Source organism: Thermomonospora catenispora, from assembly GCF_006363815.1.
GTDB lineage: Bacteria > Actinomycetota > Actinomycetes > Streptosporangiales > Streptosporangiaceae > Thermomonospora > Thermomonospora catenispora.
In genome coordinates this window covers 1-57,671 of record NZ_RRYT01000024.1, presented here as the reverse complement: position 1 = coordinate 57,671, position 57,671 = coordinate 1, and the positions used below count along the sequence as shown (strand labels likewise).

49 protein-coding genes (1 of these 49 running past the window's edge) are annotated in these 57,671 nt (G+C 74.1%); 35 read left to right on the top strand and 14 right to left on the bottom strand.

All coding sequences use genetic code 11. From position 1 onward, the window contains the following. The 5 genes from manB to EIO00_RS17980 form a co-directional block, all read left to right on the top strand. Positions 1–1,068: the 3' portion of a mannose-1-phosphate guanylyltransferase gene (manB, locus tag EIO00_RS18000; protein ID WP_140180493.1), read on the top strand. Its footprint begins 3 nt before the window's first position; the window shows 1,068 of its 1,071 coding nt (coding positions 4–1,071); its start codon lies beyond the left edge, outside the window; it ends in the stop codon at positions 1,066–1,068. Next, the gene (locus EIO00_RS17995; RefSeq protein WP_140180491.1) at positions 1,065–1,958 is read left to right on the top strand and encodes a DNA-3-methyladenine glycosylase family protein; all 894 of its coding nucleotides are present in this window, start codon (positions 1,065–1,067) and stop codon (positions 1,956–1,958) included. Before manB ends, EIO00_RS17995 begins: the two co-directional genes overlap by 4 nt. 300 nt (positions 1,959–2,258) lie before the next feature. Continuing rightward, positions 2,259–3,263: a LysR family transcriptional regulator gene (locus tag EIO00_RS17990; protein ID WP_140180489.1), complete on the top strand. Its 1,005-nt coding sequence runs from the start codon at positions 2,259–2,261 to the stop codon at positions 3,261–3,263. Between the two features lie 82 nt (positions 3,264–3,345). Beyond that, positions 3,346–5,931 (top strand): bifunctional FO biosynthesis protein CofGH, encoded by a 2,586-nt coding sequence (locus EIO00_RS17985; RefSeq protein WP_140180487.1) that lies wholly within the window; start codon positions 3,346–3,348, stop codon positions 5,929–5,931. A gap of 16 nt (positions 5,932–5,947) precedes the next feature. Next, positions 5,948–6,976, top strand: a complete 1,029-nt coding sequence (locus EIO00_RS17980) for a substrate-binding domain-containing protein (protein WP_140180485.1) — start codon at positions 5,948–5,950, stop codon at positions 6,974–6,976. Here EIO00_RS17980 and EIO00_RS17975 read toward each other — a convergent pair. Continuing rightward, positions 6,973–8,262, bottom strand: a complete 1,290-nt coding sequence (locus tag EIO00_RS17975) for a coenzyme F420-0:L-glutamate ligase (RefSeq protein ID WP_140180483.1) — start codon at positions 8,260–8,262, stop codon at positions 6,973–6,975. The genes EIO00_RS17980 and EIO00_RS17975 overlap by 4 nt on opposite strands. Beyond that, a complete protein-coding gene (gene cofD / locus EIO00_RS17970; protein WP_140180481.1) occupies positions 8,259–9,203 on the bottom strand; it encodes a 2-phospho-L-lactate transferase in 945 nt (314 codons plus the stop codon). Before cofD ends, EIO00_RS17975 begins: the two co-directional genes overlap by 4 nt. A gap of 246 nt (positions 9,204–9,449) precedes the next feature. Here cofD and EIO00_RS24595 point away from each other — a divergent pair, with 246 nt between their 5' ends. The 4 genes from EIO00_RS24595 to EIO00_RS17950 all read left to right on the top strand — a co-directional run bounded on the left by EIO00_RS24595 (position 9,450) and on the right by EIO00_RS17950 (position 15,814). Beyond that, positions 9,450–10,298, top strand: coding sequence for a hypothetical protein (locus tag EIO00_RS24595; protein ID WP_175596267.1), 849 nt, complete (start codon positions 9,450–9,452; stop codon positions 10,296–10,298). A 196-nt stretch (positions 10,299–10,494) separates the two neighbouring features. Further along, positions 10,495–10,758: a WhiB family transcriptional regulator gene (locus tag EIO00_RS17960; protein WP_103936885.1), complete on the top strand. Its 264-nt coding sequence runs from the start codon at positions 10,495–10,497 to the stop codon at positions 10,756–10,758. Positions 10,759–10,997: 239 nt separating this feature from the next. Continuing rightward, positions 10,998–14,201 (top strand): glycosyltransferase family 2 protein, encoded by a 3,204-nt coding sequence (locus EIO00_RS17955; protein ID WP_140180479.1) that lies wholly within the window; start codon positions 10,998–11,000, stop codon positions 14,199–14,201. After that, on the top strand, positions 14,198–15,814 hold the full coding sequence (locus EIO00_RS17950; protein ID WP_140180477.1) for a DUF5719 family protein: 1,617 nt from the start codon (positions 14,198–14,200) through the stop codon (positions 15,812–15,814). The genes EIO00_RS17955 and EIO00_RS17950 overlap by 4 nt, the downstream gene beginning before the upstream one ends. A 110-nt stretch (positions 15,815–15,924) precedes the next feature. On the opposite strand, the gene EIO00_RS17945 is transcribed toward EIO00_RS17950, so the two are convergent. Next, positions 15,925–16,359 (bottom strand): metallopeptidase family protein, encoded by a 435-nt coding sequence (locus EIO00_RS17945; protein ID WP_422100054.1) that lies wholly within the window; start codon positions 16,357–16,359, stop codon positions 15,925–15,927. 238 nt (positions 16,360–16,597) lie between these two features. Between EIO00_RS17945 and EIO00_RS17940 the strand changes: the two genes are divergently transcribed. The 7 genes from EIO00_RS17940 (at position 16,598) to EIO00_RS17910 (ending at position 23,564) form a co-directional block, all read left to right on the top strand. Further along, positions 16,598–16,990, top strand: a complete 393-nt coding sequence (locus tag EIO00_RS17940) for a DUF3499 domain-containing protein (protein WP_140180475.1) — start codon at positions 16,598–16,600, stop codon at positions 16,988–16,990. Between the two features lie 106 nt (positions 16,991–17,096). Then, complete coding sequence (locus tag EIO00_RS17935) at positions 17,097–18,485, top strand: phosphomannomutase/phosphoglucomutase (RefSeq protein WP_140180473.1); 1,389 nt, start codon at positions 17,097–17,099, stop codon at positions 18,483–18,485. Then, positions 18,486–18,662 carry a Trm112 family protein gene (locus EIO00_RS17930; protein ID WP_140180471.1) on the top strand — a complete coding sequence of 59 codons (177 nt, stop codon included), beginning with the start codon at positions 18,486–18,488 and terminating at the stop codon, positions 18,660–18,662. Beyond that, a complete protein-coding gene (locus EIO00_RS17925) occupies positions 18,659–19,807 on the top strand; it encodes an SIS domain-containing protein (protein ID WP_140180469.1) in 1,149 nt (382 codons plus the stop codon). Before EIO00_RS17930 ends, EIO00_RS17925 begins: the two co-directional genes overlap by 4 nt. Further along, positions 19,804–20,796, top strand: a complete 993-nt coding sequence (locus tag EIO00_RS17920) for a cation diffusion facilitator family transporter (RefSeq protein WP_140180467.1) — start codon at positions 19,804–19,806, stop codon at positions 20,794–20,796. The genes EIO00_RS17925 and EIO00_RS17920 overlap by 4 nt, the downstream gene beginning before the upstream one ends. Before the next feature lie 595 nt (positions 20,797–21,391). Beyond that, positions 21,392–22,885 carry a sensor histidine kinase gene (locus tag EIO00_RS17915; protein ID WP_241661437.1) on the top strand — a complete coding sequence of 498 codons (1,494 nt, stop codon included), beginning with the start codon at positions 21,392–21,394 and terminating at the stop codon, positions 22,883–22,885. Then, positions 22,854–23,564, top strand: a complete 711-nt coding sequence (locus tag EIO00_RS17910) for a response regulator (protein ID WP_241661436.1) — start codon at positions 22,854–22,856, stop codon at positions 23,562–23,564. The genes EIO00_RS17915 and EIO00_RS17910 overlap by 32 nt, the downstream gene beginning before the upstream one ends. Positions 23,565–23,580: 16 nt before the next feature. Here the strand turns inward: EIO00_RS17910 and EIO00_RS17905 are convergent, their stop codons facing one another. Next, entirely contained in the window at positions 23,581–23,916 is a 336-nt protein-coding gene (locus EIO00_RS17905; protein WP_140180465.1) for a MerR family transcriptional regulator, read from the bottom strand. A gap of 97 nt (positions 23,917–24,013) precedes the next feature. On the opposite strand from EIO00_RS17905, the gene ahcY (EIO00_RS17900) reads away from it, so the two are divergent. The 3 genes from ahcY (EIO00_RS17900) to EIO00_RS17890 all read left to right on the top strand — a co-directional run bounded on the left by ahcY (EIO00_RS17900) (position 24,014) and on the right by EIO00_RS17890 (position 27,501). After that, positions 24,014–25,444: an adenosylhomocysteinase gene (gene ahcY, locus EIO00_RS17900; protein WP_140180463.1), complete on the top strand. Its 1,431-nt coding sequence runs from the start codon at positions 24,014–24,016 to the stop codon at positions 25,442–25,444. 183 nt (positions 25,445–25,627) lie between these two features. After that, positions 25,628–26,887, top strand: coding sequence for an adenosylhomocysteinase (ahcY, locus tag EIO00_RS17895; RefSeq protein ID WP_140180461.1), 1,260 nt, complete (start codon positions 25,628–25,630; stop codon positions 26,885–26,887). A gap of 5 nt (positions 26,888–26,892) precedes the next feature. After that, a complete protein-coding gene (locus EIO00_RS17890) occupies positions 26,893–27,501 on the top strand; it encodes a hypothetical protein (RefSeq protein ID WP_140180459.1) in 609 nt (202 codons plus the stop codon). A 40-nt stretch (positions 27,502–27,541) separates the two neighbouring features. On the opposite strand, the gene EIO00_RS25675 is transcribed toward EIO00_RS17890, so the two are convergent. Beyond that, entirely contained in the window at positions 27,542–28,498 is a 957-nt protein-coding gene (locus EIO00_RS25675) for an RDD family protein (protein ID WP_140180457.1), read from the bottom strand. A gap of 74 nt (positions 28,499–28,572) precedes the next feature. Between EIO00_RS25675 and EIO00_RS17880 the strand changes: the two genes are divergently transcribed. After that, complete coding sequence (locus tag EIO00_RS17880) at positions 28,573–29,568, top strand: stage II sporulation protein M (RefSeq protein ID WP_140180455.1); 996 nt, start codon at positions 28,573–28,575, stop codon at positions 29,566–29,568. A 37-nt stretch (positions 29,569–29,605) separates the two neighbouring features. Here the strand turns inward: EIO00_RS17880 and EIO00_RS17875 are convergent, their stop codons facing one another. The 5 genes from EIO00_RS17875 to EIO00_RS25340 all read right to left on the bottom strand — a co-directional run bounded on the left by EIO00_RS17875 (position 29,606) and on the right by EIO00_RS25340 (position 34,937). Further along, positions 29,606–30,898: a DUF58 domain-containing protein gene (locus tag EIO00_RS17875; RefSeq protein WP_140180453.1), complete on the bottom strand. Its 1,293-nt coding sequence runs from the start codon at positions 30,896–30,898 to the stop codon at positions 29,606–29,608. Between the two features lie 13 nt (positions 30,899–30,911). Then, a complete protein-coding gene (locus EIO00_RS17870; protein ID WP_241661443.1) occupies positions 30,912–31,862 on the bottom strand; it encodes an AAA family ATPase in 951 nt (316 codons plus the stop codon). 65 nt (positions 31,863–31,927) lie between these two features. Next, positions 31,928–33,118: a DUF4350 domain-containing protein gene (locus EIO00_RS17865; RefSeq protein ID WP_140180449.1), complete on the bottom strand. Its 1,191-nt coding sequence runs from the start codon at positions 33,116–33,118 to the stop codon at positions 31,928–31,930. Next, the gene (locus tag EIO00_RS25345; protein WP_140180448.1) at positions 33,115–33,777 is read right to left on the bottom strand and encodes a DUF4129 domain-containing protein; all 663 of its coding nucleotides are present in this window, start codon (positions 33,775–33,777) and stop codon (positions 33,115–33,117) included. Before EIO00_RS25345 ends, EIO00_RS17865 begins: the two co-directional genes overlap by 4 nt. After that, positions 33,774–34,937, bottom strand: coding sequence for a hypothetical protein (locus EIO00_RS25340; protein ID WP_140180446.1), 1,164 nt, complete (start codon positions 34,935–34,937; stop codon positions 33,774–33,776). The genes EIO00_RS25345 and EIO00_RS25340 overlap by 4 nt, the downstream gene beginning before the upstream one ends. A 674-nt stretch (positions 34,938–35,611) precedes the next feature. On the opposite strand from EIO00_RS25340, the gene mtrA reads away from it, so the two are divergent. The 7 genes from mtrA to EIO00_RS17820 all read left to right on the top strand — a co-directional run bounded on the left by mtrA (position 35,612) and on the right by EIO00_RS17820 (position 44,986). Beyond that, a complete protein-coding gene (gene mtrA, locus EIO00_RS17850; RefSeq protein WP_140180444.1) occupies positions 35,612–36,289 on the top strand; it encodes an MtrAB system response regulator MtrA in 678 nt (225 codons plus the stop codon). A 319-nt stretch (positions 36,290–36,608) separates the two neighbouring features. Continuing rightward, positions 36,609–38,303, top strand: coding sequence for an MtrAB system histidine kinase MtrB (gene mtrB / locus EIO00_RS17845; protein WP_241661442.1), 1,695 nt, complete (start codon positions 36,609–36,611; stop codon positions 38,301–38,303). Next, positions 38,300–40,135, top strand: a complete 1,836-nt coding sequence (locus tag EIO00_RS17840; protein ID WP_140180442.1) for an LpqB family beta-propeller domain-containing protein — start codon at positions 38,300–38,302, stop codon at positions 40,133–40,135. Before mtrB ends, EIO00_RS17840 begins: the two co-directional genes overlap by 4 nt. 132 nt (positions 40,136–40,267) lie before the next feature. Further along, entirely contained in the window at positions 40,268–41,140 is an 873-nt protein-coding gene (locus tag EIO00_RS17835; protein WP_140180440.1) for a ComF family protein, read from the top strand. Positions 41,141–41,998: 858 nt separating this feature from the next. Beyond that, a complete protein-coding gene (hpf, locus tag EIO00_RS17830) occupies positions 41,999–42,706 on the top strand; it encodes a ribosome hibernation-promoting factor, HPF/YfiA family (protein WP_140180438.1) in 708 nt (235 codons plus the stop codon). Positions 42,707–42,948: 242 nt separating this feature from the next. Continuing rightward, on the top strand, positions 42,949–43,689 hold the full coding sequence (locus EIO00_RS17825) for a response regulator (protein ID WP_140180436.1): 741 nt from the start codon (positions 42,949–42,951) through the stop codon (positions 43,687–43,689). A 100-nt stretch (positions 43,690–43,789) separates the two neighbouring features. Further along, the gene (locus tag EIO00_RS17820) at positions 43,790–44,986 is read left to right on the top strand and encodes a winged helix-turn-helix domain-containing protein (protein ID WP_140180434.1); all 1,197 of its coding nucleotides are present in this window, start codon (positions 43,790–43,792) and stop codon (positions 44,984–44,986) included. A 311-nt stretch (positions 44,987–45,297) separates the two neighbouring features. On the opposite strand, the gene EIO00_RS17815 is transcribed toward EIO00_RS17820, so the two are convergent. Beyond that, a complete protein-coding gene (locus tag EIO00_RS17815; protein ID WP_140180432.1) occupies positions 45,298–45,624 on the bottom strand; it encodes an HGxxPAAW family protein in 327 nt (108 codons plus the stop codon). A gap of 292 nt (positions 45,625–45,916) precedes the next feature. On the opposite strand from EIO00_RS17815, the gene secA reads away from it, so the two are divergent. Next, positions 45,917–48,784 (top strand): preprotein translocase subunit SecA, encoded by a 2,868-nt coding sequence (secA, locus tag EIO00_RS17810; protein ID WP_140180430.1) that lies wholly within the window; start codon positions 45,917–45,919, stop codon positions 48,782–48,784. A 66-nt stretch (positions 48,785–48,850) separates the two neighbouring features. Here secA and EIO00_RS24845 read toward each other — a convergent pair whose 3' ends face one another. The 3 genes from EIO00_RS24845 to EIO00_RS17795 form a co-directional block, all read right to left on the bottom strand. Beyond that, positions 48,851–49,420 carry an Rv3235 family protein gene (locus EIO00_RS24845; protein WP_206664172.1) on the bottom strand — a complete coding sequence of 190 codons (570 nt, stop codon included), beginning with the start codon at positions 49,418–49,420 and terminating at the stop codon, positions 48,851–48,853. A gap of 224 nt (positions 49,421–49,644) precedes the next feature. Next, entirely contained in the window at positions 49,645–51,063 is a 1,419-nt protein-coding gene (locus tag EIO00_RS17800) for a PTS transporter subunit EIIC (RefSeq protein ID WP_140180426.1), read from the bottom strand. 30 nt (positions 51,064–51,093) lie between these two features. After that, complete coding sequence (locus EIO00_RS17795; protein ID WP_140180424.1) at positions 51,094–51,837, bottom strand: GntR family transcriptional regulator; 744 nt, start codon at positions 51,835–51,837, stop codon at positions 51,094–51,096. A 287-nt stretch (positions 51,838–52,124) separates the two neighbouring features. Here EIO00_RS17795 and nagA point away from each other — a divergent pair, with 287 nt between their 5' ends. From nagA to ptsP, 7 genes are all read left to right on the top strand, one after another. Beyond that, positions 52,125–53,300 carry an N-acetylglucosamine-6-phosphate deacetylase gene (nagA, locus tag EIO00_RS17790; RefSeq protein WP_140180422.1) on the top strand — a complete coding sequence of 392 codons (1,176 nt, stop codon included), beginning with the start codon at positions 52,125–52,127 and terminating at the stop codon, positions 53,298–53,300. Between the two features lie 11 nt (positions 53,301–53,311). Next, positions 53,312–54,340: an SIS domain-containing protein gene (locus EIO00_RS17785; protein ID WP_140180519.1), complete on the top strand. Its 1,029-nt coding sequence runs from the start codon at positions 53,312–53,314 to the stop codon at positions 54,338–54,340. A 14-nt stretch (positions 54,341–54,354) separates the two neighbouring features. After that, a complete protein-coding gene (locus tag EIO00_RS17780; protein WP_140180420.1) occupies positions 54,355–54,585 on the top strand; it encodes a PTS sugar transporter subunit IIB in 231 nt (76 codons plus the stop codon). A gap of 11 nt (positions 54,586–54,596) precedes the next feature. After that, positions 54,597–55,046, top strand: a complete 450-nt coding sequence (locus EIO00_RS17775) for a PTS sugar transporter subunit IIA (RefSeq protein WP_140180418.1) — start codon at positions 54,597–54,599, stop codon at positions 55,044–55,046. Further along, a complete protein-coding gene (locus EIO00_RS17770; protein ID WP_140180416.1) occupies positions 55,046–55,693 on the top strand; it encodes an HAD family hydrolase in 648 nt (215 codons plus the stop codon). Before EIO00_RS17775 ends, EIO00_RS17770 begins: the two co-directional genes overlap by 1 nt. A 46-nt stretch (positions 55,694–55,739) precedes the next feature. Beyond that, the gene (locus tag EIO00_RS17765; RefSeq protein WP_140180414.1) at positions 55,740–56,012 is read left to right on the top strand and encodes an HPr family phosphocarrier protein; all 273 of its coding nucleotides are present in this window, start codon (positions 55,740–55,742) and stop codon (positions 56,010–56,012) included. Further along, positions 56,005–57,671: phosphoenolpyruvate--protein phosphotransferase (ptsP, locus tag EIO00_RS17760; RefSeq protein WP_206664171.1), on the top strand; the 1,667-nt coding region annotated here is incomplete at its 3' end. The genes EIO00_RS17765 and ptsP, both read left to right, overlap by 8 nt.

Genomic DNA, 57,671 nt, shown 5'->3' with positions numbered 1-57,671 from the left:
GAAGCGATTCTTCTGGTCGGGGGACAGGGCACCAGGCTGCGGCCGCTGACCCTGTCGACGCCCAAGCCGTTGCTGCCGATGGCCGGCGTCCCGCTGCTGGAGCACCAGCTGACCCGGGCCCGGGAGGCCGGGGTGCGCAGGCTGGTGTTCGCCACCTCCTACCGGGCGTCCATGTTCACGGAGGCGTTCGGGGACGGGTCGCGGCTCGGGCTGGAGATCGTGTACTGCACCGAGGAGGAGCCGCTGGGCACCGCGGGCGCGATCCGCAACGCCGCGCAGGCGCTCACCAGCGGCCCGAGCGACCCGGTGCTGGTGCTCAACGGCGACATCCTGTCCAGCCATGATTTGAACGCCCAGCTCGCCGAGCACCGCAAGGTCGATGCGGCGGTGACGCTGCACCTGACGCTGGTGGACGACGCCCGCCGGTACGGCGCGGTGCCGACCGCGCCGGACGGCCGGGTGCTGGCGTTCGTGGAGAAGTCCCCCAACCCGCCGACCAACCAGGTCAACGCGGGCTGCTACATCTTCCGCCGCTCGGTGATCGATGAGATCCCCGAGGGCCGGGTGGTGTCGGCCGAGTACGAGGTCTTCCCCGCGCTGCTGGCCGCCGGGGAGCCGATCTACGGCTATGTGGAGGCGGCCTACTGGCTGGACGTGGGCACCCCGGCGGCGTTCGTCAAGGGCGCCTCCGACCTGGTGACCGGGGCGATGACCTCGCCGGTGGTGAGCGGCGCCGAACACGGGGTGCTGTGCCTGGAGGGGGCGTTCATCGCCTCCAGCGCCCAGGTCGGCGGCGGCACCACGGTCGGCGAGGGCGCCCGGGTGGGGGAGAAGGCCCGAGTGGAGTCCAGCGTGCTGTTCGACGGCGCGGTGGTGGAGTCCGGCGCCCGGGTGGTCCGCTCGGTGATCGGCAAGAACGCCCGGATCCGTGCGGGCGCGGTGCTGGAGGACGTGGTGATCGGCGACGGGGCGACCATCGGCCCCGGCAACGAGCTGCGCAACGGGCTGCGGGTGTGGCCGGGCGTGGAGCTGCCGCCGATGGCGGTCCGCTTCTCCCACGACGCGTGACCACGGCCCGGAGGCGGGTCTGGCGCCCGCCGTGGCCGGTGGACGCGGCGGCGACGCTGTCGGCGCACCGCCGCGGACGATACGACCCGGCCCACCGGGTGAGCGCGGACGGGGCCGTGTGGCGGGCCTCCCACACCCCGGACGGGCCGGGGACGCTGCGGATCGTCGTGCGCGCCGACCTGGGGCGCGTCGAGGCGGCGGCGTGGGGGCCGGGCGCGGACTGGCTGCTGGAGGGGCTGCCGGAGCTGCTGGGGGCGGTGGACGATCCGGAAGGGCTCCGCCCGGTGCATCCGGCGGTGGCCGCCTGCCTGGCCCGGGGGAGAGGGGTGCGGATCGGCCGGACCCGCCGGGTGTTCGAGGCGCTGGTGCCCGCCGTGCTGGAGCAGAAGGTGGTCTGCGTCGAGGCCTGGCGGGCCTGGGGGCGTCTGCTGCGCCGGTTCGGCGAGCCCGCGCCCGGGGCGCCGCAGATGCGGGTGCCTCCGCCGCCCGCCGTGTGGGCGGGCATCCCGTCGTGGGAGTGGCACCGGGCGGGGGCGGAGGCGGTGCGGGCGAGGACCGTCGTGAACGCCGCCCGCCTCGCCGCTCGGCTGGAGCGCGACCCGTCGGAGCGGGCGCTGCGGTCGCTGCCGGGCGTCGGGGCGTGGACCGCCGCCGAGATCCGGCAGCGGGCCGTGGGCGATCCCGACGCCGTGTCGGTGGGCGACTGCAACCTGCCTCGCCTGGTGGGGTGGGCGCTGGCCGGGCGCGAGGTCGACGACGCCGGGATGCTCCGACTGCTGGAGCCCTACGCCGGGCACCGGTACCGGGTCACCCGGCTGTTGGAACTGTCGGCCGGACGCCCGCCACGGCGCGGGCCCCGCCGATCCGTTCGCGATTACCGTTCCTTTTGAGGAAACGGCGGGAACGGTCGTTCCGGGGGAGCCAGAAATGGCCGGGCGTCCAGTCCAGCCCGTCACGGGAGTCGGCGCCGAACAGCGGGCCGAGCAGGGCGAGCGAAAGCAGCAGACCGAGGACGTAGTGCATGGTGGATTCCTGAGTGCAGAGCCCGGAGGCGAAGGGACGGATGGGCTCCCGCGCGGGGCGCGCCGGCGACGGGGTCGCCGTCGTCTGCGCGCACCTTCAGTCTGAACCGGAGAACTATTCAGGTCCAGCGACTATTTCTGCATGGAACATGTAAGAATTTCTGAACTATGTTGGATCTGGCCCGGCTGCGCGTCCTGCGTGAGCTGAAAATCCGCGGCACCGTCGGCGCGGTCGCCCGAGCCCTCGGTTACAGCCCTTCGGCGGTGTCCCAGCAGCTCGCCCAGCTCCAGCGGGACGTCGGCGTGCCGCTGGTGGAACGGGCCGGGCGCCGGCTCCGGCTCACCGAGGCCGGCGAGGTGCTGGCCGGACACGCCGAGGCGTTGCTGGCCCGCGCCCAGCAGGCCGAGGAGGAGACCGCCGCGGCCTCGGGGCGGGTGGTCGGCGTGGTGCGGGTGGTGGGCTACCAGACGGCGCTGATCAACCTGCTCGCCCCGGTGCTGCCCGAGCTGGCGCGGCGGCACCCGGAGCTGACCGTCGAGGTGATCGACGAGGAGTTCACCCGGGTGCTGCAGGCGCTGGTGCTGCGCGAGGTGGACATCGTCATCACCGACGAGTACTCGGCGCTGCCCCGGCCCCGCCGCCCCGAACTGGTGGCCGAGCCGCTGATCACCGAGCCGATGCGGCTGGCGCTGCCGGAGGGGCATCCCGCGGCGGCCTCCGGCGGCCCGGTGCGGCTGGCGGACCTGGCCGAGGAGTCCTGGGTGACCGGCCATCCCGGCACCAACCACGCCGAACTGCTGGAACGCGCCTGCGTGGACCTGGCCGGGTTCCGGCCCGACATCCGGCATCGCAGCAACGACATCCACGTCTTCATGGCGATGGTCCGGCATGCGGGGGCGGTCTGCCTGTTCCCGGACGTGGGGCGGCCCGAGAGCTTCCCCGGCGTGGTGGTGCGCGACCTGGCCGACGCCCGGCTGCGGCGGCACATCGTGATGTGGACCCGGGTCGGCGCCGACGTTCGGCCCTCGGTGCGGGCGGTGCAGGAGGCGGTGCGCGATTCGGCGGCGGCGCTGACCGCGCGCTTCCCGAGCCTGACCCTGATGCGTCCCGACGCAGGGGAGCACGCGGGGGAGAGCGCGGGGGAGGACGCAGGGGAGAGGGCGAGGGAATAGATCACCGGTCGTCCGATGCTGACCGGAATGTGCCAGGGGTCGGGTAGAGGCCGAATATGACGATTGGCATAGAGTGCTCGGCATGGACGCTGCCAGCACGGTGACCGAATCGGCACTCCGGCGGGCGTTGGCCCGCGCACGCGACGGCAAGGCCCTCGACCCGGCCGAAGCCACCACTTTGCTCCACGCCCGCGGCCCGCACCTGGACCGATTGCTGGAGTACGCCTCCCGTGTCCGCGACGCCGGCCTCCAGGCCGCCGGACGGCCCGGGATCATCACCTACAGCCGCAAGGTGTTCATCCCGCTCACCCGGCTGTGCCGGGACCGCTGCGGCTACTGCACCTTCGCCACCGTTCCGCACCGGCTCGACGCGCCGTACCTCGGTCCCGACGAGGTGCTGCGGATCGCCCGGCAGGGGGCGGAGCTGGGCTGCAAGGAGGCCCTGTTCACCCTCGGCGACCGGCCCGAGGACCGCTGGCGGCAGGCCCGCGCGTGGCTGGACGCGCACGGCTACGACGACACCCTCTCCTACGTGCGGGCCATGGCGATCCGGGTGCTGGAGGAGACCGGGCTGCTGCCCCACCTCAACCCCGGGGTGCTGACCTGGCGGGACTTCCAGCGGCTCAAGCCCGTCGCCCCCTCGATGGGGATGATGCTGGAGACCACCGCGAGGCGGCTGTTCACCGAACGCGGCGGCCCGCACTACGGCTCCCCGGACAAGGACCCGGCGGTGCGGCTGCGGGTGCTGGAGGACGCCGGACGCTGCAACGTGCCGTTCACCACCGGCATCCTCATCGGCATCGGCGAGACCCCCGCCGAGCGCGTCGACGCGATCTTCGCCATCCGCAAGGTCATGCGCGAGTACGGGGCGATCCAAGAGGTGATCGTCCAGAACTTCCGCGCCAAGCCCGACACCAAGATGCGCGGCGTCCCCGACGCCGAGCTGGAGGAGCTGGCGGCCACCATCGCCGTCGCCCGGCTGGTGCTCGGCCCCAAGGCGCGCATCCAGGCCCCGCCCAACCTGGTGGACGACCAGTACGCGCTGATGCTGCGGGCCGGGATCGACGACTGGGGCGGCGTCTCGCCGCTGACCCCCGACCACGTCAACCCCGAACGGCCCTGGCCGCAGATCGACGAGCTGGCCGCCCGCACCGCCGAGCAGGGGTTCGAGCTGCGCGAACGGCTGACGATCTACCCCGAGTACGTCAAGCGCGGCGAGCCCTGGCTGGACCCGCGGGTGGCGGCGCACGTCGCCGCGCTGGCCGACCCCGACACCGGCCTGGCCCGCCCGGACGTCGTCCCGCAGGGCCGCCCCTGGCAGGAGCCGGACGGGGGCTTCCCCGCCGCCGCCGGCCGCACCGAGCTGCACGCGGAGATCGACACCGCCGGCCGGAGCGCCGACCGTCGCGCCGACTTCGACGAGGTGTACGGGGACTGGGACGCCCTGCGCGAGCGGGTCCGCGCCCCGCAGCGCTTCGACGCCGACGTCAAGGCCGCCCTCGCCGCCGCCGAACGCGACCCCGCCGGCGTCTCCGACGAGCAGGCCCTGGCCCTGCTGCACGCCGACGGCCCGGAGCTGGAGGCCCTGGCCCGCCTCGCCGACGACCTGCGCAAGGACGCGGTCGGCGACGAGGTGACCTACATCGTCACCCGCAACATCAACTTCACCAACGTCTGCTACACCGGCTGCCGGTTCTGCGCGTTCGCCCAGCGCCGCACCGACGCCGACGCCTACACGCTGTCGCTGGAGCAGGTCGGGCAGCGGGTCGAGCAGGCCTGGGAGGCCGGCGCGACCGAGATCTGCATGCAGGGCGGCATCCACCCCGACCTGCCCGGCACCGCCTACTTCGACCTGGCCCGCGAGGTCAAGCGCCGCGCCCCCGACATCCACCTGCACGCCTACAGCCCGATGGAGGTCGTCAACGGGGCCTCCCGCACCGACATGTCCATCCGCGACTGGCTGCAGGCCGCCAAGGAGGCCGGGGTCGACTCGCTGCCCGGCACCGCCGCCGAGATCCTCGACGACGAGGTGCGATGGGTGCTCACCAAGGGCAAGCTGCCCACCGCCGCCTGGGTCGAGGTGATCACCACCGCCCACGAGCTGGGCATCCCGACCACGGCCACGATGATGTACGGGCATGTGGACACCCCCGCCCACTGGGTCGCGCACCTTCGGCTGCTGCGGGGCATCCAGGAGCGCACCGGCGGTTTCACCGAGTTCGTGCTGCTGCCGTTCGTGCACCACAACTCGCCGATCTACCTGGCCGGGCTGGCCCGCCCCGGCCCCACCGCCCGGGAGAACCGCGCCGTCCACGCCCTGGCCCGGATCCTGCTGCACGGCGCGATCGACAACATCCAGTGCTCGTGGGTCAAGCTGGGCGACGATCTGTGCGTGCAGGTCCTCCAGGGCGGGGTCAACGACCTCGGCGGGACGCTGATGGAGGAGACCATCAGCCGGATGGCCGGCTCCGACCACGGGTCGTTCAAGACCATCTCCTCGCTGGAGGAGATCGCCGCCCGCGCCGGACGCCGCGCCCGCCAGCGCACCACCACCTACGGCACGCCCCCGCCGGAGCGCCGGGAGGCCGCCCGCCGCACCGACGGGGTGGGGCACTTCGCCCGGGCCGCCCGAAGCCGTGGCAGACTCGACCTCCCGCTGGTGACGTGAGAGACGAGGAGGGGCCGTGGCCGCACCACCGTCCCGACGGATGGCGGCGTGGCGCAGGCCCCGTCTCCTCCTGGCCGCCGCCGTGCTGATCGCCGCGGCCGGCGGCGCCTGGGGGGTCCGGACGCTGGCCGCGCCGTGCCGGGGGGCGCCGCTGTCGATCACGGTGGCGGCGCAGCCGGAGATCGCCCCGGCGCTGCGCGACATCGGCGTCCGCTTCGACGCGCAGCGCCATCGGGTGCAGGGCCGCTGCGTCCGGGTCCGCGTCCGGGCCGAGGAGTCCGCCGCCACCGCCGCGGACCTGGCCCGGCGCCGCGTCACGGCCGACGCGTGGGTGCCGTCGTCGTCGGTGTGGTTCGCCGTCGCCCGCGACGCCGGCGCCGATCCCGACGCGGTGCCCGAGCGGGCCGGGTCGCTGGCCGCCTCCGCCGTCGTGCTGACCACCACCCGGGCCGCCTGGCGTGAGCTGGAGGACGCGGGGGCCGAGCCGAGCTGGCGGCTGCTGCGGTCCGCCCGGATCGGGGGCCTCCCGGTGACCCGCCGCGCCCCCGACCCGGCCGAGCACGCCGCCGGGATGTTCGCGATGATCGCCCTCGACCAGAAGGGCGGCCTCGACGACCGGCTGGTGCGGGACCTGCGCGCCGCCGCCCCCGAGAAGGGGCCTCCCGCCCTGGCGGAGCTGCTGAGGGCCGAACGCTTCGCGCGTCTGCTGATCGTCACCAGCGAGCAGGCCGTGGTCGCCCACAACCGGCGCAACGAGCCCAATCCCGCGGTCGTCCTCATCCCCGACGAGGGCACCCTGATGCTGGAGTACCCGTTCACCGGCCTGACGCGGGACCCGGTGCGGCTCCAGGCCGTGGACGCGCTCGGCTCGGCGCTGCGCTCCCGCGCCGCCCGGCAGACCTTCCAGCGACACGGGTTCCGCGCCCCCGACGGCACCCTCCTCGACGTCTACGCCTCCCGCCACGACCTGCGACGGGAGCCGCCCCGGCCGCTGCGGCTGCCGACCTGGGAGGAGGTGCTCGACGCGCACGCCTCCTGGCGCTAACGGACCTCGATGAACGCCTCCGGGGACCGCGGCGGCCGCCGCCTGGGCGGCGCGGCGGCCCGGCCGACCCCGACCGCGCCCATCGGATCCCAGTCCGCGGGCAGCCCCAGCACCTCGCGGACCACGTCGCGGCAGAACATCGTGCTGGACACCCAGCAGGAGCCCAGCCCCTCCACGGCCAGGGCGACCAGCAGGTTCTCCACCCCGGCGCCCATCGCGACCACGAACATCTCCCGCTCGGCGGTCGACCGGCGCTCGTCGGGGTAGTCGTGCGAGCCGTCCATCACCAGGCACGGGACGATCAGGTACGGGGCGCGGCGCAGCACGTCGCCGCGCTTGAGCCGCCGGGCGATCGCCTCCTCCGACAGCCCGTCCCGGCGCAGGTCCGCCTCCCAGGCGTCGCGCATCGCGTCCAGCAGCCGCGCCCGGCTCTGCGCCGACTCCAGCAGCACGAACCGCCACGGCGTGGTGTGATGCGGGGCCGGGGCGGTGATCGCCGCCGCCACCGCCCGCCGCACCGCCGCCGGGTCCACCGGGTCGTCGGTGAACTCCCGGATGGTGCGCCGCTGGTACAGCACCTCCGAGGGCCCGTAGCGGAACATGTCCTCCTCGGCCGGCCGGATCAGCGCCCGCGCGCCCGGGCCGTCCTCGTCGGTGACCAGCCCGCCCAGCCCGCGCACGATCGCCACCGGCACCCCGGAGAGCTTGCCCTTGACCAGCTCGGCGGCGGAGGCGATCTCGTCGGCGACCGCGGTGATCGTGCTGTCCAGCCGGTTGCCGTGGGCGTCGGTGCGGCCCCGCAGATCCACCAGCGGCGCCAGCCCGGCCGCCCCGATCGCGGTGTCCACCAGGCCCTGCCGCCACGGCCGCCCCATCGTGTCGGTCACCAGCACGGCCACCCTGGCGCCGGTGCGTTCGCGCAACCCGGCCCGGATCCGGCGGGCCGAGGCGTCGGGGTCCTCGGGCAGCAGCAGCACCGTGCCGGGCGGGGTGTTGGAGGCGTCCACCCCGGCGGCGGCCAGCACCAGCCCCTGCCGGGTCTCCACGATGCGGGTCTCGCCGCCCGGATGCGTCCGCCGCGCCACCACCCGCACCGTCTCGGCGTCGATCGCCTTGTTCCGGTCGTCGGCGGCCAGCGTCCGCCCCTCCGCCTTGCTGACGATCTTGGAGGTGACCGCCACCACGTCCCCGTCGGCGAGGTCCGCGGCCTCGGCGATCAGCGCGGCCAGGTCGGCGCCCTCGGTCACCTCCGGCAGGCCGGACACCCCCGTGATCTCGATCCTCATCGCAGCTCCCCGGCCAGCTCCAGCGCCGCCCGCGCGATGTCGGCGGCGGCGCCCACGTCGGTCATCAGCAGCGGACGGGACCGCACGGCGATGCCCGCGATCCCCTCGTCGGCCACGGCGGCGTCGGCCTCGTCCACCAGCCAGCCGTCCAGCAGCTCCGGACCGTAGTGCTCGGCCACCGCGCGGGCGCTGGTCTCCACCCCGATCGCCGCCAGGCAGGCGTCGGCCATGCCGCGCACCGGCGCCCCGCCGATGATCGGGGACACCCCCACCACGGTCTTGGCCGCCACGGCCTCCCGGACGCCCGGCACCGCCAGGATGGTGCCCACGCTGACCACCGGGTTGGACGGCGGCAGCAGCACCGCGTCGGCCTCCGCGATCGCCTCCAGCACGCCGGGCGCGGGCTTGGCCTCCTCCACGCCGATCGGGACGATCGCCTCGGCGGGCACCGAGGCGCGCAGCCGCACCCACCACTCCTGGAAGTGGATCGCCCGGCGGCCCCGCTCGTCGGTGATCACCACATGGGTCTCGACCCGGTCGTCGGTCATCGGGATCAGCCGCACCCCCGGCCTCCACCGATGGCACAGCGCCTCGGTGACCGCCGACAACGGGTATCCGGCGTTGAGCATCTGGGTCCGCACGATGTGCGTCGCCAGGTCCCGGTCGCCCAGCCCGAACCAGGTGGGTTCGACCTCGTAGGCCGCCAGTTCCTCCTTGACGCGGAAGGTCTCGTCGGCGCGGCCCCAGCCCCGCTCCTCGTCGATCCCGCCGCCCAGGGTGTACATCACGGTGTCCAGGTCCGGACACACCTTCAGGCCGAACAGGAAGATGTCGTCGCCGGTGTTGCCCACGACGGTGATCTCGGCCTCGGGGGCGGCGCGCTTCAGCCCGCGCAGGAAGCGGGCACCGCCGATACCGCCCGCCAGCACCACGATCCTCATGGGCGTCCAGCCTAGGCAGAGTCCGGGGCGACGGCGCGGACGGGTGCCGGGTGCGGATCACGGGCGCCGCCGACGCGACGGCCGGGCGGGCGCGGAGGCGGCGGCGGGGACGGGCGCCGGGGCGGACGCGCGGACGGGCGGCGGGTGCGTACGGGGCGGGCCCGGGTATGCAAAGCTTTGCGGGTCGGCATGACGTATTCGCGACGCAATCTGGAGACGAACGTGAACAAGGAAGCGGTTCAGCGCTTGCGTGAACCGGCCGCCTGGGTCCTCGTCGGCGCGGCCGCCGCGCACGTGCTCGCGGGCCTGGTCGTCTTGTTTCTGGGAGACGGCAAGTTCACCTACCGGGCCCTGGGCGAAACGGCGGGCGGCGACCTGTTTTCCGGCATCGGGCTGACCGCCCTTTTGGTCACGGCCGTTTTCCTGGTCGCCTGGCGGGAGACGCCGGGCGGGCAGACCCGCACGGTGGTGATCGCCGCGCTGGCCGTCTTCGGCGTCGCGCTGCTGCTCGGCGCGCTGTCGTGGCTGGCGGGCCTGCTGGCCGGCGGCGAGTCGGTGGAGGTCTACGGCCAGGAGATCACCGCCGGCGGCGTCTCCGGCGTCACCAAGCTGGCCGCGTTCCTGTACGGCCTGGCCAAGCTGGCCGTGCTGGGCATCGGCGCGTGGTTCGTCTTCACCGTCTTCCAGGGCCTGCAGCCGGGCAGGGGCGCCTCGCCCATGCAGCAGGGCTACCCCGGCTACGGCTACCCGCAGGGCGGCTACCCGCAGGGCGGCTACCAGCAGCCGGGCGTCGAGGGACAGGCCGCCGCCCCGCCCGCGCAGCCGCAGTACGACCCGCAGCAGCACCGGCCCCAGCAGTACGACCCGCAGCAGGGCTACCAGCAGCCCCAGCAGTACCAGGCCCCCCAGCAGGGCTACCAGCAGCAGGGCGGCCAGTCCCTGGAGGAGGAGAGCGCCGGCGAGTGGACCCGCGCCTACGGCGGCGGCCAGGACCCCTCCCAGGGGTCCCAGGGAGGGGGGTACGGCCCGCAGCAGGGGTACGGATCGCCGGGGTCGGACGCCGGCGGCGGCGACTGGTATCGCAACAACCAGTAGTAAAAACTTGCTGGTCAGACCCCAGGTCCCGGCATTTGGCACCGATAGTTCCGCTATGCCTTCGCCCACAGGCGTTCCGCTTGACGGAGCACGCACTACACCCGTGTAATTTCATAGGTGTGGTTCTTCTCCCCGGGGGGACACAGTGCTGGGAGAAGGGCGTTCATCGGGGGCTCCACGGGCTAGGAGGTGCGCTGTGAGCGAGGTCGTCATCCCGCTGGCGCACGGCACATTCGGTGAAGAGTTGGGCTGGCAGGAGCGCGCTTTGTGCGCGCAGACGGATCCGGAGGCGTTCTTTCCGGAGAAGGGCGGCTCGACCCGCGAGGCGAAGAAGGTGTGCCGGGCTTGCGAGGTCCGGGCCGAGTGCCTGGAGTACGCGCTGCAGCACGACGAGCGTTTCGGCATCTGGGGAGGTCTGTCGGAACGCGAGCGCCGCAAGCTCAAGCGCCAGGCGGTCTGAACGACCGCGGCCCGGTCCCTCCGGGCGGCGCGGGCCGTGCCGGCCTGTGAAGTGCGGGGGATGACGGGCGTGACCGGCACCGGTACGCGTATGGTGATTGCGCCGCGCCCGCCCGGCGGCCGCCGTCACCGGCGACCGGGTCCGGCGCGGCCGGCCGGGCCCGCTCGGCGGGCGGCCGACCCGCTCTCCGGTCACGGAGGCGCGGGGGCACCGACAGTCGACCCAGATCGAGGGAACCCTTGTCGCCCGCTCTCGATCGCCACGTCGTCACCGCCGTGCTGGTCGCCCACCAGGGGGCGCGCTGGCTGCCGGAGACGCTGAAGGCGCTGCTCACGCAGACTCGGCCGGTGCAACGCCTGGTCGTGGTGGACACCGGCAGCACCGATCGCGGTCCCGCCGTGCTCACCGAGGTCGCCGGAGAGGACCGCCTGCTGCGGCTGCCGCCGGACACCGGCTACGGCGCCGCCGTCGCCGAGGCGCTGCGGCATCGCGCCGCCTCCCTCCCGCTTCCCGGGCAGGAGCCGGGGACGCCGCGCACCGAGTGGATCTGGCTGCTGCACGACGACTCGGCGCCCGCGCCCGACGCGCTGGCCATGCTGCTGCGCGCCGCCGACGCCGATCCCGACGCCGCGATCCTCGGCCCCAAGCTGCGCGACTGGGACGATCGCCGGCGCCTGCTGGAGGTGGGCGTCACCATCGACGGCGCCGGCCGCCGCGGCACCGGCGTCGAGCACCTCGAGCTCGACCAGGGCCAGCACGACGGCACCCGCGCCGTGCTGGCGGTCAGCACCGCCGGGATGCTGGTGCGCCGCGAGGTGTACGAGAAGGTCGGCGGGCTGGACCCGGCGTTCGGGCTGTTCCGCGACGACGTGGACCTGTGCTGGCGGGTGCAGGCCGCCGGGCACCGGGTGCTGGTCGTCAGCGACGCGGTCGTGCACCACGCCGAGGCGTCCGCGCGCGGGCTGCGGGAGATCGGCGCGCCGATCGGCTCCCCCCGCCGGCGCGACCGTCGCAACGCCCTGTACGTCCTGCTGGCCAACCTGCCCGCCGGCCCGGCGCTGCGCGCCCTGGTCCGCACCCTGCTCGGCACGGTGCTGCGCGCGCTGTACCTGGCGGCGGCCAAACGGCCGGACGCCGCCCGCGACGAGGCCGCCGCGTTCGGCGACGTGCTGCGCGACCCCCGCGCGCTGCTGCGCGCCCGCCGCCTGCGCGCCGGCGGGCGCCGTCGCGTCTATCACCACATCCGCCGGCTGCAGCCCCGTCGGGTCGCGCTGCGCCGCCTCCAGGAGCGCCTCGCCGCCGTCGCCTCCCGCGAGCACCGGCGTCACGACGAGTCCCACGAGCCCGCCTCCGAGGGACCCGGGGCGCTGCGGCGGCTGCTGACCCGCCCCGGCGCGGTGACGGTGCTCGGCCTCGGCGCGGTGACCCTGGCCGCCGAACGCACCCTCCTCGCCGCGGGCGGCCGCCTCGGCGGCGGCGCGCTGCTGCCCCCGCCGGGCGGGGCGAGCGACCTGTGGGAGCGGTACGTCCAGGCCTGGCATCCGGTCGGGCTGGGCTCGGCCGAACAGGCGCCGCCGTCCCTGGGCGTGCTGGCCGCGCTGTCGACGCTGACCTTGGGCAAGCCCTGGCTGGCGGTGTCGATCCTGCTGCTGGGCTGCGTGCCGCTGGCCGGGCTCACCGCGTACGCGGCGGCCCGCGCCCTGGTGGTGGAGCCGCCGCCGACCGGCCGCCGCGCCCGCCGGCGGGACGGCGGGCCGCGGGTGCCGCTGTTCGCCGTGCGGGTGTGGATCGCGGTCACCTATGCGCTGCTGCCGGTCGCCACCGGGGCCGTCGCGGGCGGCCGGCTGGGCACCGCCGTGGTGCACGTCCTGCTGCCGCTGGTGGTGTGGTGCTTCGCCCGCATGTACGCGCTGCCCCGCAGCCGCCCGGCGTCGCGCGCGCAACGCCGCCGGGCCGCCTGGGCGGCGGCGGCGCTGCTGGCCGTGTGCATGGCGTTCGTGCCGCTGACCTGGCCGCTGGCGGTGGTCGGCGGCGTGCTGGCGTGGGCGGCGTTCGGCACCGCCCGCACCCGGCGAGTGGACCGCAGGCTGGTGGTGGCGCTGGGCGTCCCGCCGGTGCTGCTGCTGCCGTGGACCGTCTCGCTGCTCGTCCACCCGTCGCGGTTCCTGCTGGAGACCGGGCTGCATCTGGGGGCCGACCCCGCCCCCACCGCCGTTCGGCTGCTGACCCTCAACCCCGGCGGACCCGGCACTCCGCCGTCCTGGGCGCTGGGCGGGGTGCTGCTGGTCGCCGTGCTGGCCCTGCCGCTGCGCAGCCGCCGCCTGCTGGTGCTGCTGGGCTGGACGCTGGCGCTGGCGGGGCTGCTGGCGGCGATCGGCGTCAGCGCGGTCACGGTGACCAAGGGCGCCGACCGCGGCGCGGTCTGGCCGGGCGCGGCGCTGCTGCCGGCGGCCGTGGGGGTCCTGGCTGCCGCCGTCGCCGCCGTGCTGCGCGCCCGGGAGGCCGTGGCGGGCAGGCATCTGCCCTACCGGGTGGGCGGCGCGCTGGTGCTGCTGTCCGCGCTGACCGCGCCGGTGCTGACCGCGGGCGCGTGGATCGCCGGAGGGGCCCGTGATCCGATCGGGAAGGTGCCGGCCGACACCGTTCCGCCGTTCCTGGCCGGTCCCGCCGGGCCGCGCACGCTGGTGCTGTCCCGCGGCGGGGACGGCCGGGTGACCTACACCGTCCTGCGGGGCGCCGAGCCCCGGCTGGGCGATGCCGAGACGCCGGCGCCGGAGGCGGTGCGCCGCCGGATGGACGCGCTGGTGGCCGCGTTCGCCGCCGGGCACGGCGACGCGGCCGCGCTCACCCGCATGGGGGTGCAGTACATCCTGGTGCCCCGGCCCGCCGAAGACCCCACCACCGGGGTGGTGGACGCCACGCCGGGCCTGTCGCGCACCAGCCGCACCGACGAGTTCGGCGTGTGGCGGCTGCAGGCGTCGTCGGGACGGCTGCTGCTCCTCGACCGCGGCGCCGTCACCCCGCTGCCCGCCGGACCCGTGACGGCCTCGGTGGACGTCCCGCCCGGCACCGGCGCCCGCACCCTGCTGCTGGCCGAGCCCGCCGACGGCGGCTGGCGCGCCACCCTCGACGGCCGGGAGCTGACCGGCCGCCGCTTCGACGGGTGGGCGCTGGCCTACGACGTCCCGGCCGAGGGCGGACGGCTCGAGCTGCGCCGCGGCCAGGGGCTGCGGAAGGCGTGGATCCTCCTGCAGGGCGCGGCGGTGCTGGTCGTCGTGGCGCTGGCGCTGCCCGGCGGACAGGCGGGCGGCATGCCCGTCCTGCCCGGCCGGATCCCTCGCCCGCCGCGCGGACGCCGCGCCCGGCGGGTGTCCGGCACGCCGTCCGAACCGGCCCCGCACGGCGGGGCCGCGCCGCCGGTCGCCGCTGGAGAGCCCACATGACCGAGCACCCCGAGACCCGACCCGGGACCCCCGAGGAGCCGGCCCCGGCCGCCCGGTCGGAAGACGCCCCGTCCCCCGCGGCCGAGCCCGCACCCGCGTCCGGACGGCGGGGCGGCCGTCGGCGGCGCCCGGCGGACCGGCGGCGGCCGATCGACCTGTGGAGCCGGCGGCTGGTGCTGCTGGCCGGCTGGGTGCTGCGCCATCGTCACGCCACGGCGGCGCTGGTCCTGCTGGCGGTGCTGGCGCTGTACGGGGTCGCCGCCCTGTCCCGCCCGGCCGTCGACGGCGCCGCCGCGGGCTCCCGCGTCCCGGTCGCCTCGGCGGTGCTGGCCTGCCCCGCGCCCGGCGGCTCCACGGTCGGCGTGCTGTCCGCGCCGTCCTCCGGCGCCGGCAGGGCGGATGTGATCTCCGGCGAGGACGGCGCGGTCGTCGCCTCCCCGACCAGGCCCGGGGTGCCCTGGAGCGGGAAGGCCGCCGGCGGACCGGACGCCTACACGATCCGGGCGCACGGCGCCATGGCGGCGGGACTGCAGGCCGAGCGGACCACGCACGCCGAGGAGGGCGCCGACCGGGGACTGGCCGCCGCCCGCTGCACCGGCCCGGGCACCGATCACTGGTTCCTGGGACCGGGACCGCTGGAGGCCGAGCGCATCGACGTCCACCTCACCAACGTCGACGCTCAGCCCGCCACCGTCGACCTCACCGCGCTGTCGGGGGACGGCCCGCTGGACACCGTCGACGGGCGCGGCATCCCCGTCGACCCCGGCGCCACCAAGGTGATCCGTCTCGGCGACGGCTCCGAAGGGCTCGGCGAGATCGTGCAGACGGCGCAGATCGTGGCGCTGCGGGTGCACGCCACCGCGGGCCGGGTCGCCGCCGCCGTCCGGGTGCGGGTCGGCAAGGAGAAGGGCGTGGACTGGCTGCCGCCGGCCGGGTCTCCCGCGACCGCGCTCATCGTGCCGGGCCTCCCGGACGGCGCGGGCGCCCGGCGGCTGCTGGTGGCCGTGCCCGGGCCGGACGAGGCCCGCATCCGGATCCAGGTGCTCACCGAGGCGGGGGCGTTCGCGCCCGAGGGGCAGGACGCCTTCCATGCGCCCGGCCGGACCGTCACCCCGCTGGCGCTGGAGCGCGCCCTGTCCGGCAAGCCGGCGGCGGTGCGGCTGACCGCCGACCGGCCCATCGTGGCGGGCTTCACCGCCGACCGCGGCGCCGACGTCGCCTACGGGGCGGCGACCGCGCCGCTGGGCGAGGCGGGCGGGATGGTCGCCGACAACCGGTTCGACTCCGTGCTGCTGCTCACCGCGCCGGACGGGCCGGCGAACGTCCGGGTCGTCACGGTGAACGCCCAGGGGGCGACGGGCGCTCCGCGGCGGGTGCGGATCGCGGCCGGGCGCACCGCCGAGGTCGAGCTCTCCCCGCCGGCGGGCGCGGACGAGAAGGCGGGCTTCGGGGTCGTGGTGACGCCGGAGCCGGGGTCCGGGCCGGTGCACGCCGCCCGGGTCATGGCGACCGGGCGGAACGGCCGGCTGTTCACCGTGCTGCCGATCGCGCCCGCACGGACCACGCTGCTGCTGCCGCCGGTCCTGGACTCCCAGCGGGCGGTGCTGCCCTGAGACGCCGCCCCCGCGGGAGCGTTCCGGGGCGGCGGGCCGGGGCGCGGCGGCGGGGCCTCGCCGGCCCGCCCTCCGCCGGCCGGAACGTCGGGAACGCCGGGGACGGCGGGTCAGTCGTCGGGAGAGTCGTAGCTGGGGTCGACCGACTCGGGGGACAGTCCCAGCAGGTCGGCGACCGCCTCCACCAGCACGTCGCGGACCAGCCGCGCCATCTCCCGCTCGTCCAGGCCGCGCCAGGTCCCGCCCACGGCTCCGGCGCGGATCTCGATCGGCCGCCGGTACACCACGATCCGCTGCGGCCGTCCCTCGGCGGGCGGGCGGGTCTGGCTGAGCGGCGCCGGCTCGCCGGGCGGCGGATCGGTCCGCGGCACCTCTTCGACCAGGAACTCCACACCGGCCAGCTCACGGCCCCAGCGGCGGGCCAGCCGGCCGACCTCCTCGCGCACCAGGCCGTCGAAGCGCTCCGCGCGGGTCAGCGCGAACGGGGCGTCGGCGGGCATCAGCGGCCCCCGCACGCCGCGGCCGTGCCGGTCGCGGCGCCGGATCCGCGGGCCGTGGGCGGTGCCGCTCACCGGCCGCCGCCTCCTGGAGAGGACGCCGTGATGGCGGTCAGGGATCGCACATGAGCGAGCTTATCTCCGCGGGCCGCTCGGCGGCAGACGGCGGCGCAGCGTGTCAGGATCGGTGCACATCGTCCCGATAGATGGCGATTCGATGCGGTAATGGCGACACAGCCGCGACGGTAGTGGCGTATCGGCCGGTTCGAGAGTACGGTCGGCCAACGTGAGCCCCGCCCGAATCTGCTCCCGCACCGCGTGCAAGGAGCCAGCAGTCTTCACGCTCACGTACGTCTACCGGGACTCCACCGCGGTCCTCGGTCCGCTGGCCACGTACGCCGAGCCGCACTGCTATGACCTGTGCGCGGAGCACTCCGAGCGGCTCACCGCCCCCGTGGGCTGGGAACTGGTCCGCCTCCCCGTCGAGGACGTCCGTCCCAGCACCGACGACCTGGAGGCCCTCGCCGACGCCGTCCGCGAGGCCGCCAAGCCCTCCGCCTCCGCCGCCGAGCCGGTCGGCCAGGGGGTCGAGGTCGGCCGCCGCGGCCATCTGCGGGTGCTGCGCTCGGGCCTGCCGGACGCCGGACGCGGCGCCGGCCAGGGCCGGCGGACGGACTGACCCCTCGGCGGGCCCGCTCTCCGATCAGCCCTTCATCTCCGTCCCGGTAGGCTCATAACCCCGTACGCCACCGGCGGCGTACACGGACGACGAGCAGGGGGCGGGATTGGGCGACGTCGCCAAGATCTTCAAGGCCTACGACATCCGCGGCGTGGTTCCGGACGAGCTCGACGAGGACATCGCCGAGGCGGTGGGCGCGGCGTTCGTCGGCGTCACCGGCGCGCGGACCGTGGTGACCGCGCACGACATGCGCACCTCCTCCGAGCCGCTGGCGGCGGCCTTCGCCCGCGGCGCCACCGGGCAGGGCGCGGATGTGATCGAGGCCGGGCTCGCCTCCACCGACCTGCTCTACTACGCCAGCGGCAGCCTGAACGTGCCCGGCGTGATGTTCACCGCCAGCCACAACCCGGCCCGCTACAACGGCATGAAGATGTGCCGCGCCGGCGCCCGCCCCATCGGCCGCGACACCGGTCTGACCGAGATCCGCGAGCTGGTCGAGCGGGGCGTGCCGGCCGGCCGCGGTCCGCGCGGCACCGTGACGCGTCGCGATCTGCTGACCGGGTACGCCGAGCACATGCACCGCCTGGTCGACCTGAGCGGCATCCGGCCGCTGAAGGTCGCGGTGGACGCCGGCAACGGCATGGCCGGATACACCGTCCCGGCCGTGCTCGGCCGGCGCCCGGACGGCGACGGGGACGCGGGAGGCCCCGCCGGACCGCCGATCGAGCTGGTGCCGCTCTACTTCGAGTTGGACGGAACGTTCCCCAACCACGAGGCCAACCCCATCGAGCCGGAGAATCTGCGCGATCTGCAGGCCGCCGTCCGCTCCTCCGGCGCCGACATCGGGCTGGCCTTCGACGGGGACGCCGATCGCTGCTTCGTGGTCGACGAGCGCGGCGAGATCGTCTCCCCGTCGGCGATCACCGCGCTGGTGGCCGTGCGCGAGCTGGCCAGGAACCCGGGCGCGCCGATCGTGCACAACCTGATCACCTCGCGGGCGGTGCCGGAGATCATCGCCGAGCACGGCGGGAAGCCGGTGCGCACCCGCGTGGGGCACTCGTTCATCAAGCAGACCATGGCCGAGACCGGGGCGGTGTTCGGCGGCGAGCACTCGGCGCACTACTACTTCCGCGACTTCTGGTACGCCGACTCGGGGATGCTGGCCGCGCTGCACGTGCTGGCCGCGCTCGGCGAGCAGGACGAGCCGCTGTCGAAGCTGCTGGCCGCCTACGACCGCTACCCGGCCTCCGGCGAGATCAACAGCGAGGTGGCCGATCAGGCCGCCGCCACCGAACGGGTGCGCGCCGCCTTCGCCGACCGACCCGGCGTTACCATCGACGGGCTCGACGGGCTGACCGTCTCCACCGCCGACTGGTGGTTCAACCTGCGGCCGTCCAACACCGAGCCGTTGCTGCGCCTCAACGCGGAGGCCACCGACGAGCGGACGATGGCGGCCATCCGGGACGAGGTGCTGGCCATCGTGAGGGAGAAATAGATGAAGCTGGACTCCTGGCTGCTGGAGATCCTGGCCTGCCCCAACTGCCGGGGCCCGCTGCGGGCCGATGAGGCCGCGGCCGAACTGGTGTGCACGGGGACCTGCAAGTACGCCTACCCGGTGCGCGACGACATTCCGGTCCTGTTGGTGGACGAGGCCCGGACCCCGGCCTCATGAGCGCACCCGTCGACTCGGCGCGACTGGACGACCCGGACGCGCTGGCCGCCGCGGACCCCGGTGACATGCTCCGCCAGGTCGCCTCTTCGGCCGCCCAGGTCCGCCGGGCCCGGCTGGCCGCCTCCGAGGCCGGAGTGGAACGGCTGGCCGAGGACGGCCGGCCGCGCGCCGTCGTGGTCGCCGGGATGGGCGGCTCGGGGATCTCCGGAGACGTGCTGGCCGCGGTGTGCGGCGTCGGCTGTCCGGTCCCGATCGTCACCGTGCGCGGCTACCGGCTGCCCGGCTGGGTGGGCGCCGCCGACCTGGTGATCGCCGTGTCCTGTTCGGGCGGCACCGAGGAGACGCTGGCGGTGGCGGCCGAGGCGATGCGGCGCGGCTGCCGGATGCTGTTCGTGGGCGGCGCCGACTCGCCGCTGGCGGAGCTGGCGGTGCGGGCGCGGGCGCCGTTCGTCCCGGTGCAGTCGGCGGGCCAGCCCCGCTCCACCGTGTGGGGCCTGTCGATCCCGCTGGTGATGGCCGCCCGCGCGCTGGGGCTGACGAACGCGTCGGACGAGGTGCTGGAGGCCACCGCGCGGCGCCTGGAGGACGTGGCGCACCGCTGCCGCCCCGACAGCGAGTCGTTCGTCAACCCGGCCAAGCAGATCGCCCTGGACATGGCGGGCTCACTGCCGATGGTGTGGGGCACCTCGGACCTGGCCGCCGTCGCCGCCTACCGGATGTGCTGCCAGCTCAATGAGAACGCCAAGTACCCGGGGGTGTTCGGCGGCCTCCCGGAGGCCAACCACAACCAGGTGATGGCGTTCGACGGGCTCTTCGCCGGCGGGGCGCCGGGGGCCGAGGAGGAGGACTTCTTCCGCGACCGGGCCGAGGACGTGGAGGGCACCCGGTTGCGGCTGGTGCTGCTGCGGGACACCGAAGAGCATCCGCAGGTCGCCAAACGTCGCGAGGTGTCGGTGGAGCTGGCCGCGGCACGCGGCGTCGATGTGACCGAGATCCCCGCCGAAGGCGGGCACCCCTTGGAGCGCCTGGCGCATCTGATCGCCATGACGGACTACGTCACGGTTTACTTGGCTCTCGCACTGGGCGTCGATCCCACGCCCGTGTCGGCCATTCAAGAGCTCAAGGCAAGGATTGCGTCACTATGAGTGCTGAGGGCGGGACCAAGGCGATCATCGCCGCACTGGCCGCCAACCTGGGCATCGCGGCGTCCAAGTTCGTGGCCTTCGTCTTCACCGGATCGTCGTCGATGCTGGCGGAGTCCATTCACTCCGTGGCCGACTCCGGCAACCAGGCCCTGCTGCTGGTGGGACGCAAGCGCTCCCAGCGCGCCCGCACTCCGCAGCATCCCTTCGGGTACGGACGCGAACGCTACTTCTACGCGTTCGTCGTGGCGGTGGTGCTGTTCACGGTGGGTGCGCTGTTCTCGTTGTACGAGGGCATCCACAAGATCACCGATCCGCACGAGGTCGAGTCCCCCGCCTGGGCGTTCGGGGTGCTGATCGTGGCGATCCTCCTGGAGTCCTTCTCGTTCCGCACCGCGATCGGCGAGTCCAACCAGCTGCGCGGCGAGAAGTCCTGGTGGCAGTTCATCCGGCACGCCAAGGCCCCCGAGCTGCCGGTGGTGCTGCTGGAGGACCTGGGCGCGCTGGTCGGTCTGATCCTGGCGCTGTTCGGGGTCACCATGGCGGTGGTCACCCACAACGGCGTCTGGGACGGCGTCGGCACGGTGGGCATCGGCCTGCTGCTGGGCGCCATCGCGGTGATCCTGGCGGTGGAGACCAAGAGCCTGCTGATCGGCGAGGGCGCCGACCCCGAGGTCGAACGGCAGATCGTCGCCTCGCTGGAGTCGGTCGAGGAGGTCGACCGCGTGATCCACATCCGGACCCAGTACCTGGGCCCGGAGGAGCTGCTGATCGCCGCCAAGATCGCGGTGCACCACGACGAGACCGCCGCGGAGATCGCGCGGGGCATCAACGCCGCCGAGGACAAGGTCCGCTCGCAGTTCCCCGAGGCGAGGCTGATCTATCTGGAGCCCGACCTGTACCAGTCCGCCCCGCAGGCGACGGAGCCCGCCGGGAAGTCCGCCGAGGAGCACATCGAGGTCACGACCGACGTCGGCAAGACGACCTCGTAGCGGACCGGATCCGGCGACCGCACGAAGAACCGCACGACGAAGGGCCTCCCGGCACAAGGCGTCGGGGCCCTTCGTCGCACGCGGCCCCGCCTCGCCGGGGCCTCCGGGGGAGGCCGCCTCGTCGGCGTCCGGCGGTCCGCCCCCTCCGCGCCGCGGCCCCCGTCCCGGCCCGCATCGGACCCGTGGGCGGAGAACGCGCGGGCCGCTCGTCTCATCGCCGCGGACGCGCCGCGGCGGTCCGCCTCCCACACCGTCACCGGTCCGGGCGGTCTTCCGGTCGTTCCACAACCCCAGCCCAGGCGAGACCGATCGTCCCTGCGCGGGACGGCGCCGCCCGAACCGGCGAGGTGCTTCCCATGCGCACCGCCCGGACCCCTGAACCGGACGGTCTCGGCGTGACGCGGGAGCGCGTCCCGGATCCCCCGTCTCCGGGGACGCCGGCTTTCGCGTCACGGTAGTGAGACTACGTTCGCGGGGCCGGCTCGTTCTTCCGCCCTGAGGAGGGAACCGGGGTCGTTCTGGAGAGGGATCCGACCCGGAGAAGTGACCCTGCACGGTGAGGCGCGCTCGAGCGTTCGGCGGACACTATGGAGTCGTGAGCCATGACGGACCCGCCCCGCAGTCCCCGCCCGGCACGGAGTTCATCCGGCACGCCTGGCGACTGTCCGGGCGGGCGGTGGCCGGGCTGGGGCAGCTGCTGCTGTGGCTGCTCACCGGGATCGGGCGGATGCTGCGGCCGGCCGTGATGCGGATCGCGGAGCGGCTGGCGGGCGCGCAGGCCTCCCCGCAGACCCTCCCCCCGCCCCCGGGGGCGGGGGGCGACGGGCGGCCCCGCGTCGCCGCGCCGCTGTCGCACTGGCTGGAGGCGTGGCGGGAGTTCGCCGCCTCCTGGTACTTCGCGCCGCTGACCGGTCTGGCGCTGGTGGTGGCGGCGCTGGCGGAGCTGGCGCCGCACGGCGTCCCGCCGGTCAGCGTGGCGGGCGGGTTCGCGGTGGCCGCCACGGCGCCGCTGGTGTGGCGGCGGGAGTTTCCCCGGCCGATGGCGGCGATCGTGCTGAGCGCGTTCGCGGCCGGGCTGCTGTCGGGACAGACGCTGCTGTTCACCACGGCGTTCGCGGCGCTGTACACGCTGTACGCGCTGGGCCGGCTCCTGTCCCGGCAGGAGACGGGGGCGCTGGCGGTGGGCGCGGTGGCGACGGTCGGGGTGATCTACCTGGCGGCCGGTTCCCTGGACGAGGTGCCGTGGCCCGCCGCGCTGGTGGCGGTGCTGGCCGCGATCGGGCTGGGCGAGGCCCGCCGCACGGTGGAGGGGGCCGAGCGCACCGAGGCCGAGGCCGCCGAGCGCACCAGCCGGACCCTCACCCGCCTGTCGGCGGTGCAGCGCGAGCAGGCGGTGATGCGGGAACGCGCCCGGATCGCCCGTGAACTGCACGACGTGGTGGCGCACTCGGTCTCGATGATCGCGGTGCAGGCCGAGACCGCCCCCTACACCATGACGGACCTGTCGCCACAGGCCCGGCAGGGGTTCGAGGAGATCGCCCGGACGGCTCGCGAGGCGCTGGTGGAGATGCGCCGGCTGCTGGGCGTGCTGCGGGCCGACGCCGGGGCGGGACCGCCGGAGTCCGCGCCGCAGCCCCGGCTGGACCGGCTGCCCGAGTTGATCGAGCAGCACCGGAACGCGGGCGGCAACGCCGAGCTGGAGGTCCGCGGCGATCCGCGGACGTTGTCGACGACGGTGGAGCTGTCGGCGTACCGGATCGTGCAGGAGGCGCTGACCAACGTCCGGCGGCACGCGCCCGGCGCCGACGTCCGGGTGGAGCTGGCCTATCTGAACGACCGGCTCGCGATCCGCGTCCAAGACAGCGGGGCCAACGCCCCCACGATGGTGCTGAACCCCTCCCGGCCCGACGGGCGGGACGGACCCGGCGGACACGGCATCATCGGCATGCAGGAACGTGCGACGATGCTGGGCGGGCGGTTCTCCGCCGGTCCGGCGCAGGGCGGCGGCTTCGTGGTGGAGGCCGAGTTGCCGTTCGTCAGGGAGGAGACGTCCCGCAGTGACGCCGAGCGAGCCCCCGGGCGGTCCTGACCGGACCATCAGAGTGCTGGTGGTCGACGACCAGACGATCGTGCGGGCCGGTTTCGCGGCGCTGCTGAACGCGCAGCCCGGCATCACCGTGGTGGGGGAGGCCGGGGACGGCCGGGAGGCGGTGGCGCTGGCGGCGCAGACCCGCCCCGACGTGGTGGTGATGGACATCCGGATGCCGGGCATGGACGGCATCGAGGCCACCCGGCGGATGCTGGACCGGCCGGACGCGGACCTGAAGGTGCTGGTGCTGACCACGTTCGACGTGGACGAGTACGTCTACGACGCGCTGCGGGCGGGGGCCAGCGGGTTCCTCCTCAAGGACGCCACCGCCGACGAGCTGGTCTCCGCGGTGCGGGTGGTGGCCCGCGGCGATGCGCTGCTGGCCCCGCAGGTGACCGGCAGGCTGATCCGCGAGTTCACCCGCCAGCGCCGCACCCGGCCGCAGCCGCCCGCCGAGCTGGCCACCCTCACCGCCCGGGAGACCGAGGTGCTGGTCCTCATCGCCGGCGGGCTGTCCAACGCCGAGATCGCCCGGCGTCTGGTGCTCAGCGAGCACACCGTCAAGACCCATGTCGCCCGGGTCTTCACCAAGCTGGGCCTGCGCGACCGCGCTCAGGCGGTGGTGCTGGCGTACGAGTCCGGCCTGGTGGTTCCGGGGGAGGGCGCCCAGACCCCGTGACGGGCCCCGGGGCGCGTCAGCCGCGGCGCAGCAGGCGCAGGGCCTTCTCCTTCTCGAAGTCCAGCGCGCGGGCGGGCGGGGCCGACAGCCGGCCGATGCGCTGGCCCAGCTCGCGCACCCGCGCCTGCACCTGGGGCTCGGCCAGCACCCGCAGTCCGAACGCCAGCTCCGCGGGGCTGATGCCGTACTGCCTCTCCAGCTCCAGGGCCAACGCGACGGCGCGCAGCTCGGCCTGGCCGAACCGGCGGTGGCCGCCGGGCTCGCGGGTGGGCGGCAGCAAACCCAGGGACTCGCGGTAGCGGAGCATGCGGGGCGAGGTGCCGAGCCGTCGGGCGGCCTCCGTGATGCGCATGAGACCGATTCTGACAAATCCGTGTCAAGAATTCGCGGTGGGGGCGGCGGCCGGCCCTAGACTCGCAGCCGTACGCACGCGAGGAGTGGAAACGATCATGGACTTCAAGGTCGCCGACCTTTCGCTGGCCGAGTTCGGCCGCAAGGAGATCCGCCTGGCCGAGCATGAGATGCCGGGCCTGATGGCGGTGCGGCGCGAGTACGCCGACGCCAAGCCGCTGCGCGGCGCCAAGATCATGGGCTCGCTGCACATGACCGTGCAGACCGCCGTGCTCATCGAGACCCTCGTCGCCCTCGGCGCCGACGTCCGCTGGGTGAGCTGCAACATCTTCTCCACTCAGGACCACGCCGCCGCCGCGGTCGTGGTGGGCCCCGACGGCACTCCCGACGACCCCAAGGGCGTGCCGGTCTTCGCCTGGAAGGGCGAGACCCTGGAGGAGTACTGGTGGTGCACCGCGCAGGCGCTGTCGTGGCCGGACGGCAGCCCGCCGAACATGCTGCTCGACGACGGCGGCGACGCCACCCTGATGGTCCACAAGGGCGCCGAGTACGAGGAGGCCGGCGCGGTGCCGAGCCCCGCGGAGGACGACCCGGAGGAGTGGAAGGTCTTCCTGGAGACCCTGCGCCGCACCATCGCCGAGCGGCCCGGCCGCTGGACCGAGACCGCCAAGGCCATCAAGGGCGTCACCGAGGAGACCACCACCGGCGTCCACCGGCTGTATGAGATGGCCAAGAACAACACGCTGCGCTTCCCGGCCATCAACGTCAACGACTCGGTCACCAAGTCCAAGTTCGACAACAAGTACGGCTGCCGTCACTCGGTCATCGACGGCCTCAACCGCGCCACCGACGTGCTGATCGGCGGCAAGGTCGCGGTGGTGTGCGGCTACGGCGACGTGGGCAAGGGCTGCGCCGAGGCGCTGCGCGGCCAGGGCGCCCGGGTCGTCGTCACCGAGATCGACCCGATCTGCGCGCTGCAGGCCGCCATGGACGGCTACCAGGTCACCACCCTGGAGGACGTCGTCGAGACCGCCGACATCTTCATCACCGCCACCGGCAACCGGGACGTCATCCGCGCCGACCACATGCAGCGGATGAAGCACCAGGCGATCGTGGCCAACATCGGCCACTTCGACAACGAGATCGACATGGCCGGCCTGGCCCGCGTCCCGGGCGTCGAGAAGATCGAGATCAAGCCGCAGGTGCACGAGTGGCGCTTCCCCGACGGCCACTCCATCATCGTGCTGGCCGAGGGCCGGCTGATGAACCTGGGCTGCGCCACCGGCCACCCCTCGTTCGTGATGTCGAACTCGTTCACCAACCAGGTGATCGCGCAGATCGAGCTGTTCACCAAGACCGACGAGTACCCGGTCGGCGTCTACCGGCTGCCCAAGCACCTGGACGAGAAGGTGGCCCGCCTGCACCTGGACGCCCTGGGCGTCAAGCTCACCAAGCTGACCAAGGAGCAGGCCGAGTACATCGGCGTGGACGTCGAGGGCCCCTACAAGCCCGAGCACTACCGCTACTGAGGGCTCGTCCGCGCACCACCGCTGCTGAGGACCCGGCGCTCGAGCCGCTCCCGGGGCGAGCGCCGGCCCGGCCGCCGGCCCGACCGGACGCGTCGACGGCCGGGGCCCGACCGACCTTCGCGGCCGTGGGGGATCGTCCGCCCCCACGGCCGCGTGCTGCCGAGGACTGGGGACGCGGGGCTCATGGACCACGAGATCGCCGACATCTCGCTCGCCCACGAGGGCGTGACCCGGATCGACTGGGCGGACCGGTCGATGCCGGTGCTGCGGCAGATCCGGGAGCGGTTCGCCGCCGAACGGCCGCTGGAAGGGCTGCGGATCGCCGCCTGCCTGCACGTCACCGCCGAGACCGCCAATCTGGTCCGGACCCTGCAGGCCGGCGGGGCGAGCGTGGCGTTGGCCGCCTCCAACCCGCTCTCCACCCAGGACGACACCGCCGCCGCCCTGGTCGCCGAGCACGGGGTGCAGGTCTTCGCCCGGGCCGGCGTCGACCGGGAGGGCTACTACCGCCACATCCACCAGGCCCTCGACGCCCCGCCCGACCTCGTCCTGGACGACGGCTGCGACCTGGTCAACACCCTGCACACCGAACGCGCCGACGTCATCGGGCGGGTGCGCGGCGGCTGCGAGACGACTACCACCGGGGTGATCCGGCTGCACCAGATGGCCCGGGAGGGCGCGCTGCGCTTCCCGATGGTGGCGGTGAACGACACCGCCACCAAGCACATGTTCGACAACCGCTACGGCACCGGGCAGTCCACCCTGGACGGCATCGTGCGGGCCACCAACACCCTGCTGGCCGGCAAGTCGATCGTGGTCGCCGGGTTCGGCTACGTGGGCCGGGGACTGGCCGAGCGGGCCCGCGGGCTGGGCGCCCGGGTGATCGTCACCGAGATCGACCCGGTCAAGGCGCTGGACGCGGTGCTGCAGGGGTTCACGGTGCTGCCGATGGCCGAGGCCGCCGCGCAGGGCGAGGTGTTCATCACCGCCACCGGGAACCGCGATGTGATCACCGCCGAGCACTTCGCGACGATGAAGGACGGCGCGATCCTGGCCAACTCCGGCCACTTCGACGTGGAGATCGACGTGCGCGCCCTGGCCGACCTGGCCGTCGAGATCAACCACGGGGTCCGCCCGCAGGTCGACGAGTACGTGCTGGCCGACGGCCGCCGGCTGGTGCTGCTGTCGGAGGGGCGGCTGGTCAACCTCGCCGCCGCCGAGGGGCATCCGGCCGCCGTGATGGACATGTCGTTCGCCGACCAGGCCCTGACCTGCGCCTGGCTCGCCCGGGAGCACGGGCGCCTGGAGGCCGGGGTCCACCAGGTGCCCGCCGAGATCGACACCGAGGTCGCCCGGCTCAAGCTGGCGTCGATGTCGGTCCGCATCGACGCCCTGACCCCGGAGCAGGAGGAGTACCTCAGCTCCTGGCAGCACGGTTCGTGAACCCCATGCCCAGCGGAACATACCTGCACCTCACCGACGCCGGCCCCGTCGAGGAGCGCTTCCGGTGCGCCCCCGCCCCCGGCGGCTGGCGCTACACCGGCACCCGTTCCGACGGCCTCCGCGTGGACCTCACCGTCGACAGCCGGTGGCGGCAGATCCGCGTCGAACTCGCCGCCCCCGCCTGGCTGATCCGCGGCGGGCTCGCGGGAGGCGACCTGCTGTGGGTGCGCCGTCCCCTCGCGCCCGCCCCGTCCGAGCCCGCCGAGCACGGCGAACGCGCCATGGGCTTCCTCGCCGAGTCCCCGGCGTTCCGCATCGCCGTCGCCCGGCACCTGGCCCTGGCCCCCGCCGAGGACCGGCGGGTGCGCCTCGTCCGGATCCAGGGGCCGTCCCTGGCCGCCCTCACCGTCGACCAGCGCTGGCTGCTGGCGGGGGTCGACACCCACCCGACCGAGACCGTCCCCCTCCCCGTGGAGCGCTACGAGGTCACCGACCTGTCCACCGCCGAGACCCACGTCTTCCACCTGGCCGGCGACGTGGTGCTGGAGGCGCCCGGCCTGGAGCTCGCCGACCTCGACTCGCCCCCGACCCTGCCCTCTCAGGACCCCTCCTAGGGCGCGGGAGGGGACCCGCCGCCGGCGACGCGCCCCGACGTCACGGGCTCCTCCGGCGGGGGTGCGACGGGCCGCCCGGCGCCCAGGCGTGCGGGCCGGGACCGGGAGGCGGCGGGAACTGCGGCCGTCCCGGGGCCGGTGCGCCCGGAGGCGGCGGGACGTTCGGCGGCACCGGGCCGCCGGTCGCGGGCGCCGTCGCGGTGGCGGATGCGGCCGCCGCCGGCGACGGCCGCATCCGGCGCCGGCGGCGCTGCTCCAGCCTCCGCTCCTCGCGCATGCGACGCTCGGCCAGCACCGCCGACAGGACGATCTCCGGCCGCACCCCCGGCGGAGGCGGCGGACTGATCAGCGCGGTCACCTGGTCGGCGATCCGCCGCCCCAGGGAGTCCCGCACATCCGGCCGCAGCTCCCAGAACCGCGCCAGGTACTGCCGGGCGGTGAGCGCCAGGCCGTCGGGGATCCGCGACAGCTCCAGCCCGCGCGCCCAGTCCGCCAGCTGCGGCGGCGTCATCGCCACCGGGCCGAAGAACGCCGCGGCCGGCACCCGCTCCTGGATCACCACCGTGCCGGCGAACATGTCGCCGAGCCGCTTGCCGCGCCGGTTGAACAGCGAGGCGATCAGCGCCGGCGCTCCGGAGAAGACCCAGATCTCCACCACGCTCGCCAGCGCCCGCACCAGCGCCTGCCGGAACCGCACCGGCCCGCCGTCGTCGGCCACCACCCGCAGCCCCAGCGCCAGCTTGCCCAGCGTCCGGCCGCGCGACAGCGTCTCGAACGCGCACGGATAGCCGACCAGCACCCCCGCCGTCGCCACGATGCCCAGTCCGATGCCCCACGCCTCGTCGGCGATCACCACGGTGGCCGCCGTCAGGTACAGCAGCAGGTTCAGCGCCATGAACTGGAACATCACATCGATCAGCAGGGCGCACGTGCGGCTGGCCAGCCGGGCCACTCGGATGTCGAGCGCTACGGCCTCGCCGGTGACCAGTTCGGCCATGCGATGTCGATCCTCTCGCTCGGTGCCCGGTCCCAGTGTGCCCGTCCGGCCCGCGCGGGCGTTAATCTCCACAGGTGGACGTCGACGCGTACGTGGCCGCCCATCATGCCGAATGGTCGCGGCTGGAGTGGCTGATCAACCACAGCCGCAGACTCGACGGCGCCGAGATCGACGAGCTGGTGGAGCTCTACCAGCGTGCCGCCACCCATCTGTCGGTGGTGCGCTCCAGTTCCCCCGACCCCCAGCTGGTGGGCCGGTTGTCGTCGCTGGTGGCGCGCGGCCGCGCCGCCGTGGCCGGGGCGCAGGCGCCGATGTGGCGCGACGCCGCCCGCTTCCTGACCCGCTCGTTCCCGGCCGTCGCCTACCGGCTGCGCTGGTGGTGGCTGGGCACGGCGGTGCTCGGCAACCTGTTCTCCCTGATCTTCGCGATCTGGCTGGTGCGCAACCCCGCCGTGCAGGCCGCGCTGGGCACCGAGTGGGAGATCAGACAGTTGGTCGAGCACGACTTCGCCGACTACTACGTCGAGCACTCCGCCCAGTCGTTCGCGTTCCAGGTGTGGGTCAACAACGCCTGGGTGTCCGCGGTCGCCCTGATCTTCGGGATCCTGCTGGGCGTCCCGACCCTGTACGTGCTGTACCTCAACCAGCTCAACCTCGCCGCGGTGGGCGGGTTCATGTGGGCCCACGACCGGGGCGACGTCTTCTTCGGCCTGATCCTGCCGCACGGCCTGCTCGAGCTCACCGCCGTCTACCTGGCCTGCGCCGCCGGCTTCAAGATCGGTTGGACGGTGATCGATCCGGGGCCGCGCCGCCGCGGCCAGGCGCTCGCCGAGGAGGGCCGCTCCCTGGTGGCGGTGGCCCTCGGGCTGGTGCCGGTGCTGCTGGTGTCCGGCCTGATCGAGGGCTTCGTCACCGGTCACGTCCACGACACCTGGCTGCGCATCGGCATCGGCGTGGTCGCCGAGATCGCCTTCCTGGCGTACGTGGTCATCCTGGGCCGCCCGGCGACGAAGGCGGGCGAGACCGGTGACGCCGACCTGCGTCCCGACCTGGCCCCCACCGCGGGGTGAGCGCGGCGGCGCGCCGGCCGTCACCGATCCCCGCGGCTCACAGCCGGCCGGCGGCCTTCAGCGCCAGATAGGCGTCGGCGAGGGCGGGGGCCAGCTCCTCCGGCGGGGCGTCCACCACCTCCACGCCGTGGCGGCGCAGCTCGGCGGTGAGCCGGCGCCGGTCGGCGCGGGCGCGTTCGGCCGCCGCGGCGTCGTAGACGGCGGCCAGATCCCCGCGGGCCCGCGCCATCTCCCCGACCCGGGGATCGGCGACGGCCGCCACCATCACCAGATGACGGGCGGTGAGCTGCGGCAGCAGCGGAAGCAGCCCCTCCTCCATCGCGGCGGGGTTCAGCTCGGTGAGCAGCACGACCAGGCAGCGCTGCCGGACCCGGGACATGATCGTGGAGACCATCCCGGCCGCGTCCGACTCGATCAGCTCCGGCTCCAGCGGCGCCATCGCCTGCACCATCGCCGGCAGCAGGTCGCTGCGCGAGGCCCCCTCCACCCGGGCGCGCACCCGCCGGTCGTAGGCCAGCAGGTCCACCCGGTCGCCGGCGCGCGAGGCCAGCGCGCCCAGCAGCAGCGCGGCGTCCATCGAGCAGTCCAGCCGAGGGATGTCGCCGACCCGTCCCGCCGAGGTGCGGCCGGTGTCCAGCACCAGATAGATCCGCCGGTCCCGCTCCGGGCGCCAGGTCCGCACCACCACGTCGGAGCGGCGCGCGCTGGCCCGCCAGTCGATGGAGCGCACGTCGTCGCCGTCGACGTACTCGCGCAGCGAGTCGAACTCGGTGCCCTGCCCGCGGATCAGCGCCACGTGCTGCCCGGTCAGGGTGCGCAGCTTGGCCAGCTTGCCCGGCAGATGGCGGCGGGACGGGAACGACGGCAGCACCCGCACCGTCCACGGCGCGGGCCGGTTGAGCTGCCGGGCGGCCAGTCCCAGCGGCCCCCTCGACCGGATCGTCACGGTGACGGCCGCGCGGTCGCCCCGCCGGGTGGGCGTCAGCCGGGTCTCCACCCGCCGCCGCTCCCCGGGCGGCACGTCGATCTCGGTCACCCGGGGGGAGGAGGCCGCGCTCGGCGGCCAGACGTCCCGCAGCCGGGCCCGCACCCGGCGGCGGCCGGCGTTCTCCACGACGAGGGAGACCGTGGCGGTCTCCCCGAGCCGCACCGAGGCGTCCCCGGACCGGTGCAGCACGAGGTCGCGGACGCTGCCGGCCAGCGCCAGATCCGCCAGCACCCCCAGCGCCAGCAGCCCCCACAGCGCCCCCAGCGTCCACCAGCTCGGCCACACCAGCGGAGCCACCGCCCCGAGCGCCGCCAGCAGCCCCAGCCGCCCGGTCACCGCCATCGGACGCCCTCCCTCAGCGGGGGACCGGGACGGTGTTGAGGATGCCCTCCAGCACGCCGTCGGCGGTCGCGCCCTCCAACTCGGCCTCCGGGCGGAGCTGGACGCGGTGCCGCAGCGTCGGTCGGGCCAGCGCCTTGGCGTCGTCGGGGGTCACATAGTCGCGCCCCGACAGCCACGCCCACGCCCGCGCCGTCGACAGCAGCGCCGTCGCGCCCCGCGGCGACACCCCCAGCTGCAGCGACGGGGACTGGCGGGTGGCCCGGCACAGGTCCACCACATAGCCGGTGACCTTCGGATCGACGTGCACCCTGCGGACCGCCTCGCGGCCGGCGGCCAGCTCGGCCGCCCCGGCCACCGGCTCGATGTGCTCCAGATCGCGCGGGTCGAAGCCCTCGGCGTGCCGCTGCAGCACCGCGATCTCCTCCTCGCGGGAGGGCACCGGGACGTTCAGCTTCAGCAGGAACCGGTCCAGCTGCGCCTCCGGCAGCGGATAGGTGCCCTCGTACTCGATCGGGTTCTGGGTGGCGCACACCACGAACGGGTCGGGCAGCGGACGCGGCGCGCCCTCCACCGACACCTGCCGCTCCTCCATCGCCTCCAGCAGCGACGCCTGGGTCTTGGGCGGGGTCCGGTTGATCTCGTCGGCCAGCAGCAGGTTGGTGAACACCGGGCCTTCGCGGAACTCGAACTCCGCCGTCCGGTTGTCGTAGATCAGCGAGCCGGTCACATCGCCCGGCATCAGGTCCGGGGTGAACTGCACCCGCTTGAAGTCCAGGTCCAGCGCCCGGGCCAGGGCGCGCACCAGCAGCGTCTTGGCGGTGCCCGGCGTGCCCTCCAGCAGCACGTGCCCGCGGCACAGCAGCGCGATCACCAGACCGGTGATCACCGAGTCCTGACCGACCACCGCCTTGGCGACCTCGCCGCGCAACGCCGCCAGCGCCGTGCGGACCTCGGCCGCGTCGATGTCCGCCGCGGGCGCCTGCGGCGCGCGCCCCTCCTTGTGGAGCTCGACGTGCTGGACGGGATCGTTCACGGTCGGCGTACCTGCCTTTCGAGGTCGTCGAGGACATCGGTGAGGGCGACCAGCCCGGCGTCGTCCGCCGGCGGCGGACCGTACAAGGCGGACCCGACCGCCTGTTCGTCCCAGCCGGTGCGCCGGGCCACGGCCGAGACGATCTCCTGGGCCATCGCCGGGTCCTGGGCCGCGCCGCGCGGCAACCCCAGCAGCGGCACCAGCCGCTCCCGCGCGCCGGACCGCAGCGCGTCGGCGGCACGGTCCCGTGCCCGGTGCGCCCGATACAGCCGGGAACGACCCTCGACGGTCTCCGCGGAGCGTACGACCACCGGCAGGGGCTCCGCCACCACCGGGCCCATCCGCCGCATCCGCCACAACGCCGCCAGCAGCAGCGCCGCGCCCAGCTCGACGAGGAACAGCCGCACTCCGTGCGGCACCAGGTCCTGCCAGCTCCTCGCGCCGCTGCCGCCGCCGGGCTCGGGCAGGTCGGGGATGAGCCAGACCACCGAGTCGCCCGCGCCCGCCAGGTTCATCGCCAGCGCGGCGTTGCCCTCCTGATCCAGCAGGCCGTTGGTGAGCGGGGCGCCGGAGCCCAGCACGGTCACCGTGCGGCCCCCCACCCGGACCCGCACCAGCCGGGGCAGCTCGCCGGAGACGTAGCAGCCGATCCCGTCAGGCGGGCTCTGATACACCTCGGAGGTGCCGAAGTGCACCCTGCCCGCGCGGACGGCGGCGTCCAGGCCGCAGCCGGGCTCGGCGACGTCCTCGAAGTCGGTGGTGGCCCGGTGGACGCCCGGGGCGAGCGCCTGCAGGGCGGGCCGGGTCGGCTCCACCAGCAGCACGTCGCCGGGCGTGTCGGCGAGCAGCCTCAGCTCCTCGGGGGTGAGCCGTTCGGAACGGACGATCACCAGCACGGCGCCGGGCCGCCGGGCCGCCTTCGCGGCGTCCTCGGCGTCGCGCACCGTGCGCACCGGCACGCCGCGCCGGGCGAGGATCTGCGCCAGCGCCCGGGTGCCGCCCCGGCTCGGCGACTCGGGGTCCAGATACTGCGGCTCGGGGGCGGACTCCAGCAAGGCGATCGCCACCGCCAGGGCCACCAGCGCCAGAAGGACGACCACCACGCCGCGCGCCGAACGCCACCGGCGGGCGGCCGTCTGCCGCGGGCCCGGGACGGCGGGCGCGGCTCCGGAGAGGGCCGCGGTCATGCGGGCACCTCGAACCGCTCGGCGGACCGCTCGGCCGACCGGGTCCGGGGCCTGGCCGAACGCAGCGCCTCGTCCAGCGCCGCCAGCGTCGCATAACCCTCCCGGGTGCCCGGCCGGTCGCCGTACCAGACGTCGTCGAAGATCCGCGCCCCTTCGCGCAGCCGTTCGGCGTGCTCGGGCAGCACGGCCCCGGCCTCGGCCGCCAGCTCGTCCGCGGTGCGGCCCGGCCGGGCGTCGAGGATCACGCGTTCTTCCAGGTCCCGGGCTATGGCGCGGAGCCGTTCGCGGATCGCCTCGGCCCACTGCCCGGCGGCGGCGTGCCGCTCGGCGGCGGCGCGGTGGTCGGTGGCGGTGGACGGCCGCCGCTCCAGCAGCGGCTGCCGGCGGGAGCGGACGTTCCAGCGGCCGCGCATCAGCCAGGCCGTCAGCGCGACGGCGGCGGCCAGCAGCAACACGATGATCAGCAGCGACAGCCAGCCGCGGTCCTCGCCGGGGGGCCTCGGATCGGCGGTCCGCCGGAGCAGCTCGTTCAGCCACTCCTGGAACTCCTGCCAGGCGCGTTCCAGCCAGGACGGCTCGTCCTGGTGGTAGATGCCCTTCTCCAGCTCGCGGCGGGCCAGGTCGCGGGCCTCCTCCCGGCCGATCGGGTCGAACCTCACGGGCGCACCTCCGGCTGCGGGAACGGCGCGGGCGGCGTCGACGCGACCGGGACCTCCGCCGGGCGCCACACGCTCAGATCGCCGGGGTCGAGTCCCTCGGGCACGCGGATGTGCACCTCCAGGTCGAAGCCCTCCCGGCGCATCCGGCGGTCCGCGTACAGCAGCGCGATCACGCCCGCGTCGAACGGGGTGATCAGCGACCAGCTCACGATCCGGCCCAGCGTGTCGATCGTCAGCGAGCCGAGCAGCGCGCCGCCCGAGGCGTCCTCGCCGAACAGCAGCAGCTGCGCCAGCAGGAACGGCAGCCGCAGCGCCAGGAACCCCATCAGCACCGTGATGATCAGCGCCAGCAGCAGGGTGCTCATGCTGTGCCACCACCGGCCGTGCGACAGCCACCGGGCCCGCCGCAGCGCGCCCGCCACGCTCTGTCGCTCCAGCACCACCGCCGGCAGCGCCGGGACCAGCAGTACGTACAGCCAGATCATCAGCGCGGCCGCCACGGGGAAGCCGACCACCGCGGCCGCAAGTCCCGCCACGGCCGGTCCGTCGCCCACCAGCAGCGCGACGAACGGCAGCAGCGGCAGCGCCGCGGCCAGCAGCGAGACCCCCAGGATCACGGCGGCGACGGCCAGCAGCCGCCCGAACGCCGGCCGGACGTCCTGCCACAGCCGCCGCAGCGTCACCGGCCGGTCGACCAGGGTGCGGGCGATCGCGGGACCGAGCATCCCGGCCAGCACCAGCGTCCCGTAGGCCGACATCACCATGCCCAGCGCCCCCAGCATGGCCTGGGCGCCGAGCGTGCGCATCAGCGGCTCGGGCGTCAGCTCCTCCTGCGCCGCGTCGCTCAGCAGCGCATAGCCGCCCGCCGTGTTGAGCAGCTGCACGATCGCGGTGATCAGGACCGACAGGCCGAGCACCGGACGCGGATTGCGGCGGATGCAGGCGATCGAGCCGTCCAGCAGTTCGGCCGTGCCCAGCGGGCGGAACGGGATCTCCCCCTCCGGAGGCCAGGTCGTCTCCACGCCGCCGCGTCCGGCGGCGGAGGCGCCCCCCGGCACGGGGGGCGCCGGACGCTCCGGCGCCGCCGCGCCGGAGCCGTCGGACGGCGCGTGAGACGGCACGGCGGCGTCGGGCGCCGTCCAGTGCTGCGGACCCGACATCGGCAAGCTCCCCGTCGAACGGGCCCGTGTCGTGCGGACCCCGGCCTGATGACCTCGTGGGCCATCCTGTCACGACCGGGTGGCCGGATTTGCCCGCTTGATCACCCGATCGCCCGCTGTGTGGTTTCAGCTCATATCCAGGAGATCCCCATCGCAGCCTCCCCCCTCGACATCTCCTGTCCCGACCGCCGGCGATCTTCTGCCGGTCCCGGCCCCCTCCGGGATGAATTCCGACGAACATCGCTTCATGCGCTCGAACTGCCACGCAGAGTACTCCGTGGGAGGTCCGCACCGCGCGACATTCCGCGGTGTGGACGCTCCCCGGCAGGGACTTCTCCGGCGCGGACCGTTCGGCGGCGGGAACGCGGCGGCACGGGTCCAGCATGCCCGACCGCGGGCGCGTTCCGGCGGCCGGCCCGCCCCGTCGGCCGGTACCGGACACGCCTCGGGGCGCGGCGCCTCGACCGGCCGGACCGCCCGGCCGTCCTGCTCGCGACCGTTTTTGTCGGCTTCGGAGGGACCTGTGCCAGGTGGACGGCAGGTAGCCTAAACGCCCAGAGCCGCCGAACGCGGTCATCGGGGGGCCGGTCGGGGCTCCGCCCGCCGGCGGGCCGGCCGTCGCAGGCCCGGCGCGATGGCGGACCATCTGCCGACTACGTGTAACGATGAGGGCCATGAAAGGACGCGTACTGGTCGTCGACGACGACCTCGCTCTCGCCGAGATGCTCGGCATCTTGCTGCGGGGCGAAGGCTTCGAGCCGTCGTTCGTCCACGACGGGGACAAGGCGCTCGAGGCGTTCCGGGAGACCCGGCCAGACCTCGTGCTGCTGGACCTGATGCTGCCGGGCGCCGACGGCATCGACGTATGCCGCCAGATCCGTGCCGAGTCCGGCGTCCCGATCGTGATGCTGACCGCCAAGAGCGACACCGTGGACGTGGTGCTGGGGCTGGAGTCGGGCGCCGACGACTACATCGTCAAGCCGTTCAAGCCCAAGGAGCTGGTCGCCCGGGTGCGCGCCAGGCTGCGCCGCACCGAGGAACCGGCTCCCGAGATCCTGCAGATCGGCGACCTCACCATCGACGTCGCCGGGCACTCGGTCAAGCGCGGCGACAAGAGCATCCAGCTCACGCCGCTGGAGTTCGACCTGCTGGTCGCGCTGGCCCGCAAGCCCCGCCAGGTGTTCACCCGAGAGGTGCTGCTGGAACAGGTGTGGGGCTACCGGCACGCGGCCGACACCCGGCTGGTCAACGTGCACGTCCAGCGGCTGCGAGCCAAGATCGAAAAAGATCCCGAGCACCCGGAGATCGTGGTGACCGTCCGGGGCGTCGGGTACAAGGCCGGACCGGCCTGACGCGCGGATTCGACGACCCCCCGTGACGGCCAGGACCCGCCGCGACGGCATGGACCCCTCGCAGGCCCGGGCCCAGGACGCCCCGGGTCGGGTCCCGCGCGCCCGCGGCCGCCGGCGCAGCATCCCCGGCCTCGGCGCCACCGCCCGCCGGGTGACCGAGCAGTCGGCGGTGGCCGGGCTGCGCGGGCATCGGCTGCATCGCGCCCGCCGGTTCGCCCGGCGCGGGCTGGGCGCCGCCCGCCGTCTCCTGCGCCGCGCCGTGCGCCGGCTCTATGCGCAGTGGCGGCGGTCCATCCAGCTCCGGGTGGTCACCGCCACCATGCTGATCTCCGCGGTGGTGGTGGCGATCCTCGGCGTGTTCCTGATGCAGCAGATCACCACCGCCCTGCTGGAGGGCAAGGAGAAGAGCGCGCTGCTGCAGCTCGACGAAGGGCTGGGCGTCCTGCAACGGGAGCTGTCCTCCGGCAACGTCCCCGAGGTCACCCTCAAGGACGTCACCAACCGGCTCATGGCCCGCAGCGGCCCCTCCGGGCTGTATGAGGTCTACATCCGCGACACCGACCAGAAGTACCTGGACGGCTACGCCACCAACGAGGTGCTGCCGGAGAGCGTCCCCGAACGCCTCCGCAGGGCCGTCCGGGAGGACCGCGTCGGCACCCGGCACAGCACCTACAGCGAGATCTCCTACATCGGCCGCGAGTCGGTGCCGGGCCTGGTCGTCGGCGCCGGGAACGGCCGCTATGAGCTGTACTACCTGTTCCCCCTCACCCAGGAGCAGCAGACGCTCAACACCGTGACGCACACCCTGGTGGGCGTCAGCTCGGTGCTGGTGCTGCTGCTGGCGGCGATCGCCTGGCTGGTGACCCGGCAGGTCGTCATTCCGGTGCGGCTGGCCGCGCACGCCGCCGAACGGCTGGCCGCCGGCCGGCTGGAGGAGCGGATGAAGGTCCGGGGCGAGGACGACCTGGCCCGCCTGGCCGCCTCGTTCAACGACATGGCCGGCAACCTGCAGGACAAGATCGGGGAGCTGGAGGAGCTGTCCAAGGTGCAGCGGCAGTTCGTCTCCGACGTCTCGCACGAACTGCGCACCCCGCTGACCACCATCCGGATCGCCGCCGACATGATCTACGAGCACCGCGAGACGTTCCCCGACCCCGCGGTGGGCCGCTCGGCGGAGCTGCTGCAGAGCCAGCTGGAGCGGTTCGAGAACCTGCTGGCCGACCTGCTGGAGATCAGCCGGCACGACGCGGGCGCGGCCACCCTGGACGCCGAGTCCGTCGACGTGCGCGACCTGGTGCTGCGCGCGGTCGGCGACACCGAGGGCCTGGCCGAGCGCAAGGGCAGCAAGATGGTGCTCCAGCTGCCGGGCGAGCCGTGCATGGCCGAGGTGGACCGCCGCCGGGTCGAGCGGATCCTGCGCAACCTGCTGGTGAACGCCGTGGAGCACGGCGAGGGGAAGGACATCGTCGTGTCCGTGGCCGCCGACCGGGACGCGGTGGCGGTGGCCGTCCGCGACCACGGGGTGGGCCTGCAGCCGGGGCACGCCCAGTTGGTGTTCGACCGGTTCTGGCGCGCCGACCCCGCCCGCGCCCGCACCACCGGCGGCACCGGGCTGGGCCTGTCCATCGCCAAGGAGGACGCCCAGCTGCACGGCGGATGGCTGCAGGCGTGGGGCGAGCCGGGCAAGGGGTCGCAGTTCCGGCTGTCCCTGCCGCGGGTCGCCGGCGCCGAGCTGCGCGGCTCCCCGCTGCCGCTCGTCCCGCCGGAGGTCGAGCTGTCCCGGGCGTCGTTCACCGCGCTGACCGTCGGCGAGGGCGACTCCTCCGAGGCCGCTCGTGCCGCCGGGGAGGTCCAGCAGGCGGACCCCGCCCGGAAGGACGGGCCGGACCGGCCCGAGGAGGATCCCGGGGCGCGGCGGGACGACTGGGCCGCGATGTCGGCGACCGGCGCGGAGGGCGGCTCGTCCGCGGGAGGAGAGGGCGACCCGACGGTGAGGGACGGCGACCGGTCATGACGGCTGGAGGGAGGACCGGCGGACCCGCCGGGACGGCGAAGGCGCGGGCGACCCGCATCGGGATCCGGCTGCTGGCCGGCGTGACGGCCCTGGCATGCCTGGCCGGATGCGCCAGCGTTCCGAGCGGCGGCCGGGTGATGTCCGGCCGGTCCGCACGGCGCGCCGAACCGATCACCGACCCGTACGTGCGGCTCGTCCCGGTGCGCCCGCGGCACGACTGGGGGCCACAGGACATCGTCAAGGGCTTCCTCACCGCCTCCGGAGCATTCAACAACGACCACGAGGTGGCGCGCGAATACCTCACCCCCCAGGCCAGCGCCGCCTGGAAGCCCGGGGCCCGGCCGCAGGTGATCGTGCTGCAGAGCGCCCCGAGCGTGTCCACGCCGCGCAGCGGGGGCACCGAGACCACGGTCGAGGTCGTCGCGACCCGGCTGGGCCACATCGGGTCCGACGGCCAGTACGTCGCGCAGAGCGGCAGCACCTACACCACCTCGTTCGGCCTCACCCAGAACGCGGAACGGCAGTGGCGGATCAGCCGGATCCCCCCCGAGCTGCACAACGGGCTGATGCTCGCCAAGGACGACGTGGAGCGGGCGTTCCGCGTGCTCAACCTGTACTTCTTCGAACCCGGCGGCGAGGCGGTGGTCCCCAACGGCATCCACCTGCCGCTGGGCAACCGCCAGGACCTGCCCCGCCAGCTGGTGCAGGCGCTGCTGGACGGGCCCACCGGCTGGCTGCGGCCCGCGGTGCGCAGCCATTTCCCCGCCGGCACCCGCCTGATCGGGGAGAAGGTGTTCATCTCCGACGGCGTCGCCACCGTCGACCTCAGCGAGCACGCCCGCCGCGGCGACCTGCAGCGCATGGCCGCTCAGCTCGGCTGGACGCTGCGGCAGCTGCCCGAGGTCCGCGGCGTCAGGCTGCGCGTCGACGGGGAGACCGTCGACCCGGGCGGACTGGGCACCGTCCAGACCATCGAGGACTGGGCGCGGTTCAGCTTCGACACCGCTCAGAGCGACAGCGAGGAGACCGTCTACCTGCGCGGACCCGACGGGCGGCCGCACCAGCTGCTGGACGCCAGCGCGGTCCCGGCCGGCACGACCGGGCAGGACCGGCTGTACCGGCTGGCGCTGTCCCGGGATCGGAAGATCGCCGGACTGAGCCACACCGGGGACACCGTCTACAGCGGCGACCTGACCGGCGGCGAGCCGATCCGCGCCGTGCTGAGCGCCCGGCGCAAAGGCGGCGTGTTCACCCGGCCCTCCTGGGACCACCGGGGCGTGCTGTGGACGGTGGAGTCCCACCGCGGCGGCTCCACGCTGTGGATGGTCCCGCGCAGCGGAACGGCGGTGCGGGTGCGGGAATGGGGCCTGTCCGCGCACCGGGTGCTGGCCTTCCGGGTGGCCCGCGACGGGGTGCGGGTCGCGGCCATCGTGCAGGTCGGCGGCGACCGGCAGATCTGGCTGGGCCGCATCGTGCACCGTCCGGAGGGCGTCGCGGTCGGCGACTTCCTGCCGCTCAGCGCCGAGCTGGTCGACGCGGTGGACCTGGCCTGGAACGACTCCGGCACCCTGGCGGTGCTGGGCAAGACCAAGGCCACCGCCACCCAGGTGACCCCCTACCTGGTGCCGGTCAGCGGGAACGCCATCACCGCGGTCGGCAGCGGCAGCCTCGGCGAGGCCAGGTCCATCACCGCCGCGCCCGGCTCGCGGATCGTGATCGGCACCGAGATCAACGGCGAGAGCAGCATCTGCCGGCAGAGCACCCTGCGGGACTGGCGGTTCGACGAGTGGAAGTGCGACCCGCTGGGCTCCGACCCGACCTACTGGAACTAGGCACGGGGCCGGGCGCGCCGGAACCGGGACGCGGGTCGGGCGGCGAGGGCGCACGGTCCCGACGGCCGTACGGATGTCCACATCCGCGCGGCCCCGTGGTGACGGCGAGGCGTCGTCGGACATCGTCGCCGCATGACCGCTTTCCTCATCCGCCCGTTCGCGCCGCTGGTCGATCTGCTGCTCCCGCAGCGCTGCGCCGGATGCGCCGCCGTCCCCGTCGTCTTGTGCGACGCCTGCCGGGCGGCCCTGACCCGGCCGCCCCGCCCGGCGTGGCCCGTCCCCAGACCGCCGGGCCTGCCGCCCCCGTGGGCCGTGGCCGCCTACGAGGGCCGGACGCGCGCCGTGCTCCTCGCCTACAAGGAGGCGGGCCGTCTGACGCTGAGGGCCCCTCTCGGCGCCGCCTTGGCCGGCGCCCTCCGGGCCGCCCTGTGCCCGCCCCCGGAGGCGGCGCCCCCCGCGCCGGCGGGGCGGACCTCCTCCGGCGTCCCGTCCGGCCCGCCGACCGCGCCCTTCGATCCGGTCCCCCCGCCGCCGGCGGCGGCCCGCGCCTCTTCCACGGCGCCCTCAGCGGTGCCGGACGTCTCGCCCGCGCCCTCTCCGGCGGCCCGTGCGCCGGCGGGCGCGGCGGAGACGCTGGTGGTGCCGGTGCCGTCGGCGCCGCGGGCCCTGCGTCGCCGCGGACACGATCCGGTGCGGGCGCTCGCCGAGACGGCCGTGGGCGTGCTCGGATCCTCCGGGGTCCCGGTGACCTGCGCCCCCGTGCTGAGGCAGGGGCGAGGGGTGGCCGACCAGTCCGGCCTGGGCGCCGCCGCGCGGACCGCCAACCTCGCCGGTGCACTGCGGGTGACCGATCCCGGGCGCGTCCGCGGCCGTCGGGTGGTCGTGGTGGACGATGTGATCACCTCCGGGGCGACGCTCGCCGAGGCCGCCCGGGCGCTGCGGGCGGCGGGCGCCCGGGTCACGGCCGCGGCCACCGTCGCCGCGACGCTCCGCCGCGTCGGCTGAGGGGCCGCGGCGCACGCCGATGACGGCGCGGCGCCCCGACGGGCGACCCGATCCGGCGCGCCGCCGGGAGGGCGCGTTCCACGGGATCGTGTCCGGCGGGGCGTGGGCGCCGGGCCGCAGCCGGGAGACCGATCGTTTCGCCCGAACGTGATCGAAAGGGGGTGGCCTGCGCTTGGTCGGGGCATGACCGTGCGGGCGATCCACGGCCAAGGGGCGGTCATGGCGGCCTTCGGACAGGTCCGGGTTGTTCAAACTCACTTGAGGGGGACATTCTCCTGTCGTGGCGCGGGGAACGCGCGGGAAGCCCTGTGGCGTAAGGGCTGCGGAGACTTCGACCCCGCCCCGCCGATCTCGATGCGAGATCAGGCGATGACTTTCCGTGAGTTTTCCTCGGCCCACCCCCCTGACTTTCCCGGCATCAGAGGCTAGCGTTCTTGACATGGCACCCGCCCGGGTCCGTGGTTGCGTCGGATCGCGGTGCTCCGCCGGAGCACCGCCGGTCCGGCAAGCCGATGCCAGGCGCAGGCGAAACGGCCCACGTAAGGCGACTTCTCGTCGACCGATCACGGTGCGCCTTAGAGGTAAGTCCTGCCTCGCCGGGGGATCAGACATCCCTCGGAACGGGAGAAGGGGAGTAGTGGCGAGAGCGCTGCGAGACCCTCAGCAGGCGGATGTGGGGACGAAGACCAGGTCGGCCGGGCGGGTGCAACCCACCGAGCGGCGGCCGTCACGGGCCCGGACCATCGCGGCGAGGCGCAGGCCGAGCGACGGTGGTTCGCCGTCACGCGGGGAACGCCTCCCGCGCGGGCGGCGCCCGGGGGCGGTCGAGCATCGCAACCGGGAGAAGGGGGGTCCCACGTGGACATCATCGTGAAGGGCCGGCACACCGACGTCAACGAGCGGTTCCGGCAGCACGTCGACGGCAAGCTGGCCAAGATCGAGCGGCTGGACCAGAAGGTCATCCGTGTCGACGTGGAGGTGTCCGAGGAGCACAACCCGCGTTTGGCCGACCGCCGGGAACGGGTGGAGATCACCATTCGCTCGCGCGGCCCGGTGATCCGCGCCGAGGCCGCCGCCGAGGATCGATACGGGGCCCTGGACCTGGCGATGGACAAACTGGAGTCCCGGCTGCGTCGCGCCGCCGACCGGCGCAAGGCCCACCGCAACGGCGGCAACCGCGCCCCGGCCAAGCTGGCCGCCATGGAACCGCTGCCCGAGCCGATGCCGATGACGCCCGGCTCCGGGCCCACCGCGCCCGAAGCGCGGACCGCCGAGGAGACCCGGCCGGAGGAGCCGGAACCGGCGGCCGAGACCACCCCCGCCGAGACCCCTTCCGCCGAGACCGCGGGCAACCTGGTGCCGATCCCGATGGACGGCGACGGCCCCGTGGTGGTCCGCGAGAAGTTCCACAAGTCGGCGCCCATGACCATCGACCAGGCCCTCTACGAGATGGAGCTGGTCGGCCACGACTTCTTCCTGTTCCGCGACAAGGACAGCGGCCACCCCAGCGTGGTGTACCGCCGGCGAGGCTGGGACTACGGCGTCATCCGGCTGCTGGAGGAGTGAACCGAAGGAGTGGGATCGCTCGACGGCCCGCGGGGGGCCCGGTGATGGGCCGCTTGCGCCATGTCACCGCCTCGGGCGTGTCATGATCTAGGTGGGGCCACCCGGCCCCGCAAGGCGGGCGGCGGGATGGGCGGCCCGCGCGATGGCGCATGCCGCGGGCCGCCGATCTGTACGGCCTTCGCCTGACATGACACCCTCCGAGAGACACAGGGTCGCCGACATTCGAAGGGAGGGGCGGCGTTGTGAGCGAGCACCCCGAGACCGCCGGCGCATCCGGGCGGGCGGCCGGTCCGCCGGCGTCGGACGGGCGGTCCGCGGCCGATCCCATCCGCGTGCTGATCGTCGACGACCACGCCTTGTTCCGCCGGGGCCTGGAGATGGTGCTGGCGAGCGAGGACGACATCGAGGTGATCGGCGAGGGCGGCGACGGCAACGAGGCCGTGGAGATGGCCCGCGACCTGCTGCCCGACGTGCTGCTGATGGACATCCGGATGCCCCGGCGCAGCGGGATCGAGGCGTGCCGGGCGATCAAGGAGTCGGTCCCCAGCGCCAAGATCGTGATGCTCACCATCAGCGACGAGGACAAGGATCTGTTCGAGGCGATCAAGGCCGGGGCCAGCGGCTATCTGCTCAAGGAGATCTCCATCGACGAGGTCCCGCAGGCGGTCCGCGCGGTGCACGGCGGCCAGTCGCTGATCAGCCCGTCCATGGCCTCCAAGCTGATCACCGAGTTCGCCGCGTTGGCCAAGCGCAGCGAGGAGCGTCAGCAGCAGGTGCCCGCCCCCAAGCTCACCGAGCGGGAGATGGAGGTGCTCCGGCTGGTCGCTCGCGGGCTGGGCAACAAGGAGATCGCCAAGGAGCTGTTCATCTCCGAGAACACGGTCAAGAACCACGTCCGCAACATCCTGGAGAAGCTGCAGCTGCACTCGCGGATGGAGGCCGTGGTGTACGCCGTCCGGGAGAAGCTGCTGGAGATCACCTGAGGATCGCGGCGAGGTCTCCGGCGAGGTCTCCATCGATGTCCCCATCGATGTCCCCATCGATGTCTCCGTCGGTGTCGGCGCCCTTCTCTACACTCGCGGCGTGACCGGCGTGGAGCTGACCGCGGACGAGGCGCGACGTATTCAACTGGCCGCCCAGGGGCTGCTGGGGAGCGGGCTGCGACGACAGGGGGTGCCCGGCGTGCTGCGCCGGCTGGGCGCCGTGCAGCTCGACACGATCTCGGTGCTGGCCCGTTCGCATGAGCTGGTGCCGTACGCCCGGTTGGGCGCGGTCGGCCGCGCCGCCGTCGAGGACGCCTATTGGCGTCTCACCCCCGCCGGCACCGGAGTGGCCTTCGAATACTGGGCGCATGCGGCGTGCGTGCTGCCGATGGAGGAGTGGCCGCTGCTGGAGTTCCGCCGCCGCGAGTTCCGCCGCAGGGGCCGCCGCTGGCACGACATATCCCCGGAGGCCTGCGAGGTCGTGCTGAAGCGGCTGCGCGCCGACGGGCCGCTGACCATGCGGGAACTGGGCGGGGCCAAGGCCGGCGGCCAGTGGTGGGATTGGAGCGAACAGAAGATCGCCGTCGAGTGGCTGCTGGACATCGGCGAGGTGGTGTGCGTCCGCCGCGACGGCTGGCGGCGCGTCTACGACCTGCCGGAGCGGGTCGTCCCGGGGGAGCTGCTGGACCGGACGCCCTCCGACGAGGAGTGCCTGCGCCGGCTGGTCGCCCGGGCGGGCCGGGCGCTGGGCGTGGCCACCCGCGCCGATCTGGCCGACTATTACCGGCTCAAGGCCGCCCAGGTCGACTCGGTGATCGCCGACAGCGGCCTGGTGCCGGTCCGGGTGGCGGGCTGGCGGCAGCCCGCCTGGGCCGATCCCGCCGCCGTGGACGCCCCGCCGCGCGGCCGGCACGTCACCACGCTGCTGTCCCCGTTCGACTCGCTGATCTGGGACCGCGACCGGACCTCCCGGGTCTTCGGGTTCGAGCACCGGCTGGAGGCGTACGTGCCGAAGGCCAAGCGCGTCCACGGTTATTTCGCGATGCCCCTGCTGTCCGGCGGCCGCCTGATCGGCCGGGTCGACCCTGCTCGCGACCAGGGCGTTCTGGTCGCCCGCCGCATCGGCCTGGAACCCTGGGCGACCGCCACCCCCGCCCGTGCCGAGGCCTCCGTCGCCGCCCTGGCCACCGCCCTGCGGCGGGCCGCCGCCTGGGTCGGCTGCCGGGACGTCCGCGTCGAGATCCTCGACCCTCCGCACCTGGCCGCGCCCCTGGCCCGGGCGCTGCGCACCGCCTGACCTCGCCGGCCCCGCCCGCCGCTTCGCCGGCCCGCATCGCAGGGCCGTGCCGCAATCGCGTGGGAGCCGCGCCGGACCGATGCCCGGGCGTTTTCCGTCAAGCACGACGTTCTCGGCGGGGCGCGGACGCTTCCGACCGTTGCGGACGTTCCCGGCGCGTCCGGAACGCTCCTGGGGGAGGCGCCGGGAGCCCTCCGAAAGACGCCGAAGACTCCTCGGAGGCGGCGGGAGCGCCGCGGCCCCGCCGGCGGACTCTCGTCCGGTCCGGCGGGGCCGCGACGGCGTGTCGGGGGCCGGAGGAAGCCCGGAGGTCAGCCGTGGGGACGCTGCTCGGGGTCGCTGGTCCTGGGGTGGTCGGAGCGCTCGCCGTGGACGCCGCCGCGGCGCTCGTCGTCTTGGGATCCGAACAGTGAGTAGTTCACCACTTCCGGGATGACCCGCGGCTCGTCCAGGACCACGTCGGAGAAGATGCCGACCGCGATGCCGAGCAGGCCGGCCAGCATCGCGATGGCGACGCCCACCCAGAACAGCAGCCAGTTGGGGCCGATGCACAGTGCGACGCCGCCCACGGTGAAACCGACCAAGGCCACCGCGACGACCGCCCACGAGCTCGGCCGTCCGCCATGCGTTCCCGCCATCGGGCCTCCTTACCCCCCGGGGCGCCGCGGCGCCCGGCAACGTGTGCAAACGTCCGCCCTCTGCGGGTTCCCCGACCGAAGGCCTGGTCGTGGCACCCTGGAGGGCGATCGTTCGGCCTGCTTGTCAACCCCTTACAACTCTTCCTCGCCAGGAGGGGGTCAAACGGTAAAGGGGGTGGATTGCGCCGTCGAGTGACGTAGACCATGCTGGGACTCGCCTACGATGGCAACGTACGTGTGGTGTGCGTGCCGCCGGTCGCGGTGACCCACGAGCTGCAAGGAGCCTCCGAGAGTGCCGCCAGTCATCGACAAGATCCTTCGTGCGGGCGAAGGCAAGATCCTGCGCAAGCTCAAGAAGCTCGCGGATCACGTCAACAGCATCGAGGAGGACTTCCTCGAGATGAGCGACGCGGAGCTGCGCGAGCTGACCGACAAGTACCGCGAGCGCATTGCGGACGGTGAGACGCTGGACGAGCTGTTGCCCGAGGCGTTCGCGACCGCGCGCGAGGCGGCCCGCCGGGTGCTCGGGCAGCGGCACTTCGACGTCCAGGTGATGGGCGGCGCCGCGTTGCACCTGGGCAACATCGCCGAGATGAAGACCGGTGAGGGCAAGACCCTGACCGCGGTCCTCCCGGCGTATCTGAACGCCCTCTCCGGCAAGGGCGTGCACATCGTCACGGTGAACGACTACCTGGCCAAGCGCGACGCCGAGTGGATGGGCCGGGTGCACCAGTTCCTCGGCCTGGAGGTGGGCGTCATCCTGCCGCAGATGACGCCGGAGGAGCGCCGCAGGGCCTACCAGGCCGACATCACCTACGGCACCAACAACGAGTTCGGCTTCGACTACCTGCGCGACAACATGGCCGTGAGCCTGGAGGAGTGCGTCCAGCGCGGCCACAACTACGCCATCGTCGACGAGGTCGACTCGATCCTGATCGACGAGGCCCGGACTCCGCTGATCATCTCCGGCCCGGCCGAGCAGAACACCAAGTGGTACGTGGAGTTCGCCAAGATCGTGCCGCGGCTCAAGCGGGCCAGTGACAAGGACGCCACCGACGGCGACTACCAGGTCGACGAGAAGAAGCGCACCGTCGGCATCCTGGAGTCCGGCGTCGAGAAGGTCGAGGACTGGCTGGGCATCGACAACCTCTACGACCCGGCCAACACCCCGCTGGTCAGCTTCCTCAACAACGCCCTCAAGGCCAAGGAGCTGTACAAGCGCGACCGGGACTACGTCGTGATGAACGGCGAGGTCCTGATCGTGGACGAGTTCACCGGCCGCATCCTGCACGGCCGGCGCTACAACGAGGGCATGCACCAGGCCATCGAGGCCAAGGAGGGCGTGCCGATCAAGGACGAGAACCAGACGCTCGCCACGATCACCCTGCAGAACTACTTCCGGCTGTACGAGAAGCTGGCCGGCATGACGGGCACCGCCCTGACCGAGGCCTCGGAGTTCAACAAGATCTACAAGCTCGGCGTGGTGCCCATTCCGACCAACAAGCCGATGATCCGCAAGGATCACCCGGACGTGGTCTACAAGACCGAGCAGGCCAAGTTCGAGGCCGTGGTCGACGACATCGCCGAGCGGCACGCCAAGGGCCAGCCGGTGCTGGTCGGCACCACCTCGGTGGAGAAGTCCGAGCGGCTGAGCAAGATGCTCAAGCGGCGCGGCATCCCGCACGAGGTGCTCAACGCCAAGCACCACGAGAAGGAGTCGGCGATCGTCGCCGAGGCGGGCCGGCTGGGCGCGGTCACCGTGGCCACCAACATGGCCGGCCGCGGCACCGACATCATGCTCGGCGGCAACCCCGACTTCATCGCCGACCGGGAGCTGCACGAGCGCGGGCTGTCCCCGCTGGAGACGCCCGAGGAGTACGAGGCCGCCTGGCCGGAGGCGCTGGAGAAGGCCAAGGAGGCCGTCAAGGGCGAATACGACAAGGTCGTCGAGGCCGGCGGCCTGTACGTGGTGGGCACCGAGCGGCACGAGTCGCGGCGGATCGACAACCAGCTGCGCGGCCGGTCCGGCCGGCAGGGCGACCCGGGCGAGTCCCGGTTCTACCTGTCGCTGGAGGACGACCTGATGCGGCTGTTCAACTCCGTCCGGGTCGAGGCGATCATGAACCGCCTCAACATCCCCGACGACGTGCCGATCGAGTCCAAGATCGTCACCAAGGCCATCCAGTCCGCCCAGACCCAGATCGAGCAGCAGAACTTCGAGATCCGCAAGAACGTCCTCAAGTACGACGAGGTCCTCAACCGGCAGCGTCAGGTGATCTACGCCGAGCGCCGCAAGGTGCTGGAGGGCGCCGACCTGCACGAGCAGGTACGCCGGATGATCGACGAGGTCATCGACGGCTATGTGGCCGGCGCCACCCAGGAGGGCTTCGCCGAGGACTGGGACCTGGACAAGCTCTGGAAGGCCTTCCAGCAGCTCTACCCGATCAGCGTCACGCTCGACGACGTGGTCGAGGAGGTCGGCGGCGACATCTCGGCGCTGGACGCCGAGACCCTCGCCGAACGGATCCGCAAGGACGCCCAGGAGGCCTACGACAAGCGCGAGGCCGAGCTGAGCCCGGAGGTCATGCGCGAGCTGGAGCGCCGGGTCATCCTGTCGGTGCTGGACCGCAAGTGGCGCGAGCACCTGTACGAGATGGACTACCTCCAGGAGGGCATCGGCCTGCGGGCCATGGCGCAGCGCGACCCGCTGGTGGAGTACCAGCGCGAGGGCTACGACATGTTCAACGCCATGCTCGACGGCATCAAGGAGGAGTCGGTCAGCTACCTGTTCAACCTCGAGGTCGAGGTCGAGGAGCAGCCCGCTCCGGCCGTGGGCGAGCAGCCGGTCGCGGTCGCCGACACCGCGGTGGAGGAGAAGGCCGACGCCGAGTCCGCCGAGGATCGGGAGAAGGTCGAGCTCGAGAAGGCCGAGAAGAAGAGCGAGGAGGCCCCAGCCATCCGCGCCAAGGGCCTGGAGGAGCAGAAGCGGCCCAAGCGGCTGGAGTACACCGCGCCGACCGTGGACGGCGAAGGCGGCGTGGAGGTCCACAGCGAGGAGGCCAAGGACGAGTTCGCCGGCGTCGGGCGCAACGACCCCTGCCCGTGCGGCTCGGGCAAGAAGTACAAGCGCTGCCACGGCAGCCCGCGCAGCAAGGCCTGATCGGATCTCACCGACCTTCGGCGGCCTTCCGGCGTCGCGCCGGAAGGCCGCCGGCGTTGTGCGGGCTCAGCGTCGTGAGGCCGTGGTCTCCAGCACCGTGCACCGCCAGCGTCCGCGTCGCCGCTCCAGCCGCAGCGCCAGCGCCTGCACCCGTCCGGCCACCGTGACGACCGCCCCGGCCTCCGCCGCCTGAGGCGTGGGCCGCTGCAGCCACGAGGCCAGCACCCGCGGGGCGCGGATCGGCCCTCTCGCCGGCATCGCCGGGGCGATCGCCGCCAGCTCCCCGCACACCTGGGGAGAGGCCAGCCTCTCCAGCTGACGCGACGGCCGGATCCCGGCCAGCACCTCCGCGATCATCCGAACGGTCGCCTCCGCCGCGATCCGCAGCTGCGGTTCCTCCGCGCCGGCCGCCGCCGGTCTCGACCGGATGACCGGGGCCCGTCCGGCGGGCCGGCCCCGCCGGAGGGCCTTCGCGGGCGGTGTCGGGGGCCGCACGGGCGAGGGGCCGGCTCCGGGGCGTCGGGCCTGCGCCGGACCGCCGGGACGCAGCGCCAAAGAGCCGTTCGTCGCGGGCGCGGGCACGTAGGGGAACAGCCGGACGGCCCGGGAGCCGTGACGGGGGGTTCGCGCGGACATCGCCGTCTCCTTCGCAGATGAGATCGATGCGGACGACGGACAAGAGGAGCCGCGCACCACGGTTGATACATCGTGGCCGGATGTGGCCAGTTCGGTAACGCCCGCCGGAGATCAGCGCCCCGCCGGGGGACGGAGGCCGCCCGGGGAGACCGGAGGCCGTCTGAAAGACGGCGAGGCGGGCGCCCAAGGGCGCCCGCCTCGCTCGAGGGTTCCGGTCCCGCCGATCAGCCGCCGGAGGACGCGCCCTCAGGCGATGCGCCCTTCGGCGACGCGCCCGTGGAGGCGTTCCCCTCGGGGGCCGCGGCGACCTCGGGGGCGGCCGAGGGGTCGGCGGCGACGGACTCCACGCCCTCGGGCTCGCGGCCGGGGGTGGGGATGTTCAGCGCCCGGATCAGGACGCTGAACAGCAGGTAGTAGACGACGGCGTAGATCAGGCCGAGGACGATCAGCCCGACCAGGTTCTTGGTGTTGTCCTTGCTGGCGTTCAGCGCCATGTCGATCGCCCCGGCCGAGAAGCTGAAGCCCAGCTTCATGTTGAACGCGTCGGCGAGCGCCATGGACACGCCGGTCAGCAGGGCGTGCACGCCGAACAGGAGCGGGGCGACGAAGATGAACGCGAACTCGATCGGCTCGGTGATCCCGGTGACGAACGCGGTCAGCCCGGCGGAGAACATGATGCCGCCCACGGCCTTGCGGCGGTGCGGGGGAGCGGCGCGCCAGATCGCCAGCGCGGCGGCCGGGAGGGCGAACATCAGCACCGGGAAGTACCCGGCCATCGACCAGCCGGCGCCGTCCGCGCCGTTGAGGTAGCAGTTGAGGTCGCCGGTGTAGGTCTTGCCGCCGACGGTGCACTCGGGGATCTGGAACCAGACCACGTTGTTGGGGATGTGGTGCAGGCCCAGCGGCAGCAGCAGCCGGTTGACCACGCCGTAGACGCCGGCGCCCAGGGTGCTGTTGCGCTCCACCCACTCGCCGAAGTCGGTGAGCCAGCTGCCCAGCACCGGCCAGATCCAGCCGAACAGCAGGCCCAGCACGGTCGCGGCGAACGCGGTGATGATCGGCACGAACCGGCGGCCGCCGAAGAACGCCAGCCAGGTCGGCAGCTTGATCCGGTAGTAGCGCTGGTAGAGCAGGGCGGCGGTGATGCCGATGACGATGCCGCCGAGCACCTGGGTGGGGTTGCCGGCCGCAAGGTCCAGCACTTCGTTGGGCCGCCCGGGGTTCTCCGGGTCGAACAATGCCTTGACCACCCGGGGCCGCAGCTCCTCGGAGTGGAAGAACATGTTCATGCTGACGTAGTGGAAGACCAGGTAGCCCACCACGGCCGCCAGGGCGGTCGAACCGTCGGATTTGCGGGCGAAGCCGACCGCCACGCCGACCGCGAACAGCAGCGGCAGCCAGTCGAACAACGCCCCTCCGGCGGCGGCGAACACCTCGGCGACCCGGTCGGCGCCGGAGAAGCTGATCCAGGCGTCGGTGTTCTCGCCGAGCACGTCCGGCTGTCCGAGACGCAGCAGCAGACCGGCGGCGGGTAGGACGGCGATCGGCAGCATCAGGCTGCGGCCGATGCGCTGGAGGACCGCGAGGGCCCGGGATCCTCGTTTGGGGGCGGCGGTGCCGCCGGCGGTTGCGGAAGTGCTCATCAGAGGGTGCCTCCTGCTGATGCCGATGGGCTAGGCCCGGCGGGGTGGTGGATTTCCAAGGGCCGTGTGGATCTGGTAGCGATCGGCCCGGTAGGTCGACACGCCCAGTTCCGCGCAGACGCCGTTCATGTAGGAACGGCGCTGCAGGAGCAGCACGGGGCTGCCCTTGGGGATCTTGAGCCGTTTCGCCTCGGTGGCGTCGGCCACGCCGGCGTCGATGGTCTGGTCGCCGGCGTCGAAGACGATTCCGTAGACCGCCTCCAGCACGCCGTACAGCGAGCGGTCGGCCAGTCTGCGGTCCAGCAGGTCGGGGGCCAGTGAGGCCAGGATGTGCGAGCGTTCGATGGCCATCGGTTCGCCGTCGGCGGTGCGCAGCCGCTCGATCACGTGGATCGGGGTGCCCTCCTCCACGTCGAACAGCCGGGCCAGCCGGCCGTCGGCCGGGACGGTCCGCCGGGACAGGTCGATCGCGCCGGGCCGCAGCCCGCGCGAGAGCATGTCCTCGGAGAAGGAGACCAGCCGCAGCGGCACCTCCAGCTTGGGCCGGGCCACGAAGGTGCCCTTGCCCGGCACCCGGTACAACCGGCCCTCGGCGACCAGCTGCTCCACTCCCTGGCGCACCGTCATCCGGGACAGGCCGTAGCGGGCGCACAGCTCGCGCTCGGAGGGGATCGGCGAGTCCACGGGCAGCTCCGAGCGCTCGATCATGTCCAGCAGGATCGTGCGGAGCTGGAAGTACTTCGGTACTGGGCTGGTCGGGTCGATGCTCGTCACTGGCGTCCTCGGGTGCGGGACCGCGGGGCCGTCCGGCCTCCCGCCGCCTCCGGTCCGGTTCGTACTGGTCTAGGCCGGACTAGACCACAGCCTGGGAAGATGTGTCAACAGACCACCGCATAACGGCCTGATCACGGTCGACCGTGCGGGCGGAGCGCGGGAAAGTCCGGACACCCCCTAGGCAACCGTACGAAGTGCGCGCTATGGTCCGTACTGGTCTAGGCCGGACTAGACCAGTGGTGGCGGCCATTGACAACGTCCGATCGGCAGCGGAGAGTGCCCAGAAGATGACCTCCTACCTCGTCGCCGCGCGCGCCCTCGCGGCCGCCGGCCGCCCGGGGCTCGGCCCCGGCTGGCTGCGGATCGCGGACGGTGTGATCGCCGAGGTGGGCGCCGGCGACCCGCCCGCCTCGCCCGATCTGCGGCTGGAGACCGGGATGCTCGCCCCGGGCCTGGTGGACCTGCAGGTGAACGGGTTCTTCGGGCACGATCTGGCGGACGCCGACGAGGCCGGATGGCGCACCGTGGTGAGCCGGCTGCCGGAGACCGGGGTGACGGCGTTCCTGCCCACGTTCATCACCGCCCCGATCCGCGCCCAGGAGGCGGCGCTGCGGCGCGTCAAGGGGCTGCTGCCCCGGCTGCCCGCCGGCGCCCGCGTGCTGGGGATCCATCTGGAGGGGCCCTTCCTGTCGGAGCGGCGGCGCGGCGCGCACAACGCCGCCTGGCTCACCGATCCCACCCCCGAGGCGCTGGCGACCCTGCTGGACACCGGCATGGTCCGGCTGGTGACGCTGGCCCCCGAGCGGCCCGGCGGCCTGGACGCCGTGCGGACCCTCGTCGAGCACGGCGTGCTGGTCAGCATCGGGCACAGCGACGCCACCGCCGAGCAGACGGCCCGGGCCGCCGACGCCGGAGCGCGCAAGGTCACCCACCTGTTCAACGCCCAGTCCGGTGTTCACCACCGCGAGCCGGGGGTGGCCGCGCAGGCGCTCGCCGACCCGCGGCTGCACCCGGGCCTGATCCTGGACCTGCACCATGTGTCGGCCCCGGCCGCCCGGCTGGCGTTCAACGCCGCGGCGGGCCGGCTGGTGCTGGTGACCGACGCCGCCGCCGCGGCGGGGATGCCGCCCGGCCGGTACGAGCTGGGCGGCGAGCCGATCGAGCTGCCCGCCGACGGGCCCCCGCTGCGCGCCGACGGCACCCTCGCCGGCTCGGCGCTGCGGCTGGACGCCGCCGTCGGCAACGCCATCGCCCTCGGCGTCGACCCGCGGACCGCGATCGACGCCGCCTCCCGCGTCCCGGCCGACCTGATCGGCCGCCCCGACCTCGGCCGGATCGAGCCCGGCGCGGCCGCCGACCTGACCTGGCTGGTCCCCGACGCCGCCGGGGCGCTGCGGGCGCACCGCACCTGGGTCGCCGGGGACGTGGTGTGGAGCCGGCCGGACGGAGGGGGCGCACGGTGACGATCACCCGGATGCGCGCCGAGATCGCCGAGCAGCCCGCCGCGCTGCGGCGCACCCTCGACGCCCTGCTGCCCGCCGTCCCCGAGATCGCCCGCCTGGCCGAGCGGACCCGGCAGGTGCTGTTCATCGCCCGGGGCTCCTCCGACAACGCCGCGACCTACGGCCGCTACCTGATCGAGGCGCACGCCGGACGGCTGGCCACTCCGGCGGCCCCGTCGATCGCGACCGCCTACCGCCGGCGGATCGACCTGACCGGCGTGCTGGCGGTGGCGATCAGCCAGTCCGGCAAGACCGAGGAGATCGTGGAGACGTTGGGCTGGGCCGCCGACTGCGGCGCCCGGACCGTCGCGATCACCAACGGGGCCGCCTCCCCGCTGGCCGACGCCGCCGACCTGGCGCTGATCACCGAGGCCGGCGACGAGGAGGCGGTCCCCGCCACCAAGACCTACAGCACCCAGCTGGCGGCGCTGGCGGTGCTCGCTCTCGGGCTGGGCGCCGACGTCGATCCCGACGACCTGCGGCGCGTCCCCGACGAGGCGGACCGGCTGATCGAGCAGACCTCCGCCTCGCCCGCCCTGGCGGCGATGGTCGCCGAGCTCGCCCCGGTGTCCGGAACGGTGGTCTCCGGGCGCGGCATCGCCTTCGGCACCGCCCTGGAGCTGGCGCTCAAGCTCAAGGAGGCGTGCTACCTGCACGCCATGGGCCTGTCGTACGCCGACCTGCTGCACGGACCGATCGCCGTCGTCGACCCGCGCACCCCGGCGATCCTGGTCGCCGCCGAGGAGGGCCCCACGCTGCCGGGGACGGTGGCGCTGGCCCGGCGGGTCACCGGAGCCGGCGCCCGCGCCTACGGCATCGGCGGCGGAGCGGACCTGGCGGAGGTCTGCGCGCACACGCTGCCGGGCCCCCGGCTGCCGGAGTGGGCGGCGCCGCTCGGGCTGATCGTCCCGGGACAGGTGCTGGTGGAGGCGCTGGCCCGTGCGCTGGGGCTGAATCCCGACCTGCCGCGAGGACTCAACAAGGTCACGCAGACCGACTGACGCGAGGAGCAGCAATGGACAAGGCCGAGGCCATCGTCGCCGCGCTGGGCGGAGCGGGGAACATCGTGGAGATCGAGCCCTGCGCCACCCGGCTGCGCACCCAGGTCTCCGACCCGTCCCGGGTGGACGAGGCCGCGCTGAAGGCGGCCGGCGCGTTCGGCGTGATGCGCAGCGGAACGGTGGTCCAGGTGGTGGTCGGACCGGAGGCGGACACCCTCGCCACCGACATCGAGGACCTGCTGTGAGCGGAGGGCCGGTGACGCGAGTCCTCTCGCCCGTCAGCGGGCGGGTGGTCGGGCTGGCCGGGGTGCCCGATCCGGTGTTCGCCCAGGCCATGGTGGGCCCCGGCACCGCGGTCGATCCGGTGCGCGCCCCCGGCGAGGCGATCGCCCCGGTCAACGGCACGCTCGTCAAGCTGCATCCGCACGCCTACGTGGTGGTCGACGAGCGGGGCCACGGGGTGCTGGTGCACCTGGGCGTGGACACCGTCCACCTCAAGGGCGAGGGCTTCGAGCTGCTGGCCGCCGAGGGCGAGGAGGTGACCGCGGGGCGGCCGCTGGTGCGCTGGAACCCGGCCCGGATCGAGGCCGGCGGCCGGTCCCCGGTCACCGCGGTGGTCGCGTTGGACGCCACCGCCGAGGCGCTGGTGGACGTGCGCGAGTCCGGCGAGGTGGAGAAGGGCGCCGAGCTGTTCTCATGGCCGTGATGCAACCCCAGGCCGTCGTCTTCGACCTGGACGGCACGCTGATCCACACCGAGCCGCGCAACCGGCTGCTGTGGGCCAAGCTGTTCGAGACGCACGGGGTCCCGCACGACGAGGAGCTGATCGGCTCGTTCGCCGGGCGGCGCGGTCGGGAGGTGCTGGCCGAGGTGCTGCACCTGTTCCCGGGCGAGCACACCGTCGAGGAGCTGCTCCGGCAGGTGGTCGCGTTCGAGGAGCATCCGGACTGGCCGCCGGCCGAGCCGGTGCCGGGGGCGGTCGAGCTGGTGCGGACGCTGCACGCCGAGAACGTGCCGCTGGGGCTGGTGACCTCCGGGCTGCGCCCGTACGCCGAGGGACTGCTGGCCGAGCTGGGGGTGGCCGACCTGCTGGACGTGGTGATCACCGCCGACGACGTCGAACGGGGCAAACCGCATCCGGAGGGATATGCGACCGCCTGCGCCCGGCTGGGCGTCGAACCGGCGCGCTCGGTGGCGTTCGAGGACGCGCCCGCCGGGGTCGCCGCGGCCAAGGCCGCGGGTATGGCGGTGATCGGGGTGAGCACCACGGTGCCCCCGCATCGGCTCGCCCAGGCCGATCGCGTCGTGCCGAACCTGCTGGAGATTCGATGGCCTCTGCACATCGGGGGCTGAGCGGGGGCCGCAGAGGCTCCGCTCCGGGTGACAACGAGGAGAGATCGTGGCCCAGCGTCATGTGAGAGTCCTGTCCAAGGTGGGGCTGCACGCCCGTCCCGCCGCGCTGTTCGTGCAGACCGCCACCAAGGCGCCGATGGAGGTCACCGTCGCCAAGCCGGGCAAGGACCCGGTGAACGCCAAGAGCATCCTGGCGGTGCTCGGACTGGACGTGAGGCACGGTGAGGAGATCACCATCACCGTCGAGGGGGAGGGGGACGCCGAGCGGCTGCTGGACGAGCTGGAGGCGGCGGTGAACGTCGAGGCCGAGAGTGCCTGACGGGCGGTCGCGGGTGCTGACCGGCACCGGGGTCAGCCCCGGGACCGGCGTGGGACCGGTGGCGCGGGTGGCGGGGGCGGTGCCCGAACCGCCCGCGACGCCCCACGGCGGCACCCCCGACGAGGTGCGCGCCCAGCGGGAGGCCGCCGCCGCGGCGCTCCGGGCCGTCGCCGCCGACCTGGAGGAGCGCGGTGCGCGCGCCGCCGAGGCCGGCCGCACCGAGGCCCGTGACGTGCTGGGCGCCCAGGCCATGATGGCCCGCGACCCGATGCTGGCCGAGAGCGTGGACTCCCGGATCGCGGAGGGGGCGACCGCGGCCCGCGCGGTGTACGAGGCGTTCGGCGTCTACCGCGAGATGCTGGCGGGCGCGGGGGAGTACCTGGCCGCCCGGGTCGGCGACCTCGACGACGTCCGGGACCGCGCGGTGGCCCGGCTGCTGGGCGTGCCGATGCCCGGCGTGCCGGAGCGCGACGAGCCGTTCGTGCTGGTCGCCCGGGACCTGGCGCCCGCCGACACGGCGGTGCTGGACCCGCGGAAGGTGGTCGCCTTCGTCACCGAGGAGGGCGGGCCGACCAGCCACACCGCGATCCTGGCCCGCGCCATGGGGGTGCCCGCCGTGGTCGCCTGCCCCGGCTGCGCCGACCTGGCCGACGGGACGCGGGTGCTGGTCGACGGGACCGCCGGGACGGTGCGGATCGACCCGGCCGAGGCGGAGGTCGACGCGGCCCGCCGGGCCTCGGCCGCCCGGACCGCCGCGCTCGCCGAGACCAGGGGGCCGGGTGCGACCAAGGACGGCCGCCCGGTGCCGTTGCTGGCCAACGTCGGCGGCCCGGCCGATCTCGCCGCGGCGCTGGAGGCCGGCGCCGAAGGGGTCGGGCTGTACCGGACGGAGTTCCTGTTCCTGGACCGCTCGCACCCGCCGTCCGACGCCGAGCAGCAGGCCGCCTACCGGGCCGTTCTGGAGGCGTTCCCGCGGGGCCGGGTGGTGGTCCGGGTGCTGGACGCGGGCGCGGACAAGCCGCTGGCGTTCCTGCCCCCGCCCTCCGGCGAGCCCAACCCCGCCCTCGGCGAACGCGGCCTGCGCATGCTGCGCCGCCATCCCGAGGTGCTCGCCGGACAGCTCCGCGCGCTGGCCCGGGCCGCCGAGGGCCTCACCGCCCGCCTGGAGGTGATGGCCCCGATGGTCACCGACGTCACCGAGGCGCGCGCGTTCGCCGCCGCCTGCGCCGAGGCCGGCATCGATCACCCCGGCGTGATGATCGAGGTGCCCGCCGCCGCCCTGCGCGCCGGCGACCTGGCCCGCGAGGTGGAGTTCTTCAGCATCGGCACCAACGACCTGACCCAGTACGCCTGCGCCGCCGACCGGCAGGTCGGCGCTCTGTCCCACCTGCAGGACCCCTGGCAGCCCGCCGTCCTCGACCTGGTCTCCCTGGCCGCCGAGGCCGCCGCCGACGCCGGACGCGGCTGCGGCGTCTGCGGTGAGGCCGCCGCCGACCCGGCGCTGGCGTGCGTGCTGGTCGGCCTGGGCGCCACCTCCCTGTCCATGAGCGCGCCGGCCCTGCCGCCGGTCCGCGCCGCCCTGGCCCGCCACACCTTCGCCGAGTGCCGCCGGGCGGCCGTGGCGGCGCGTTCCGCGGCGACGGCGGAGCAGGCCCGCGC

What these genes read in the sequence shown, in the direction of transcription:
- EIO00_RS25340 (WP_140180446.1), bottom strand. Translation starts at nt 34,937, where the DNA reads ATGTCGGGTCCGCAGCACTGGACGGCGCCCGACGCCGCCGTGCCGTCT.
- EIO00_RS17865 (WP_140180449.1), bottom strand. Translation starts at nt 33,118, where the DNA reads ATGACCGCGGCCCTCTCCGGAGCCGCGCCCGCCGTCCCGGGCCCGCGG.
- EIO00_RS17985 (WP_140180487.1), top strand. Translation starts at nt 3,346, where the DNA reads ATGGACGCTGCCAGCACGGTGACCGAATCGGCACTCCGGCGGGCGTTG.
- EIO00_RS17890 (WP_140180459.1), top strand. Translation starts at nt 26,893, where the DNA reads ATGCCCAGCGGAACATACCTGCACCTCACCGACGCCGGCCCCGTCGAG.
- EIO00_RS17840 (WP_140180442.1), top strand. Translation starts at nt 38,300, where the DNA reads ATGACGGCTGGAGGGAGGACCGGCGGACCCGCCGGGACGGCGAAGGCG.
- mtrA (WP_140180444.1), top strand. Translation starts at nt 35,612, where the DNA reads ATGAAAGGACGCGTACTGGTCGTCGACGACGACCTCGCTCTCGCCGAG.
- nagA (WP_140180422.1), top strand. Translation starts at nt 52,125, where the DNA reads ATGACCTCCTACCTCGTCGCCGCGCGCGCCCTCGCGGCCGCCGGCCGC.
- EIO00_RS17780 (WP_140180420.1), top strand. Translation starts at nt 54,355, where the DNA reads ATGGACAAGGCCGAGGCCATCGTCGCCGCGCTGGGCGGAGCGGGGAAC.
- EIO00_RS17835 (WP_140180440.1), top strand. Translation starts at nt 40,268, where the DNA reads ATGACCGCTTTCCTCATCCGCCCGTTCGCGCCGCTGGTCGATCTGCTG.
- EIO00_RS24845 (WP_206664172.1), bottom strand. Translation starts at nt 49,420, where the DNA reads ATGTCCGCGCGAACCCCCCGTCACGGCTCCCGGGCCGTCCGGCTGTTC.
- EIO00_RS17875 (WP_140180453.1), bottom strand. Translation starts at nt 30,898, where the DNA reads ATGGCGGTGACCGGGCGGCTGGGGCTGCTGGCGGCGCTCGGGGCGGTG.
- EIO00_RS17950 (WP_140180477.1), top strand. Translation starts at nt 14,198, where the DNA reads ATGACCGAGCACCCCGAGACCCGACCCGGGACCCCCGAGGAGCCGGCC.
- EIO00_RS17770 (WP_140180416.1), top strand. Translation starts at nt 55,046, where the DNA reads ATGCAACCCCAGGCCGTCGTCTTCGACCTGGACGGCACGCTGATCCAC.
- EIO00_RS17905 (WP_140180465.1), bottom strand. Translation starts at nt 23,916, where the DNA reads ATGCGCATCACGGAGGCCGCCCGACGGCTCGGCACCTCGCCCCGCATG.
- EIO00_RS17800 (WP_140180426.1), bottom strand. Translation starts at nt 51,063, where the DNA reads ATGAGCACTTCCGCAACCGCCGGCGGCACCGCCGCCCCCAAACGAGGA.
- EIO00_RS17920 (WP_140180467.1), top strand. Translation starts at nt 19,804, where the DNA reads ATGAGTGCTGAGGGCGGGACCAAGGCGATCATCGCCGCACTGGCCGCC.
- EIO00_RS17930 (WP_140180471.1), top strand. Translation starts at nt 18,486, where the DNA reads ATGAAGCTGGACTCCTGGCTGCTGGAGATCCTGGCCTGCCCCAACTGC.
- EIO00_RS17990 (WP_140180489.1), top strand. Translation starts at nt 2,259, where the DNA reads ATGTTGGATCTGGCCCGGCTGCGCGTCCTGCGTGAGCTGAAAATCCGC.
- ahcY (WP_140180461.1), top strand. Translation starts at nt 25,628, where the DNA reads ATGGACCACGAGATCGCCGACATCTCGCTCGCCCACGAGGGCGTGACC.
- EIO00_RS17925 (WP_140180469.1), top strand. Translation starts at nt 18,659, where the DNA reads ATGAGCGCACCCGTCGACTCGGCGCGACTGGACGACCCGGACGCGCTG.
- EIO00_RS17975 (WP_140180483.1), bottom strand. Translation starts at nt 8,262, where the DNA reads ATGAGGATCGAGATCACGGGGGTGTCCGGCCTGCCGGAGGTGACCGAG.
- mtrB (WP_241661442.1), top strand. Translation starts at nt 36,609, where the DNA reads ATGCTGATCTCCGCGGTGGTGGTGGCGATCCTCGGCGTGTTCCTGATG.
- EIO00_RS17785 (WP_140180519.1), top strand. Translation starts at nt 53,312, where the DNA reads ATGCGCGCCGAGATCGCCGAGCAGCCCGCCGCGCTGCGGCGCACCCTC.
- EIO00_RS17815 (WP_140180432.1), bottom strand. Translation starts at nt 45,624, where the DNA reads ATGGCGGGAACGCATGGCGGACGGCCGAGCTCGTGGGCGGTCGTCGCG.
- ahcY (WP_140180463.1), top strand. Translation starts at nt 24,014, where the DNA reads ATGGACTTCAAGGTCGCCGACCTTTCGCTGGCCGAGTTCGGCCGCAAG.
- EIO00_RS25675 (WP_140180457.1), bottom strand. Translation starts at nt 28,498, where the DNA reads ATGGCCGAACTGGTCACCGGCGAGGCCGTAGCGCTCGACATCCGAGTG.
- cofD (WP_140180481.1), bottom strand. Translation starts at nt 9,203, where the DNA reads ATGAGGATCGTGGTGCTGGCGGGCGGTATCGGCGGTGCCCGCTTCCTG.